This window comes from Streptomyces sp. NPDC042002 (assembly GCF_055588305.1).
Genome location: NZ_JBVJCT010000011.1, coordinates 173,015 through 218,769 on the forward strand (window position 1 = coordinate 173,015; position 45,755 = coordinate 218,769).

29 protein-coding genes and 1 pseudogene (1 of these 30 cut by a window edge) are annotated in these 45,755 nt (G+C 71.7%); 9 read left to right on the forward strand and 21 right to left on the reverse strand.

The genetic code is table 11. The annotated features are described in order from the left end of the window. From ACZ6KY_RS19065 to ACZ6KY_RS19085, 5 genes are all read right to left on the reverse strand, one after another. A protein-coding gene (locus ACZ6KY_RS19065; protein WP_469311432.1) for an amino acid adenylation domain-containing protein crosses the window boundary here: on the reverse strand, positions 1–2,740 show its 5' portion. 1,757 nt of this gene lie to the left of the window's left edge; the window shows 2,740 of its 4,497 coding nt (coding positions 1–2,740); the start codon lies at positions 2,738–2,740; its stop codon lies off the left edge, out of view. Beyond that, entirely contained in the window at positions 2,737–3,015 is a 279-nt protein-coding gene (locus tag ACZ6KY_RS19070; RefSeq protein ID WP_469311433.1) for a phosphopantetheine-binding protein, read from the reverse strand. Before ACZ6KY_RS19070 ends, ACZ6KY_RS19065 begins: the two co-directional genes overlap by 4 nt. A 54-nt stretch (positions 3,016–3,069) precedes the next feature. Beyond that, a complete protein-coding gene (locus tag ACZ6KY_RS19075; RefSeq protein ID WP_469311434.1) occupies positions 3,070–3,918 on the reverse strand; it encodes a hypothetical protein in 849 nt (282 codons plus the stop codon). Between the two features lie 42 nt (positions 3,919–3,960). Continuing rightward, entirely contained in the window at positions 3,961–5,298 is a 1,338-nt protein-coding gene (locus ACZ6KY_RS19080) for a tryptophan 2,3-dioxygenase (RefSeq protein ID WP_469311435.1), read from the reverse strand. Between the two features lie 686 nt (positions 5,299–5,984). After that, positions 5,985–6,410 carry a nuclear transport factor 2 family protein gene (locus ACZ6KY_RS19085; protein ID WP_469311436.1) on the reverse strand — a complete coding sequence of 142 codons (426 nt, stop codon included), beginning with the start codon at positions 6,408–6,410 and terminating at the stop codon, positions 5,985–5,987. A gap of 368 nt (positions 6,411–6,778) precedes the next feature. On the opposite strand from ACZ6KY_RS19085, the gene ACZ6KY_RS19090 reads away from it, so the two are divergent. From ACZ6KY_RS19090 to ACZ6KY_RS19105, 4 genes are all read left to right on the forward strand, one after another. Beyond that, positions 6,779–9,823, forward strand: coding sequence for an AfsR/SARP family transcriptional regulator (locus ACZ6KY_RS19090; RefSeq protein ID WP_469311437.1), 3,045 nt, complete (start codon positions 6,779–6,781; stop codon positions 9,821–9,823). 63 nt (positions 9,824–9,886) lie between these two features. Further along, positions 9,887–12,046: a hypothetical protein gene (locus ACZ6KY_RS19095; RefSeq protein ID WP_469311438.1), complete on the forward strand. Its 2,160-nt coding sequence runs from the start codon at positions 9,887–9,889 to the stop codon at positions 12,044–12,046. Positions 12,047–12,132: 86 nt separating this feature from the next. After that, entirely contained in the window at positions 12,133–12,303 is a 171-nt protein-coding gene (locus ACZ6KY_RS19100; protein WP_469311439.1) for a hypothetical protein, read from the forward strand. 209 nt (positions 12,304–12,512) lie between these two features. Beyond that, on the forward strand, positions 12,513–13,832 hold the full coding sequence (locus ACZ6KY_RS19105) for a helix-turn-helix domain-containing protein (RefSeq protein ID WP_469311440.1): 1,320 nt from the start codon (positions 12,513–12,515) through the stop codon (positions 13,830–13,832). A gap of 485 nt (positions 13,833–14,317) precedes the next feature. Here the strand turns inward: ACZ6KY_RS19105 and ACZ6KY_RS19110 are convergent, their stop codons facing one another. The 9 genes from ACZ6KY_RS19110 to ACZ6KY_RS19150 all read right to left on the reverse strand — a co-directional run bounded on the left by ACZ6KY_RS19110 (position 14,318) and on the right by ACZ6KY_RS19150 (position 32,988). Next, entirely contained in the window at positions 14,318–14,515 is a 198-nt protein-coding gene (locus tag ACZ6KY_RS19110) for an MbtH family protein (RefSeq protein WP_401332007.1), read from the reverse strand. A 144-nt stretch (positions 14,516–14,659) separates the two neighbouring features. Next, positions 14,660–15,742 carry a GntG family PLP-dependent aldolase gene (locus ACZ6KY_RS19115; RefSeq protein ID WP_469311441.1) on the reverse strand — a complete coding sequence of 361 codons (1,083 nt, stop codon included), beginning with the start codon at positions 15,740–15,742 and terminating at the stop codon, positions 14,660–14,662. Beyond that, positions 15,729–17,252 (reverse strand): argininosuccinate lyase, encoded by a 1,524-nt coding sequence (gene argH, locus ACZ6KY_RS19120; protein WP_469311442.1) that lies wholly within the window; start codon positions 17,250–17,252, stop codon positions 15,729–15,731. The genes ACZ6KY_RS19115 and argH overlap by 14 nt, the downstream gene beginning before the upstream one ends. Next, positions 17,249–18,481 carry an ATP-grasp domain-containing protein gene (locus ACZ6KY_RS19125; RefSeq protein WP_469311443.1) on the reverse strand — a complete coding sequence of 411 codons (1,233 nt, stop codon included), beginning with the start codon at positions 18,479–18,481 and terminating at the stop codon, positions 17,249–17,251. Before ACZ6KY_RS19125 ends, argH begins: the two co-directional genes overlap by 4 nt. Continuing rightward, complete coding sequence (locus tag ACZ6KY_RS19130; RefSeq protein WP_469311444.1) at positions 18,478–19,536, reverse strand: pyridoxal-phosphate dependent enzyme; 1,059 nt, start codon at positions 19,534–19,536, stop codon at positions 18,478–18,480. The genes ACZ6KY_RS19125 and ACZ6KY_RS19130 overlap by 4 nt, the downstream gene beginning before the upstream one ends. Then, positions 19,511–20,518, reverse strand: a complete 1,008-nt coding sequence (locus tag ACZ6KY_RS19135) for a GHMP family kinase ATP-binding protein (protein WP_469311445.1) — start codon at positions 20,516–20,518, stop codon at positions 19,511–19,513. The genes ACZ6KY_RS19130 and ACZ6KY_RS19135 overlap by 26 nt, the downstream gene beginning before the upstream one ends. 115 nt (positions 20,519–20,633) lie before the next feature. Further along, the gene (locus ACZ6KY_RS19140; protein WP_469311446.1) at positions 20,634–24,647 is read right to left on the reverse strand and encodes a non-ribosomal peptide synthetase; all 4,014 of its coding nucleotides are present in this window, start codon (positions 24,645–24,647) and stop codon (positions 20,634–20,636) included. After that, the gene (locus tag ACZ6KY_RS19145) at positions 24,644–27,964 is read right to left on the reverse strand and encodes a non-ribosomal peptide synthetase (RefSeq protein WP_469311447.1); all 3,321 of its coding nucleotides are present in this window, start codon (positions 27,962–27,964) and stop codon (positions 24,644–24,646) included. Before ACZ6KY_RS19145 ends, ACZ6KY_RS19140 begins: the two co-directional genes overlap by 4 nt. Then, positions 27,961–32,988, reverse strand: coding sequence for an amino acid adenylation domain-containing protein (locus ACZ6KY_RS19150; RefSeq protein WP_469311448.1), 5,028 nt, complete (start codon positions 32,986–32,988; stop codon positions 27,961–27,963). The genes ACZ6KY_RS19145 and ACZ6KY_RS19150 overlap by 4 nt, the downstream gene beginning before the upstream one ends. A gap of 283 nt (positions 32,989–33,271) precedes the next feature. Here ACZ6KY_RS19150 and ACZ6KY_RS19155 point away from each other — a divergent pair. Continuing rightward, a pseudogene (locus tag ACZ6KY_RS19155) lies at positions 33,272–33,457 on the forward strand (hypothetical protein); the annotation flags it as partial. Between the two features lie 213 nt (positions 33,458–33,670). Here ACZ6KY_RS19155 and ACZ6KY_RS19160 read toward each other — a convergent pair. Next, complete coding sequence (locus ACZ6KY_RS19160) at positions 33,671–34,411, reverse strand: class I SAM-dependent DNA methyltransferase (RefSeq protein WP_469311449.1); 741 nt, start codon at positions 34,409–34,411, stop codon at positions 33,671–33,673. A 268-nt stretch (positions 34,412–34,679) separates the two neighbouring features. Between ACZ6KY_RS19160 and ACZ6KY_RS19165 the strand changes: the two genes are divergently transcribed. Then, on the forward strand, positions 34,680–34,940 hold the full coding sequence (locus tag ACZ6KY_RS19165) for a hypothetical protein (RefSeq protein WP_469311450.1): 261 nt from the start codon (positions 34,680–34,682) through the stop codon (positions 34,938–34,940). Between the two features lie 206 nt (positions 34,941–35,146). Here the strand turns inward: ACZ6KY_RS19165 and ACZ6KY_RS19170 are convergent, their stop codons facing one another. Both ACZ6KY_RS19170 and ACZ6KY_RS19175 read right to left on the reverse strand, forming a co-directional pair. Beyond that, positions 35,147–36,721 (reverse strand): multicopper oxidase family protein, encoded by a 1,575-nt coding sequence (locus ACZ6KY_RS19170; protein ID WP_469311451.1) that lies wholly within the window; start codon positions 36,719–36,721, stop codon positions 35,147–35,149. A gap of 376 nt (positions 36,722–37,097) precedes the next feature. Beyond that, complete coding sequence (locus tag ACZ6KY_RS19175; RefSeq protein WP_469311452.1) at positions 37,098–37,787, reverse strand: TetR/AcrR family transcriptional regulator; 690 nt, start codon at positions 37,785–37,787, stop codon at positions 37,098–37,100. Between the two features lie 137 nt (positions 37,788–37,924). Here ACZ6KY_RS19175 and ACZ6KY_RS19180 point away from each other — a divergent pair, with 137 nt between their 5' ends. Then, positions 37,925–38,593 carry a DUF2218 domain-containing protein gene (locus tag ACZ6KY_RS19180; protein ID WP_469311453.1) on the forward strand — a complete coding sequence of 223 codons (669 nt, stop codon included), beginning with the start codon at positions 37,925–37,927 and terminating at the stop codon, positions 38,591–38,593. A 138-nt stretch (positions 38,594–38,731) separates the two neighbouring features. Here ACZ6KY_RS19180 and ACZ6KY_RS19185 read toward each other — a convergent pair whose 3' ends face one another. Together ACZ6KY_RS19185 and ACZ6KY_RS19190 are read right to left on the reverse strand one after the other, a co-directional pair. Continuing rightward, positions 38,732–40,354, reverse strand: coding sequence for a SpoIIE family protein phosphatase (locus tag ACZ6KY_RS19185; RefSeq protein ID WP_469311484.1), 1,623 nt, complete (start codon positions 40,352–40,354; stop codon positions 38,732–38,734). A gap of 194 nt (positions 40,355–40,548) precedes the next feature. Next, the gene (locus tag ACZ6KY_RS19190) at positions 40,549–41,229 is read right to left on the reverse strand and encodes a class I SAM-dependent DNA methyltransferase (RefSeq protein WP_469311454.1); all 681 of its coding nucleotides are present in this window, start codon (positions 41,227–41,229) and stop codon (positions 40,549–40,551) included. A 627-nt stretch (positions 41,230–41,856) separates the two neighbouring features. On the opposite strand from ACZ6KY_RS19190, the gene ACZ6KY_RS19195 reads away from it, so the two are divergent. Then, positions 41,857–42,921 (forward strand): NAD(+)/NADH kinase, encoded by a 1,065-nt coding sequence (locus ACZ6KY_RS19195; protein ID WP_469311455.1) that lies wholly within the window; start codon positions 41,857–41,859, stop codon positions 42,919–42,921. 118 nt (positions 42,922–43,039) lie between these two features. Then, positions 43,040–43,669: a dihydrofolate reductase family protein gene (locus ACZ6KY_RS19200; RefSeq protein ID WP_469311456.1), complete on the forward strand. Its 630-nt coding sequence runs from the start codon at positions 43,040–43,042 to the stop codon at positions 43,667–43,669. 389 nt (positions 43,670–44,058) lie between these two features. Here ACZ6KY_RS19200 and ACZ6KY_RS19205 read toward each other — a convergent pair whose 3' ends face one another. Continuing rightward, entirely contained in the window at positions 44,059–44,697 is a 639-nt protein-coding gene (locus tag ACZ6KY_RS19205) for a TetR/AcrR family transcriptional regulator (RefSeq protein ID WP_469311457.1), read from the reverse strand. A gap of 239 nt (positions 44,698–44,936) precedes the next feature. After that, positions 44,937–45,632, reverse strand: a complete 696-nt coding sequence (locus ACZ6KY_RS19210) for an HAD family hydrolase (protein ID WP_469311458.1) — start codon at positions 45,630–45,632, stop codon at positions 44,937–44,939. Positions 45,633–45,755: the final 123 nt, after the last annotated feature.

Consider the following 45,755-nt stretch of genomic DNA (forward strand, 5'->3'; position numbering starts at 1 on the left):
GCAGGTGGCGCATCACCTCCGGGTGGCTGCCGGGCCGCGCGAGCACGGCGTAGCCGACGATCTCCTTCTCGTCGCGGTCGTTGCGGCGGCTGGTGACGAAAGCCGCCGTGACGTCCGGGTGAGCGCGCAGCACCGATTCGACCTCGCCCAGCTCGACCCGCTGGCTCCTGATCTTGATCTGGTTGTCCTGCCGCCCGATGAACTCCAGCCGGCCGTCGGCGGTGCGCCGCACCCGGTCACCGGTGCGGTAGAGCCTGCCGCCGGTCCCGGGGCCGAAGGGGTCGGCGCAGAACCGCTCCTCGGTGAGCGTCGGATCCCCGAGGTAGCCGAGCGCGACACCGGACCCGCCCAGGACCAACTCGCCCGGCATGTACGGCGGGGCGGGCACGAGCGTGCCCTCGAAGACGATGTGGACGCGGGTGCCGGGGACGGCATCACCGATGGGGAGGGTGCGGGCGCCCTCCGGCACCTCCTCGATGGCGCACCAGGTGGAGGTGAACGAGTTCTCCGTGGGGCCGTAGCTGTGCAGCAGGGTGCCGGGACGGGCCCAGCGCAGGGCCTTGCGCAGATGGGGCACCGACACGAGCTCGCCGCCGAAGTACACCCGCCGCAGGGTCTGCAGCAGGTCGGGGGCGTCCTCGATGATGCGGTTGAGGAGCGGGGTGGTGACCAGCAGTGTGGTCACGCCCAGTTCACGGACGGCGGTGCGCAGGGCCGGTGGGTCGAGGACGAGTTCCTTGTCCAGGACGGCGAGCCGGGCTCCATGGGTGAGGGCGCCCCAGATCTCGTACGTGGCGCCGTCGAAGTTCAGCGGCGAGAGGTGGGAGACGGTGTCGTCGGGGCCGAGCGGCAGGAAGTCCGGCTGGTGCATCAGGCGGGTCACGCCGCCGTGGTGCAGCAGGACTCCCTTGGGGCGGCCGGTGGAGCCGGAGGTGTACAGGACGTTGAGCACGCTGTCCGCGGTGAAGGCCACGGCGGGCGGATCGACGGCCCGCTCGGCGGCGGCCGTGGAGATGTCCTGCATTCTGTGGATCGCCAGGCCGTCCGGCATCGCATCGGCCGGAACGGACTCGGCGATGACGAGGCGGGGGCGGGCGTCCTCCAGGACCAGCCCCAGCCGGGCCTGCGGGTGCTCCGGGTCGAGCGGCAGATAGGCCGCTCCCGCCATGGCGACGGCGAGCATCGCCGTCACGGTGTGCGCGCCGGGACGCAGCAGCAGCGCGACCAGGTCCCCGTCCCGCACACCGGCTTCGTCGCGAAGCCAGTGGGCGGCGCGGGCCGCGTCCTCGACCAGCGCGCGATAGGTGAGGGTGTGCTCGCCGTGCACGACGGCGACGGAGTCGGGAGCGCGGCGGGCCTCGCGCAGGACCAGCTCCGGCACGCTCGCGAAGGCGGGGTCCGCACCCTGCTCAGCGGCTGCCCCGCGGCCGGCGGGCGTCGGCGCCACAGCGGTACCCGCCAGTGCGGCAAGCAGCTCACCGCACCGGGCGCCGGGCCGGACGGCGCCGGTGAGCAGCGCATCCAGCTGACGGACCAACAAATCCGCTGTGACCGCGGTGTACAGACCGGCGTCGTAGTCGATCCGCAGCACGAGGCGGTCGGGGTGCTCCTGGACGGCGAGGGCGAGGTCGTACTTGGCGGACGCCGTGTCCAGCGGCAGCACCCGCACGGTCGCGCCCGGTACTTCCTGTGCCGCGTCGGAGCGGGGCTGGTGCAGGAACACCGCCCGGTACGCGGGCGCGTCCGCCGGAGCCGGCGGCCCGCTCACCGCGAGCGCCTCCATGGAGTCGAGTACCTGCTCCCCCAACTTCTGTGCGCGCAGAGCGAACTCGTCGTCGGGCAGCAGCCGGGTGCGGACCGGCAGCACCCTGGTGAACAGGCCGACCGCGTCCTCGGTGCCGGGCGCGTGGCGTCCGGCGAACGGCATCCCGAGCACGCCGTCGTCCGCCGCGGACCAGGCGTGCAGCAGCAGGCTCCACGCGGAGAGCAGCACGGTGGCCGGTGAGACCGATGCGCGGACGGCGATCTCCCGTACGGCGGCAAGCCTTTCGGCGGGCAGTGCGCGCTCGGTCCAGGCCGCCGCTCCCCGCAGCCGGTCTTCGGGGCGTACGAGATCGGGCAGCGGACCGAGCGTGACCGGCTCGCCGGCAAGGAGCTCCCGCCAGTAGGGGCTCGTGTCGCCGAGATCCTCGACACCGAAATCGCTGACCGTCAGTGACGGACCGTCGGCAAGGGGCGTCTCGACCGCGGCGCTCCCGTGGGCGTGGGCTCGATACCCGTCGACCAGGCCGGACGCCAGGACGTCCAGGGTGCGTCCGTCGGCGACCATGTGATGCACCGTCAGTACGAGGAGCGCGCCGTCGTCGTGACGCAGCAGGTCGGCACGGATCAGGGGCGCGCTGCCCGGGTCCAGCGGGCGCTGCGCCGCCCGGAGGGCCTCCGCGCGGGCCGCCCCGGAACGGCAGGAACCGGATCGCCTCACGGCGCCGAGCGGGACCGGCGCGGACGGCTCGGGATGGAACCGCAGGTCCCCGTCCTCGGAGTCGATGCGACCGGCCAGTACGGGGTGCCGGACCAGGAGGCCGTCCAGAGCCAGACGCAGGGCGACGGGGTCGACGGCGCCGAGGAACTCCAGTGCCACCGGCACGTTGTAGCGGCCCGACTCCGGCTCGCAGCGGTCCGCGAGCCAGATCTCCGTCTGCGCGGCCGAGACCGGCAGTCCGCTCGGTGCGCCGTTCACGCCTGGTCCTTCGGAGTGTCGGCCGTGAGGACGTCGGTGAGTGCGCGCACGGTGGGGCTGCGGAAGAGCACCCGCACCGGGATCCGCCGGTCCAGCGCCGCGCTGAGGTCCCTGACCACCTGAAGGGCGCCCAGGGAGTGGCCGCCGACCCGGAAGAAGTTGTCCTCGTCGGTGAACTCGTCGTGGCCAAGGGCTTCGGCCCAGGCCCGGTGCACCAGTGCGGTGAGTTCGCTGGTGCCGTGTGCCGCGGATTCGGTCGCCGTCACAGCTGTCATGTCCTTTCGTTCTTCGCCGGGTCGTGGGCCGCGTGGGCAGGGGCGCTCACGCGCTCAGGCGGGTGTCTGCTCGTCGGGCACGTACGCCCGGTACGTCTCGTCGACGGAGTCCCACAGCCGGGGGAAGAGACTGCGGTCCGCCATGGCGCGTACGCCCGAAGTGGACTGGCCGCGCAGGCTCTTGGGCAGGTCCTCGCGGGTATCGGGGCCGGCCTGCGAGACGGTCTCGGGGTGGCCGCCGAGCTGGGACCAGACCATCCGCAGATGAATGTGCTTCCAGGTGCCGACGGTCCCGTCGAGCCGGAACAGTGCCTGGCGTACGAGCGCGAGATCGGGGGCCCGGTCCTCCCGGCCGGGCGGGACATCTCGGCCCTGGGCCTGGACGAGCCCGCGGGCGGTGAGTCCTTCGCGAGTGAGGGCGGCCTCCGTCTCCTGCCACAGTGCGACGGCAGCGCGGCGCAGGTTGCGGGCGCCGGGCGAGTCGAGGCCGGTGGTGTTCTCCGGGAACGTCTCGCGCAGCCGCAGCAGGCTCTCCTGCGGCAGGAAGTCCATGAGCGATTGCACGGCCCGCACCGGCAGCTCGCCCATCGCCGCGGCCCGCTGCAGCAGTTGGGCCGCGAGGAGATAGTCACGCTCGCGCAGCTTCGCGGCGGCGCGACGCATCTCGAAATGCATCTCGCACCACGCGTACTCGGTGATCAGGTGCACGGTCTGGAACAGCCGCTGGTCCGGATGGACCAGGCTGTCCTCGGGCAGCAGCGCGGACAGCGCGGTGGTGAGTCGGGTGTCCTCCTCGTAGTTGCTGCCCCGGTCGTACTCGTACAGGAACAGGCGGTTGCTCTCTTCCGGGTTCATCACCCGGTGGGCCGTGCCCGGCCTGCCGGTCTGCGTGCGCTTGCTCATCGTGGTGGACGCCTCCAGGCGCGTGGTGGGGGAGTGGACCGGTCAGCCGACGAGGGTGCTCTGCCGGTGCGGGGCCGGGAAGAGCCGGTTGTCCAGGACCGCCGAGAGGTAGGGGACGCCCTGGGTGTAACCGGTGCCGGAGCGTTCGCCGATCATGCGGACCGCCATCCGGTAGTGGGTCTGCTTCCAGCGCTGGTGGACCGATTCCAGCCGGTCGGCCGCCGCCCGGAGGGCGGCGTCACCCGCGGGGTTCAGCCGCCTGAGGGCGATCAGGTCGTGCCAGGTGCCCTGGACGGTGGCCTGGCCGTCCAGTACACGGGCACGTACGCCGGGTACGGAGGTGTAGGCGGAGGAGTCGAGCCGGGCGAGAGCGGGCGTGGAACACAGGGACTCGAAGGCCTTGTATCCGGCGGACTGGATGGCGCTGGCCCCTTCGGTGAACTCCCGGAAGGTCTGGAAGGCTTGCGGCCGCATGGTCGCCAGCAGGGAGAACAGGGGCAGGGACTCCCTCAGTACGTCCGCCACGGTGCCGACGAGGTCCGCCGCCTCCTGCGCCCGCTCCGCGTCCATTTGCCGTACGGCCGCGGCCAGTGCGGCCGACATGAAACCGAACGTCGTCTCGAAGGACTGCAGGGTGCGCAGAAACAGGTACTCGTCGTGCAGCACGTACACGGGCTGCACGCTCGCGGACAGCATCAGTTCCTGCTCCGCAGTGGCCGCACGCAGGATCTCCGCGGCAAGGAGGCCGGCAGGAGTGCGCCCGGGTACCGCGACGACCGCCGCAGGGTCCACTGTCCCGGCGGGCAGCACCCGCAGAGCGGCGGCCTCCATCACCCGCACGGCCAACCGGGCGCGCTTGCCGACCAGTTCGGGTGAGGGCGGCATGTCGTGCGGGTTGGTCGGAGTGCCGGTCAGCGCCCTCTGCTCGAAGCGGACCAGGTCGGCGAGCAGGAGCAGCAGCAGCTCGTCGCGCGAGCGCAGCGCCGCACGCCAGTCGTCCGGCACCGGGTGGGTCAACAGGCACAGCGCGGTGTAACTCGTGTAGTCGTAGCGGTCGTCATGCTTGTCGAGGACGACATCGAGGAACGCGCGCAGGAAGAGCACGTCATCCGTACGGGAGACGGGAACGGCAGGCTGTACGGCCGTGGACCCGGTGGTGGGCGCACCGGGCAGACCGTCGCGGATCGCGGCGAGCCGGTTGAGCAGTACGGCCGCCAAGAAGTGCTTGCCCACCGATCGCAGGTGCTGTAGCAGCTCGGTGTAAGGAAACGGGGCCGAATTGCCGGCGGCGGCCCACGTGTCCAGTTTTTCGAGAACATCGACCGGAGACGGCGCCCCGACCGGCGAAAAAGCCGCCGGAGCCGTTTCCATGGCACGCATCAGGAAATCCACAATTTCGATGTGCGAGCTATCACGAAGAGAATCCTTTGCTCGGTTAAGCCGGACGCTGGCATGGATTCTGCGCTCTTCGGAAGCAACTCCCAAGTCACATGTACACGGTCACGGTCACCCGGTCACGAGGTTCTGGCCCCGAATTCGCGGCGCCGAAATCCCGGCCCCGGAATCACGTGACAGACAACCCGAGAGACCCGCCCGCGCGGGAGAGTGCGATGCGTCCCTTCTGCGTATTCAGTCGCCCCAGTGCCGACTGAACGCAGCCGACATCCGACCCCGAACCCCGGGGCTTCGGCGCGGCGGCGATGTCGGTCGCGCGGGGTGCGTTGCCGGTTCGCAGCTATGACGCGTCTTCGGCGAACACGGTGTATCGCGCGTGGAGACGCGAACTGAAGGGGATGGGGAGGTCCTCCGCTGTACGGCGGCCTCCTTCGGGTCCGGTCGCCGGGCGATCCCGCGGCCCTCTCGCCGCCGGACAGGGGGACAGCCCTCGGCCGAAATGGCGGCGCCCGGCGGCGGTTTGCGGAAAACGGCGGTGAAGTCCCGCGAAAAGATGCCGAATTACGCACCTGGACGGCAGTAAACCGATCACCGGCCCCCGGCCCTCCAAGGCCGCCGTTGAAACCGGCGCCGTGGCCATGAACGTTGCCGAAGGCGCGCCGCGCGGCGACTCACCCCGCGGCGGACGTCTCCGGACGAGGCGGCAGTCCGCCGGGCGGGACGGCGTAGTAGTAGCGGCGGCACTCCCGGACCAGGGTCTGCCCGGACAGGGTGAACACGTCCGCGAAGTCCACGCCGTACGATGCCGGGCTGCCCGCCTCCGGTGCCTGGTGCACCACCCGGCCGAGCACCACCACCCGCTCCTCGTCGGCGATGACGGTGTCCAGCTCGTGCCGCCTGAACAGCGTCGCCTGCGCCGCGTGGGCGCTGAGCACCGCGTCGCGGCCCCGGTGCGGCGAGGCGCCGGGGTGGTCCAGCGTCACATCCTGCTCCGTCAGGGACGCGAACCCGTCGATGTCTCCGATGTCCAAGTAGTGGTAGGCGAGCATCACATGCTTCACACAGGCTGCCGTCACCTTCGAACTGGCTGGGGACATAAGGGGTTTGTCACTGTTCATGACTGGATGACCGACCTCTCGCTCTCGGTGGACAGGCGCGGTGACGCCGACGGCTTCCACCGGACGATCGTCCGACGGCCCGTTAACCCGCCGCTATCACCGCGGTATCGCGCAGCGCGCCCCCGTGACTTGGTCACCCGTTGCTCGGATGCTGTTCACGACTGGCCACGCGGTAGGTCCGAGTGCTCCCAGACGCCGGCGGGCATGTCATGTCCTGGTCGCAGCCGGAGTCCTGGTCCACTGCCTGGCCACCGCTGTTCAGCTAATGCTCAGGGCGGTAGGCAGCTGTGTTTGGACCGTAGAGTTGGTGGTCAGGCGCTGTGGCCTGCTGTGTGACGGGAGGGTTCATGGCCGGAGTGCACCTTGAATCGCGCAACCAAGCAGTGGGGTTCACCTTTCAAGTGCTGGGCGAGCTGAAGGTGTTCAGCGACCAGGGCGCCGTACCGGTCACTGCGGGCAGACAGCAGGTCGTCCTCGCCGCCCTGCTCCTGGAGAGCGGAAGACTTCAGAACTGCGACCACCTCATCCGGCTGCTGTGGGCCGAGGACCCGCCGGAGACCGCCCGTACCCAGGTGCAGATCTGTGTGTCGCGAATACGCAGGGCCCTTGCGGCGGCCGCCGGCCAGGCCACCATCGAGACCCGTCCCCCGGGCTATGTGCTCCAGATCGACGACGCGGCGCTCGACCTGAACGTCTTCCGGCGCACGGTCACCGAGGCCGCCGCGCTCGGCGGCGAGGGGCGGACCGCCGAGGCCGCCGCCCTGCTGCGCATGGCGGTCGGCCTGTGGCGCGGCCCCTGCCTGAACGGCATCCCCAGCGACGAGCTCGCCCGGGTCGCCGAGCACATCGACGAGGAACGCCTCGCGGCCACGGAGTCGTTCATCGAGCTGGAGCTCGCGCTCGGCCGCCATCACCAACTGACCGCCGAAACGGCCCGGCTGGTGAGCGAGAACCCCTTACGGGAGCGTTTCCGCGGGCAGTTGATGCTCGCCCTGCACCGCTCCGGCCGACAGGCCGAGGCCCTGGAGATCTACCGACAGGGCCGCACCCTGCTGATGGACGAACTGGGCCTCCAGCCCGGCGCGGACCTGCGCCGCCTGGAGCAGGCCATCCTGACCGAGGACGCGTCCCTGCGGCTGGACCACCCGTCCGGCACCGAACTGCGCGCCGCCCAACCGGCGCCGGGCGCGCCCGGCGCCGTCCCGGCCCCGGCCTCCGGCGAGGACGGCCGCGCCGTCGTCCCCCGCCAACTCCCGCTCGACACCGCCGACTTCGTCGGTCACCGGCATTTCGTCGCCCAGGCGGAGGCCGTCCTCACGAACACCTCGCCGGACCGGGCCACGGGCATCGTCGTCGTCACCGGCTTCTCCGGCATCGGCAAGAGCACCTTCGCTGCCCGGGTCGCCCACCGCCTCGCCGAGTCCCACTTTCCCGACGGCCAGCTCTACTGCCAGTTACGTGGCGGCCGGGCGGATCCCGTCGACCCCCGCGAGGTCCTCGGCCGGTTCCTGCGCGCGCTGGGCCTGCCCGGGCCCGCCATCCCGGACTCCCTGGAGGAGCGGGGAGAGGTCTACCGCAGCATGCTCGCCGCCCGGCGCATCCTGGTCGTCCTCGACGACGCCGCCGGCGAGGAGCAGATCTTCCCGCTGCTGCCCGGCAGCCGCTCCTGCGGGGTGCTCGTCACCAGCCGGACACGGCTGACCGCCCTTCCCGGGGCCCATCGGATCACTCTGGGCATTCTCGACGAGCAGACGTCATTGGAACTAATAGGCAACGTTGTCGGCGCCGACCGTGTCAGCGGCGAACCGGCGGCTGCCAGGGCGCTGGCTGCCACTGTCGGAGGGCTGCCACTCGCTCTGCGTATCGTCGCCGCCCGGCTGGCCGCCCGTCCACACTGGCCGCTCGCCTCGATGGTGCAGCGCCTCGCCGACGAACGCCGCCGTCTCGACGAACTGACCCACGGTGAGATGACCGTACGGGCCAGTCTCTCCCTCACCTACGACGGACTGGCCGGCACCGACCGCACCCTGCTGCGTCTGCTCAGCCTCACCAAGGGGTCCACGTTCCCCAGCTGGATCGGCGGCGCCCTGCTCGACGCCCCGGGCGCCTACCCGTACCCGTCCGACCTCATGGAACCCCTGGTCGACGTGCAGATGCTCGACGTCACCGGGGTCGACGTCACCGGGGAGCTGCGCTACGGATTCCACGACATCATCCGGCTGTTCGCCCGGGACCGGCTGGCCGCCGAGTCGGACGAGACCGAACGGCGGGCCGCGATCCGCAGGGTCGGCGGCGCCTGGCTCGCCTTGGTCGCCGAGGCCCAGCAGCGTGTACTCGGCACCCAGTACATGAGCGGACCGGCCGATCGCTGGAACCCGCCCGCCGACCACGTCAGGGCCATCCTCGGCCGCCCCCTGGAATGGCTCGACACCGAACGCGAGAACCTCAGCCTGACCGTGGAGAGCCTCGCTCAGGAGGGCGAGGACGGGTACGCCTGGGAACTCGCCGTCAACCTCGCCCCGTTCTACGAGGCCCGCGGCTATCTCGACCACTGGGCCCGCACCCACCGCAAGGCACTGACCGCAGTGCGCCGCAGCGGCAACCTGCTCGGCCAGGCCGCGCTGCTGGCCTCCCTGGGATCGCTCCACCTCAACCGCCGCAACCTGCCCGAGGCCCGCCGGGCGCTGACCGCCGCGGTCGGCCTCTTCGAGGACCTCGGCCACACCAAGGGGCTCGGGCTGTGCCACCGTGACCTCGGCCTCATGGAACGGCTCGCGGGCCACGAGACCGCTGCGATGGACCTGTTCGAGGAGGCCGAACGGGACTTCGGCGCCGGCGACCCCTGGGCCCGCGCCTCCGTCCTCGTCCAGCGCGCGGTCGTCCTGCTGCGGCGCGGCGACGTCCGCCGGGTGGAGGCCGAACTCGACGAGGCGCTGGAGGTCTGGCGCGGCCTCGGCTATCTCGGCGGGCAGGCCCGGGTGCTCCAGCGCGCGGGCCAGGTGCACCTGTACCGCGGGCAGCTCGACGACGCCAGCAAGGTACTGGCCGAGGCTCTCGGCATGGTCCGGGACGACGGCGACGTGATCGGAGAGGGGTACATCCTCCACGACCTCGGCCGGGTCCACACCCGCCTGGGCGAACTCACCGAGGCCGGCTCCTGCTTCGCCCGCGCGCTGTCCGTGCGCGAGGGCATCCTCGACCAAGCCGGTGCCGCCTCCGTCCGCGTCGACCTCGCGGACCTGTCCCTGCGCGGCGACGACACCCTGAAGGCCGGCGGACTGCTCACCGACGCTCTGGAGGTGTTCGGCCGGCTCGGTATGGCCGAAGAAGAGGAACGCGCCACCGGACTGCTCGCCCGGGTGACCGCCAACGGCACAGCCGATGGCCGGTGACACCGACACCGCAGTCGTGCACGTGCCGAGGAACGGACCCCGAGCAGAGGTACCAGTCCCCACATGAACCCGCACAGCGCCCCGGCGCCCCGGCGGTCTGCCACCGACGCCCCCGTCCGCGACCGAGAAGCGACGTTCCTGCGCGGCTTCGTCGGCCGGGAGAACGAACTGGCCCTGTTTCGCGCGGAGTTGGACCAGCCGCCGGAGACAGTCCCCGTGCTGGCGCTGCACGGGCCCTGCGGCATCGGCAAGACCCAACTCCTGCGCCGGTTCGCCGTTGAGGCCCGGCGGCGCGGACGGGACGTCATCGAGGTGGACGCGGCATGCACCGAACCCACCGAGGATGCCTTCGCCTCTGCCGCAGACGTCCCCCGCACCGGGCGGCCGGTGCTCCTCGTGGACGGCGCCGACCGGCTCGGCCCGCTGGAGGACTGGTTCAGGGACCGTTTTCTCACGGGTCTGCCGCCGGGCTCCCTGGTCGTGCTCGCCGGCCGCGAACCGCCCGGCCTGCGCTGGCGCACCGATCCGGCCTGGGCCGACACCCTGCGCGTCGGACGCCTGGACCGCCTGTCCCGCGCCGAGTCGGGGCGGCTCCTGCAGGACGCCGCACCCGGCCGGATCACCGCCCGCGGCGCACGACTCGCCTTCGCCGCCGGCCACCCCCTCGCCCTGCGGCTCGCCGCCCGGGACCGGGACGCGCCGCCAGGGGACGACTGGCAGCCCACGCCCGAGGCCGTCGCGGAACTCCTGGACCACGTGGTGGGCCCGGTCCCCTCGCCCCTGCACCGGCAGGCGCTGGAGATCTGCGCGCACGTGCCCGGGACCACCGAGGAACTGCTGCGGGCCTTCCTGCCGGAACAGGTCCACGAGGTCTTCGACTGGCTGCGTCGCCGGTCCTACACCACCAGCGGCCGCGCCGGACTGAGGCTGCTGCCCGTGGTCGCCGAAGCTCTCGACCGCGACCTCCGCTGGCGCGCGCCCGACGCCTACCTGTCCCTGCACAAGGCCCTGCGCGCGCACCTCCAGACCCTGATCCGCACCTGCCCCGAGCCGGTCTCCCTGGGCGCCGCCAGGGCCTTCAACCACATCCAGACCCGGGGCCGGCGCTTCCCCGACCCCGGCCTGGACGAGCACGCCGATCCGGGGCACGAGGCGGTGTACGAGACCACCTGCGACGCCGAGGACCTGCCCGCCGTGCGGGACCTCGCGCACGAACAGCTCGGCGCGGAGGGCGTCGACGCCGTCGACTTCTGGCTGCACCGCCAGCCCCGTGGCTTCTGTCTCTACCGCAGCGCACGCACTGGCGAAGTCGTCGGCGTGCTCGGCCTGTTGACCCTCGACCGGTGGGACGCCGTGGAGACCGCGATCGACCCGGTGGTCGCCGTCGTGCGTGAGCACGTCGAGTCACACCGGGAACTGCGGCCGGGACAGCGGGTGAACCTGGTGCGGTTCGCCCTGCTGCGTCGGCGCCCGCGCGACCTCCCGGCCACCGCCACCGCCATGCTGGCCCGCGTCACCCGCGAGTTGCACATCCAGGACCGGCTCGCCTGGACTTTCCACGTACGGGGCGGCGATGGCCCCGACTGCCTGCCGGAGTACGCGGACTTCCGCCGTCTGCCCAGCGGGCCGCAACTCGCCGCACAGAGAGTCACGCTCTTCGGACACGACTGGGGGACCACGGGAATGAGCGAATGGTGCGACCTGCTCGACGACCGGATGTTCTTCGGACTGCGCACACCCGGCATCACCAGACCGCTCCGCACGACCGTCCTGTCCCGGGCGGCCTTCGACCAGGCCGTCCACGACATGCTGCGCGTCTGGCATCAGCGCGAGCGGCTGGCCGCCAACCCGCTGCTGCACGCCGCGTTCGTCGCCCGGCGCTCCGGTGACCCGGAGGAGAACCTGCGCCGGCTCGTCGTACGGGCGATCGAGTCCATCGACCAGGACCCCAAGGCGAAGGGACAGCGGGCGGCGGTCTGGGCGACGTACGTCAAGGGTGGCAGCACCCAGCAGGCGGTGGCCCGGGAACTCGCGCTGTCCTTCAGCACCTACCGTCGCTATCTGAAACGCGGTCTGGAGCGGGTGTGCTGGCATCTGTGGGAGCAGGAGGTGACGTATGCGGCGCAGATCACCGTACCGTCCTTCGCGGCCGTCCGGGGGCGGCCACCCGGTAGCCGCGACACGTCGAATCCGCAGGTCAGGATGGCTATCCACGAGGGATAGCGACGTCAAAGTGGCGTGATTACAGCCACTCCTAACTTTCCTTCCAGAAGTCCGGCAGCGGGCCGGGGGAGAGACAGGAAGTCATCATGAACAGCACCGTCGCACCGGTCGTGAAGCACGTGAAGGCCCTCGTCGTCATCGCGGCAGTGGCCGCTGTCCTGGGCTCCGCGGCGGCCGAGGCCGCGGTGCACCCGCAGCGGACGGTCACCGTGCAGGCTGACAAGAACTCCACGGATGACACGAACCCCTGGAGCTGACGGCGCGCCGGCCAGGGCCGGGCGCCGACATGGCGGGGCCGCGAGGCCGCCGCGGGCGCCCGGCCGGGCCGTGTCGGCGCACGGCAGACACTCGGCATCCACCGGCGATGCCCAGCAACGACACCGGGGAACGGCACCGGGAGACCCACTCGGACGGCGTCCCGCCCACCGGTTCCACCAGCACTCGGAACGGCCCACCGGAGCAAGTCATGAACGACATCCGAACCCAGCCGGACCTCGGCGCCCTGTTGAGAAGCCACCGCCGGCGCGCCGGACTCACCCAGCGGCATCTCGCGGACCTCACCACCGTGAGCGTGCGCGCCATAGGCAACCTGGAGCAGGGCAAGGTCCTCTCCCCGCGGCTGGACACGATCCGGCTCCTGGCGGACGGACTGCGGCTCGGCCACACCCAGCGCGAGACGCTGCTGGACGCGGCCCGGCGCCGCCCGGGCACCGAAGGCCATCCCGAGGGGGAGGGCCGCGGTCCCACGCCCTGGCTCGTCCGGGGCCCGCTGATCGGCCGAGACACCGAAGTGGCCGCCCTCACCGACCTGCTGGGACAGCCGGGCGGACGGCTGGTGTCCATCGTCGGCATAGGAGGGGTCGGGAAGTCGCACCTGGCCGCCGAGGGCGTGCGTCGGGCCGCTGCCGACGGCACCCGGGTCCTGTGGCAGGCGCGCGGCGAGGAGATCCCCGCCGGTGAACTCGCCGACCGTGCCCCCGAGGAGCGGACCGTGCTGGTGCTGGACGACGCCGAGTTCGCGGACGGAGCCGGCCAGTTGGTCGCGTTGATGCACGCACACCCCCGGCTGCGGATCCTGCTCACCGCGGGCGGCCCGTACGGCGTCCCCGGCGAGCAGATCCTGCGCCTCGCCCCGCTGCCGGTGCCCGCCTCCGGCGCCGAGACGGACCCGGCGCTGCTGGCCGAGGTGCCGTCCGTACAACTGCTGTGCGACCGCATCCGTGCCGGCAACCCCCTGTTTCGGCTGGACGACTCCGACGCCGCGGTCGTCGCCGAACTGTGCCGGCGCCTCGACGGACTGCCCAGGACCCTGGAATTCGCCGGCAGCTGGGCCCTCGTACGCTCCCTGCCGGAGTTGCTGGCCGAGGTGCAGCGAAGCCCGTTCGGCCTGACCGCGCCGCCGATGACCGCGGACACCTCACGCGACTTGGTGGTCCGGCTGCGCCGCACCCTGGGCCAGCTCAGCCCGGCCGGTGTGTCCTTCCTCGCCGTCGTTGCCCGCGACCACCTCAGTTGGTCGGTCGCCGAGGCGGCGACGGTCGTCGGGACGTCCGGGGCCGACGCCGCCGTCATCGTCTTCACTCTGCTGACATACGGCCTGGTGCGGCGGGAGAGCCTCGGCGGTGACGAACCCCGGTTCTCGGTCCTCAACCACGTCCGCCACCTGTACGCCGAGGCGCGCCGTGAACCCCGGCGCTGGCGCGCGGCGGTGCTGCACCGGGTCGGCCCCGAGGACCGCGCCCGGAAGGTGGCGGTCGGCGAGCGCGGCGTGCGGACGACGCCGTAGTCCGGGCCGGCCGTTCGTCCTCGGCGACCTGCCGGCCGGTGCCCTCGGCCGGGGCTTCGGGCTCCGGCAGCGAGGCGAACAGGCAGCTGCGTCCGGCCGCTCATCCGGCCCCGTTGCCGGTTGGCGGCGAGGTGCTCGGCGTGTTGGGACCCGTCGAGCAGGTGGGGGTCCATCCCCGTCCCGACGATCCGGTCCCCGGGCCGCGCTCGTGGTTCTCCAGCAGGCCGAGGTTCCGGCCCAGCAGCAGGAACGTGTCGCAACGCGCGTTCTCCGGCATGTCGTCGACCGCGGCCGGGAACGTCTCAGTCAGTCCGCGGCGTCGGCACACGCCCAGCGCGTCGGCGCGAACCGGGCGGCCCCCACCCCGGTGTCCACGACCCAGCGGTCCGGTTCGGGCCGGACGTCCGGTCTCGTGCGGAAACCGGCGGCCCCGCGGTAGGGGGTGCCGGCGGACCAAAGCCCGCCGGCACCCCCGGCGCAGGACTCTAGGCGGCAGTGGCGGAGCGCAGGCTCAGCGGGCGCATGTCGGTCCAGGTGCGCTCGATGTGGTCGAGGCAGTCCTCCTTCGGACCGCTGACGCCGACCCCGCGCCAGCCCTGCGGGATGTCGCGGTCGGCAGCCCAGATCGAGTACTGCTCCTCGTCGTTGACGACCACGAGCCACTGCTGGAAGTTCTGCTGCATGACGATTCTCCGATCGTGTGGTGGAGCTGTTTCAGGGATGGGTGTGGAGCGACTGGTGCGGACGGGACGTGGAAAGGGTTCGTGGGGAGTGGGTTCGTAGGCAGGGGAATCGGCCGGTCGGGACAGGGCGGTCGGGAACAGGGCTCAGGCGGCGGCGGTCTGCGGCAGCAGGATGTTCCGGAAGACCGCGAGGGCGTGGTCGGCGTCGGCGTCGTCCACCCCGGCGTGGGTGACCGCCCGGATCCGGCCGCGGCCCAGTTCGGCGAGGCGTACGCCCTTCTCCCAGGCCTGCTCGATGAACTGGGCCTGCGTCAGGCCGGGGGTGTCGACCCGGAAGAACACCATGTTGGTCTCGACCGGCTCCACCACGACCCCCGGCAGCGCGGTCAGCCCCTCGGCCAGCCGGCGCGCCGTGGCGTGGTCGTCGCCGAGCCGCAGCGTCATCTCCCGCAGCGCTACCAGCCCGGCCGCGGCCAGCACCCCGGCCTGCCGCATGCCGCCGCCCAGCATCTTGCGGATACGGCGCACGGACCGGACGAAGTCGGCGCTGCCGGCGACCATCGAGCCGACCGGCGCGGACAGCCCCTTCGACAGACAGAACTGCACTGAGTCCGCGTATCCGGCGATCACCTTCACGGGGACGCCGAGGACGAGCGCCGCGTTGAAGAGGCGGGCCCCGTCCAGATGGACCGCCACCCCGCGGGCCCGAGCCAGCGCCCGGACCTCGGCCAGGTACTCCAGCGGCAGCACCCGCCCGCCGCAGCGGTTCTGCGGGTTCTCGACGCACAGCAGGGTGGGCAACGCGAACTGCGGGTCCTCGGGGTCCTCCGGGAAGGCGGCTTCGATGTCGGCGAGCGCCATGGTGCCGTCGGCCCGGTTGGCCACCGGTTCGACGATCACGCCGCCGCAGTAGGAGGCCCCGCCGGCCTCGTAGACGTAGATGTCGGACTCGGCGCCCGCGAGGGCCTTGGTGCCGCGCGGGCAGTGGGCGAGGAGGGCCGCCAGGTTGCCCATGGTGCCGCTGGGCATGAAGCAGGCGTCCTCCATGCCCAGCAGACGGGCGGCCAGCTCCTCCAGCTCACGGGCGGTGGGGTCCTCGCCGTAGACGTCGTCGCCGAGCGGCGCCTTCGTCATCTCCTCCAGCATCCGGGCCGTCGGCAGGGTGAAGGTGTCGCTGCGCAGTTCGACGACGGGTGGCGCGAACGCGTCGCGGTCAGTGCTCGGCATGGAAGTTCCTCCTCGGGTTCGGGTCCGGCGGCCGGGCGGTGTCCTGGCCCTGGCCATGTACCAGGGCCACCGCGTCCCGCAGGTGCTCGTCGGCGTCGCGCCAGCGGGCGGTCTCCTTGGCCAGCCGGGCGCGGTGGTCCTCCCAGCGCGGGGTGAGCTGTCCGTGGCAGCGCAGGAACGAGGCGGGGCCGGGGCCGCCGCCGTACTCGGCCGCCCGCCACACGGTCTGCGGCCGCAGGTCGGCGGACTCGCCGGCCGTCGTGTGGCCCTGTGCGTCGAGAGCCGCGCCGAGCGAGCCGGCCCGTCCCTCCACGACGGCGAGGGCGGCCTCCCCGACCTGGTGGTGGGCTCGCCGGAACGGCACCCCCTGCCGCACCAGCCACTCCGCGGTGGCGGTCGCGTGCGTCAGCCCCGCGGTCGCCCGGTCCGCCATGGCGCCGGGGACCGGCCGGGCCCCGTCGTAGGCCAGCCGCAGGATCTTCACCGCGTCGATGGTGGCGTCCAGGGCCGGCATCACGTGGGCCATCGCCTCGGTGCCGACCGCGATGGAGTTGGTGAACGGCGTGCCCCGCATCGCGCTCACGGCGGCCGTCAGCCCGCCGAGGGCCGCGGCGGACTTGCCCTGCACATGCTCCAGGACGAACGCGTTGCGCTTCTGCGGCATCATCGAACTCGACCCGACCAGCCCGTCGGGGATCGACACCAGCCCGAACTCGGCGCTCGACCACATCAACAGGTCGAGGGCGGCCCGGTCGAGGGTGACCCCCAGCACCACGGCCGCCGACAGCAGCCGCAGCGCGGTGTCCCGGGTGGCGATGGCGTCGACCGAGTTGCGCACCGGCTCGCCGAAGCCGAGGAGTTCGGCCGTGCGCCGCGGATCGATGGCGACAGTCGTCCCGCCGATCGACCCGGCGCCCAGCGGGCACAGTTCAAGCCCCTCGCCGGCCTGGGCCAGGGCCCGGGCGTCCCGCTCGAAGGTCTGCGCCAGCCCCAGCAGGTAGTGGCCGTAGGTGACCGGCACGGCCGCCTGGAAGTGGGTGTAGGCGGGCATGAGCACCTCGTGGTGCTCATGGGCGCGTTCCAGCAGTACCCGGCCCAGCTCGCCCAGTTCCTCCGACAGCCGGCGGTACGGTTCGCGCAGCGCCAGCTGGAGGCAGGTGACGCCGAGGTCGTTGCGGGACCGGCCGGTCTGGAGGACACCGCCGGTCTCGTCGCCGAGCGTCTCGATCAGATGGGACTCGTAGGCCAGGTAGAGACCGCGCGGGGCGGGTCTGGTCTCCAGGGGCCGGTAGTCGCTCTCGCGCAACTCCGTGATCGCCGCCAGCAGGGTGGAGGCGGTCCGTACGCCGACGATCTGCCGCTCGGCGAGCATGACGACATGCGCGAGGTCGACATGGGTGATCCGGTCGAGTTCGGTCTTCCAGGCGAGCCTTGGCGGGTCGCGCCGCTCCAGGAGCATGCGGCGGATCTCGGGAGAGGCGGCGCTGCGCAGGCGGCCGGAGTCCGTCACGCCGACACCTCCTGACGGACGGTCAGGGACGGCCTGATGCGGCGTGCACCCTCGGCGGCGGCTTCCGCGGCCTCGGCGGCGGAAGCGCCCCGGGCCAGCACATGCCCGATCCGGTCCCGGAAGTCGCCGCCCACGACGATCTCCGCTCCCGGCTCCCGGTAGGTCTCCACATCGACCACGCCGGGAACGGCACAGGCCTGTGCCACCCCCTCGAAGTCGCGCAGCCGGCCGCTGTCCCCGGCCACCACGAACCGGATCGCCGCGCCCAGGGCCACCGTGGCGGCCACCGGGGCCGGTCGGCCGCTGAACGCCGCGACCGTGGCCAGGATCAGGTCTGCCCCGGTCGCCTCCCGCACCAGCCGGGGGATCCAGCCGCCTGCCAGCCGCGGGTTCACCTCGATCAGGACCGGCCCGACGGGGCCGAGGCGCAGTTCCACGTGCGCCGGGCCGAGGGCGATACCCAGGGCTCGTACGGCCGCCTCCGCGGCCTCGGTCACCGCCTCGTGCACGGCCGGTGCCAGGGCGGCGGGGAAGTCGTGCCCGGTCTCGACGAACAGGGGCGGTGCCCCGAGGTGCTTGGCGGTGATCCCGGCCACGGTGCCGTCGAGGACCTCCGCCGAGTACTCCGGGCCGCTCACGAACTCCTCGACCGTGACCCGGCGCGGCACCGGCCGGCCGCGCTCGTCGAACCCGCGGGCCAGCAGGGCGCGGGCGTGCCCGGCCGCCTGCACGGGGTCCGCGCACAGCAGCACTCCGAGGCTGCCGCTGCCCGTGACCGGCTTGACGACCACCGGGTAACCGGTCTCCTCGGCCGCGGCCAGGACCTCCTCGACCGTCCCGGCCACCGTGAACCGGGGCACGCGTACCCCGGCCGCGGCAAGCCGGGCCCGCTGCGTGCCCTTGTCGCGGACAGCGGCGAGGTCCTCGGGGGAGTTCGCCGGAAGGCCGAGGGCGGTGGCCGCGGCGGCCGCCGTCTCCACGTAGTAGTCGGAACTGGTGGCGACGCCCGCGACGCGCCGTCCGACGGCCAGGCGTCGGCAGGCGTCGACCACCGCGGCCACACTGTCGGTGTCGGTACGGACCACCTCGGCGCCGCCCACCGAGGTGTACCGGGACGGGTCGGCGGCCAGCAGCACCGGGTGCAGGCCGAGCGCGCGGGCCGCCGCGGGGAACAGCCGGCCCGTACCGGTGGTGTTGCTCTCGACGAGGACGAACACGTCCTGGGTCATGCGGTCACTCCTTCCATGAGGGCAACGACCTCGTCACGTGTGCGCCGGTGCCAGGAGAACCGGGACCAACTGCCGGCGGCCTGGGAGGGGTGGTCCAGCGTGCGGGGCGCCCCGGGCGGCGATGTGAGGAAGCCGTTGCGGCGCAGCCACACGGCGTTGTGGACGGTGTTGGTGTAGCGGTGGCCCTCGTCGGGGAAGAGCGCCATCACCCGCAGCTCCGGATGGCGCTCGGCGTACCAGCGCGCCACGTGGTGCGCGGCGCCGCTGGTCGGCCCCATGTACAGGGCGTGCTCGGCGTGCAGCCGCCGGGTCGCGGTGAACGCGGTACCGGCATCCAGCCAGTGGACCTCGTCGAACAGTGTGTGCTCCAGGACGGGCGGCACCAGGCCGTTGCCCAGCCCGCGCAGCTGCCGGGGCCCGGCCGGGGCGCCGAACAGCACACTGCCCGGGGTGTCCACCCCGATCAGCTTCAGCTGCGGGTTCAGCGCCCGCAGGAACGAGCCGATCCCGGACGACGAACCGCCCGAGCCGACCGGGCAGACCAGAGCGTCGAACGTGCCCATGCTCTCCAGCAGCAGTTCGGCGACGGCACCGTACGACACCGGGTTGAGCGGATTGTCGTACTGACCGGGTGTGTAGTAGGAGCCCAGCCGCGCCTGGATGCGGGCCACCCGGTCCAGCCGGGCCTGCTGCACGCCACGCGTGCGCAGTTCGGGACCGGAGACGATGCTCACCCGGGCACCGAGCGCCTCCAGCCGGCGGCGCAGCGGCGGCTCGATCGCCGGGTCCCCGACGAGGGTCAACGGGATGCCCTTGAGCCGGCACACCATCGCGAGCCCGAGCCCGAAGGTTCCGGACGTGGTCTCCACGACCGTGGTGCCCTCGGCGAGTTCACCGGTCTCGATGGCACTGGTGAGGATGAACTGCGCGGGCAGCAGTTTCATCAGATGGAAGGCGGCCCCGTACACGTTGGGTCCGACCTGGATGACCTTGGGCAGGGCGTGACCGTCGACCGCGCTCGTGAAGGCCCTACGACTGGTGTGCGTACGGGACATGAGAGTCGCTCCCGGCTGTGTAGCGCCAATGGTCGGTGATGCGCAGTTCGGCGAGCCGGCGGGCGGCCAGCGCCGTGCGCTGCTCCAGCCCGGGCTGGTGGGGTGCGAAGAGCAGGGCGGCGACCGTGCCGCTGTGGGCCACCTGCACGCCCAGCGCCTCGGTCTCCTCGGCGATCTGCAGCACGCGGTCGAAACGCGGTACCGGCAGGAACCGTTGGTTGATGCGGGCGCTCGCCGTGGCGATCCGGCCGAGTTCCCGGTGATCGCCCCGGGCCACGGCCCGGCGCATCAGGCCGCGCAGCGCGCGGAAGCATTCGATCTCCCAGGCGTTGTACCGTGCCTGCGGCAGCGCCAGGGTGTCGATCTCCTTTTCCGCCGCGGAGAAACCGACCACCGCCAGCGGCGGCACCGGCCGGTGGAAGTCCTCGATCACCAGGCCCTCGCGGTGCGCGAACAGCACCATCCGGTCGAAGTAGATCAAGGGGTCGGTGGCCGCCTCGGCGGCGACCGCGATCCGGGCGATCCGCTCCGGTGAGAGGGTGCGGCCGACCGCGGACAGCACCGCGAAGATCGCCGCGGTCACATCGCTGGTCGACGAGCCCAGGCCGCGGCCGACGGCTACGTCGCTCCGCAGCTCCAGCTCGCCGCCGTAGTCGCTCAGGCCGAGCACCTCCAGTGTGGTGCGGGCGGCGCCGAGGGCCTTCGTCTTCCACGCCGGGGTGACCGTCAGCTCCGGCTGCCATGGGCTCAGCCGCACCACCGCGTTGCTGGCGAACAAGGAGCAGGGGAGCGTCACCAGACCGCGGCGGAGTACGCCGTCGTCCTCGAACACCCCTTGCAGCAGTTCGCCGTGGTGGCTGGGGGCGGTTCCGGTGCCTATGAGCACGCCGTGCTCCAGGCGCGGGGGCACCAGCTCCGTCTCTGCCTGGCCGTGCGTGTCCTGTGCGGACAGCAGGTCCTGGCTCTGCACGCCGTTCTTCACCTACGCCTCCTCGAACGTACGGGTGTGGGAATGGAGGTATCGCGGCCCGCCCCGTCGGGCGGGCCCGTGGACACGGGGCCGTAGGGGCCCCGCGTCCGGCCGGCGTCGTTGCCCGTCACGTGGCTGCGGACGGGCGCGCGGCGTGCGCCGCGGCCTGGTGGGGGCGGACGATCCCGGCGATCCGCGCGGCCAGTTCACCGACGTGCGGCGGGTGCACCATGTCGTGGTGGTTGCCCGGCACCGGCACGGTGGCGACCGTGCCCCGGGTCAGCGCCCGCCAGGCGTCCGGGTCGACGTCGGGGCTCTTGAGGGTCGGGTGGGCCTCGGAGACGGTGATGAGGTGGACATCGGCGTCGAGGACGGTGCCGGGCCGGTACCGCCCGGCGGCCACCCCGTTGGCGCGGGCCACCTCCACCATGCGGCGCACGGCCGTGGACTCGATCCGGTCGGGCAGCCGGCCGTCCTGGTGGGATCGCCGGACGAGGGCCGCGATCAGCGCGTTGTCGTCGAGCGTGTGCATCTGCTGCGACGACAGTCCGGCGTCGGCACCGAACCGCGAGAGCACGTCCTCGTCGCCGACGAGGTCCGCGGACCCCGGCACCGGCGAGTCCAGCAGCACCAGCGCGGCGACCTTCCGGCCCGCCCGCTCCAGCCGCGCCGCCATCTCGAAGGCCACGACACCGCCGAACGACCAGCCGCCGAGCAGCACCGGACCCTCGGGCGCCACGTCGGAGATCTCGGCCAGATAGCGCTCGGCGATCTCCTCGACGGTGCGCAGCGGCGCCACGTCGGTGTTGTACCCGACCGCCTCGACGCCGTACAGGTCGACGGAGCCCTCCAGTTCCCTGGCCAGACCCATGTAGGAACTGACGCCGCCGCCGTGCGGGTGGACCAGGAACAGCGGCGAACCGGTGGTCGGCGAAGCCGACGCCAGGGGCACCAGCAGCCGTTCGGAGACGGCTGACATCCCGGGCAGCGCCCCGCACAGCGCCTCGATCGTCGGCGTCCTGAAGAACGTGCTCAGCGGCACGCTCACACCCAGCTCCCGCCGTACCGCCTCGACCAGTTCGAAGGCGCTCAGCGAATTGCCACCCGCGGCGAAGAAGTCGTCGCGCACGCCCACGGGTGATCGGCCGAGGACCTGCTCGCAGATCGACGTGACCCGCAGCTCCAGGGAGTCCCGGGGCGCGACAGGCTCGGTGCCTCCTTCCGCGGCCGGCTCGGGCAGCCGCTTGCGGTCCACCTTGCCGTTCGGGGTGAGCGGCATCCGTTCCAGGCTCACCAGCGCGGCCGGGACCATGTACTGCGGCAGCCGCTCGCGTAGGAAGCCGCGCAGGCCGGGCTCGTCGGGCTCGTCCCGCCAGGAGACGTAGCCGATGATCCGCCGGGCCAGACCCTCGCCCGAGGTGATCACCGCGGCCCGCGCCACCGCCGGGTACCGCTGGAGGGCCGCCTCGATCTCGCCCAGTTCGATCCGGTGGCCGCGGATCTTGACCTGGGAGTCCTCCCGGCCGATGAACTCCAGCGTGCCGTCGGTTCGCCGACGGGCCAGGTCGCCCGTGCGGTACAGCCGGCCGTCGGCGTCGAACGGGTCGGGCACGAACCGCTCCGCGGTCAGCCCGGGTCGCCCGGCGTAGCCGCGGGTGACGCCCGCGCCGCCGATGACCAGTTCGCCGACGGCCCCGACCGGCACCAGCCGCATCCGGTCGTCCACCAGGTGCACCTGGGTGTTGGCGATCGGCAGCCCTATGGAGACCGGCCCCGCCGCATCGTCCGGGACGATCCGGTGCAGGGTCGAGTAGACGGTGGTCTCGGTCGGCCCGTACAGGTTCCACAGCCGCGACACGCGTGGCGCCAGTTCTCGGGCCAGCTGCGGGGAGAGCGCTTCGCCGCCGGTGACGGCCTGCAGGCCGCCGCCCTGCCAGCCGCCGAGCAGCAGCAGGTGCCAGGTGGCCGGCGTCGCCGCCAGGATCGTGGCGCCGGATTCTGCCAGAGCGCCGGCCAGGGCGGCGCCGTCGGAGGCGGTCTCCCGGTCCACGACGACCATCCGGGCACCGCTGACCAGCGGCACGAACAGCTCCAGCACCGACGCGTCGAACGCCACGGTGGTCACCGTGCACAGCACGTCGTCACCGGAGAGGCCGAGGGTACGGGCGATGTGCAGGGCGAAGTTCACCAGGCCCCGGTGGGGCACCATCACCCCCTTGGGACGACCGGTCGAACCGGAGGTGTAGATGAGGTACGCCAGGTCGTCAGGCCGCGGCGTCACCGGCTCCGGCGGTTCCCCCGGCGGCAGCGGCGGCGGCGCGCCGATGTCGACGACTCGGACGTCCGCGTCCAGGTCCAGCCCGGCCACCAGCTCGGGACGGCCCAGCAGCAGCCGCGCCCCGCTGTCGGCCAGTACGTACGCCAGCCGGTCCGGTGGATAGTCGGACTCCAGCGGGAGGTAGGCCGCGCCCGACTTGAGGACCGCGAGCAGCGCGACCAGCAGCTCCGGGGACCGCTCGACCATCACGCCCACCGGGGCGTTCGGGCCCGCGCCCTGGGCCCGCAACACGGACGCCAACTCTGCTGCCCTGCACACTAGTCGGGCGTAGGTGATCTCCGTGCCGTCCAGACCCCGCACGGCCACCGCCTCCGGGGTGAGCTCGGCCTGCCGGTCCACCAGCTCAGGCACGAGCAGTGGAGATTCCGGTACGGCGGTGTCGTTCCAGCCGTAGAGCAGCAGCCGCTCCTCGCCCGGCGTCAGCAGGTCCAGATCGCCGATCCGGGTCTCGGGGCGCCGCACCGCGTGCGCCAGGATCCGCTGGTAGTGCTCCGCGAACCGGCCCACCGTGTCGGCCTCGAAGAGCTCGGTCGCATAGGAGATCAGCACCTCCATCCGGTGGCCCTGTGTCACCACCGTGACGTCCAGGTCGAAGCGGGCGGTGTCCGCCTCGACCGGCAGCGACCGGGCCGACACCCGGGGCAGTCGCAGCTGCGAGGTCTGCTCCTCGACCAGGTTGAACAGCAACTGGAACAGCGGGTTGCGGCTCAGGTCGCGCTCCGGCCGCAACTCATCGACCAGCACGTCGAACGGCACGCCTTGGTGCTCGTACGCCTCCAGCGTGGTCCCCCGGACCCGGGAGAGAAGTTCGGCGAAGGTCGGGTTGCCCTCCAGGCCGGTGCGCAGCAGGACCGTGTTGACGAAGAACCCGATCAGGCCCTCCGTCTCCTGAAGGGTGCGGCCGGACATCGGCACGCCGATCGTCACGTCCCGGCTCCCGGTGTGCCGGGAGACCAGGGCCGCGAACGCCGAGAACAGCACCATGAACGGCGTCACGCGGTATTTCTGGGCCAGCTCCCGTACCCCGTCGGCGACCTCGGCGTCGATGACATGGGAGATCCGGGCGCCCGTGCCGCCGCGCACCGCGGGCCGCGCCCGGTCGCCGCGCAGCTCCGTCGGGGTCGCCCCGGCCAGGGTCCGTTTCCAGTGCTCCACCTCGGCGACCGCCTCCGGCGTCTCCAGCCGCCGGGCCGCCCAGTCCGCGTAGTCCCCGTACTGGATCGGCAGATCGGGCAGTTCCGGACGGCTGCCGGCGGTCAACGCCGTGTACGCCTCGGACAGTTCCCGCCACAGGATCTGCATCGATGCCGCGTCCACCGCGATGTGGTGCACGACCACGGTGAACAGGTAGCGCTGCTCGGGCAGTTCGGTGAGCCGGGCGCGCAACCACGGGCCGGTGGCGAGGTCGAACCGCCCCTGGATGTCCGCGTTGCTCAGCCGATACGCCTCGTCGTAGGCCGGCCCGACGGTCAGGTAACGCAGATCGGTGCGCTGGAGCCGGATCGCCGACGCCGGTCCGACGCGGAGCCGCGGGCCGCCGGTCGCGTCCTGCACCACCCTGGACCGCAGGACGGTGTGCCGCTCCACGACCAGCCCCAGCGCCGCGTCGAGCGCGTTCGCGTCGAGCAGCCCGGTCAGCTCGAAGACCTGCGCCATGTTGTATTCGACGAGTTCGGGACGGAGGTGTTCGAGCAGCCACACCCGTCGCTGCGCCGCGGAGAGCGGCGCGTCCACGGCAGGACCCGAGTCGGTCCGCCGCCGCACGGTGTCCACCGCGCGTTCCACGATCGGACTTGTCGTCATCGGGGCGTCCTCCCGTCGGCCGTACCGGACGCGGGCAGGAGGTGTCCGACTGCTTCGGCCATGGTGTGGATGGTGGGGTTGTCGAAGATGAGTGCGAGGGGGATGTCGGGGGAGAGTGCTGTGCGCAGTCGGGAGACGATTCGGGTGGCGAGGAGTGAATGGCCGCCCAGGGCGAAGAAGTTGGCGTGGACGTCGAGGTCGGGTTGGTCGAGTACTTCCGTCCAGATGCCGGCGACCAGTTGCTCGGCTGCTCCGCTCGCCCGGGTGGTGGTGTTCTGGGTGGTGGCCTTGGGCTGGGGCAGGGCCCGGTGGTCGGTCTTGCCGTTGGCGTTGACGGGGATGTGGTCCAGCACGGTGATGCTGGAGGGGATCATGTAGAGGGGCAGTTGGTCGCTGAGGTGCGCGTTCAGGCCGGCAAGAACGTCGTGCTGGCGGTCGTCGTTCTCGGTGGTGATGTAGGCGGCGAGGCGGTGGTCGCCGGGGGTGGGTTCCCATTTGGTGACGACGGCGTCGCGGATGTGGGGGTGGCGGCGCAGGGTGTGTTCGATCTCGGCGGGCTCGATGCGGATGCCGCGGATCTTGACCTGGCTGTCCGCGCGCCCCAGGAACGTCAGCCTGCCGTCCGGACGCCGCACGCCGCGGTCTCCGGTCCGGTAGAGACGCCGGCCGTCGGCGAAGGGATGCGGTGGGAAGGCCGCCGCGGTCTTGCGGACGTCACCGAGGTAACCGCGGGCCAGGCCCGCTCCGGCGAGGTAGAGGTCGCCGGGAACGCCGTCGGGTACCGGGTTGAGGTGCTCGTCCAGGAGCAGGACCTGGTTGTTGGCGATCGCTTCACCGAGGGGGACCTCGCCTGCCTGTTCGTCCCGGGGGAGGCAGGTGTGGCTGGTGGAGTCGATGGAGACCTCGGTGGCGCCCCACTGGTTGTGGAGGCGGGCGGGGGTGTGGGCGAGGCGGTGGTGGAAGGTGGCGACGAGGTCGGGGCGCAGGGCTTCGCCGCTGGAGATGACGTGGCGCAGGTGGGTGAGGGGTTGTCGGACGGGGGTGATCTCGTCGAGGAAGAGCGCGAGCATGGAGGGGACGAAGTGGAGGGCCACGATGTCGTGGCGGGCGCTCCAGTCGGCGATGGCACGCGGATCACGGTGCAGGCCGGGCGGCAGCATGACGACGGTGGCACCGGCGATGAGGGGCCAGAAGATCTCGACGGCGGAGTCGTCGAAGCTGAGGATGGTTTTGTGCAGGACGTTCTCGCCGGGGTTCAGCGGGTATCGGGATTGCATCCACTGCATGCGGTTGGTCCAGCCGGCATGGGTGGAGGCGACTCCCTTGGGGGTGCCGGTGGAGCCGGACGTGTAGTAGACGGAGATCAGGTTGTCCCCAAAGGCGCCGCTGTCGGGCGCGGTCGGTGAGGACTCGGTGAGTGTGCCCGGGCCGCAGTCCAGGACCGTGAGCGCGCCGCTCCCGCCGGCGATCCTGAGCGAATGGGCGCGCTGGTGGTCCGCGCAGACCACGGGTGCTCCCGCATCTGTCAGGAGCCTCATGGCACGGCCCACTGGCAGGTCGGGGTCCAGTGGCAGGAAGGCGCCGCCCGCTTTCACGATCGCCAGGAGTGTCACCGCCATCTCCGCGGACCGGTCCATCCACAGGCCGACCGGGGTGTCCGGGGCGACCCCGGCAGCCTGCAACTGTGCCGCCAGGTGATTGGCACGGCCTGTCAACTCCGCATAGGACAGGGTGGTTTCGGAGTCTGTGACAGCCACGGCATTCGGGGCCGCCACAGCGACGCCGTCCACCAGATCGCCCAGCGAACCCTCCGGGAACACCACAGACTCACCCAGCCCGGCTGCCAGGAGTCGGTCGCGTTCGCCCTCGTCGACCATGCCGACACGGGAGACGGGCCGGGCGGGATCGGCCAGCGCGTTGCGCAGGAAGGTGACGAAGTGCCGCATCAGCCGGCTGATCGTCACGGGCTCGAAGAGGTCGGACGCGTAGTACGCGACACCGGTGAACGTGTCACCGGCCCGGGTGAGGGCCACGGTCAGGTCGAACCGCGACTTGCCGTCGATCAGTTCCACCCGCTCGGTCGCCAGACCGGGCAGCACCAGGTCGTCCGTCTCTTCGTCGCCCAGGGAGAACAGCACCTGGAACAGCGGGTTGCGGCTGGGGTCCCGCTCCGGCTGGAGCTCCTCAAGCAGTGCCTCGAAGGGGAGCTCCTGATGCTCGTAGGAGGCGATGGTGTTCGCCCGGGTCCGGGTCAGCAGCGCCTCGAACGACAGGTCGTCGGCCAACTGGGTTCGGATCAGCAGGGTGTTGACGAAGTAGCCGATCAACCCGTCGAGTTCGGGACGCACCCGGCCGGCGATCGGTGTGCCCAGGGTGACTTCCCGGGTCGCGCAGTGCCGGGCGAGGACCACGCTGAACGCGGCGGTCAACGTCATGAACGCGGTTGCGTTGTGCTCCCGCGAGAAGCGGTTGACGGCCGCCCCCAGCTCGCCGTCGACGGTGAAGGAGAACTGCGCACCGTTCCCGGTCCGTACGGCCGGCCGGGGCCGGTCCGTGGGCAGTTCGTCGGCGCTCGCTCCCGTCAGCCGCTCCCGCCAGTGGTCCAGCTGGTGCCGCAGCCGCTCCGGCGTCTGGTGGACCCGGCTCCACGCCGCGTAGTCCCCGTACTGGAGGGGCAGCGGTGGAAGTTCCGGCTCCCGGCCGGCCGCCAGAGCCTCGTAGGCTCGGGACAACTCCGACCACAGCACCCGCATCGATGTGCCGTCGATCGCGATGTGATGGATCACCAGCACGAGCAGTGCGTCGTCCTCGGCCAACCGCACCACAGCGACCCGGAAGACCGGACCGGCGGCCAGCGAGAGCGGCTCGCGCATCAGCTCACGCGCCAACTCCAGTCCCGCCGCGTGCCGTTCACCGGCGTTGTCCCCGGCCGCTTCATGGACCAGGACCGGGACCGGCGCGGCCGGCAGCACCCGGGGGACGGGGGCGCCGTCCCGCTCGTCGAAGACCGTCCGCAGCACCTCGTGCCGCCCGGCGACCACCGTGAAGCTCCGGGCCAGCACGTCGACGTCGAGAGCGCCCCGGAGCCTGATCACGGTGGACGTGTTGTAGCCCGGCATCATCTGCTCCAGGAACCACATCCGCTCCTGCGAGTACGACGCCACGGGCGCGCCCGGCTCGGCCGCCGGGATGGCCGTCGTCGCCGCGTCGCCGCGCTGCGCGGCACGGGCACCCTGGAGCAGCGACCTGACCTGGGTCCGTCGCGCCGCCTGCGGATCGGCCTCGGGGCCGGCCTGGGGAATCCGGGTCGTGGTCATGATCGGGTCCTCTCGGCCGTTGCGTCCCCGACGGCGGCCGAAGCCGCGTGCGCGTCCTGGTCGCCTACCGCGTCGAGCAGCAGGTTCTCCAGGGCGGTGGCCATGGTGTGGACGGTGGGGTTGTCGAAGATGAGGGCGAGCGGGACGTCGACCGACAGCGCCGAGCGCAGTCGGGAGACGATCCGGGTGGCCAGCAGCGAATGCCCGCCCAGGGCGAAGAAGTTGGCGTGGATGTCCAGCTCGGACCGGTCCAGCACCTCCGCCCAGATGCCGTCGATCAGCTGCTCGGCCTCCGTGGCCGGCCGCACCGCGACCGCGTCCGCCTCGTACCGCGGCTCGGGCAGGGCGCGGTGGTCGGTCTTGCCGTTGGCGTTGACGGGGATGCGGTCCAGCACGGTGATGCTGGACGGGATCATGTAGAGGGGGAGTTGGTCGCTGAGGTGGGTGTTGAGGTCGGCGAGGAGGTCGTCTTCCGCGATGTCGTGGTGGGTGGTGATGTAGGCGGCGAGGCGGTGGTCGCCGGGGGTGGGTTCCCATTTGGTGACGACGGCGTCGTGGACGTGGGGGTGGCGGCGGAGGGTGTGTTCGATCTCGGCGGGTTCGATGCGGATGCCGCGGATCTTGACCTGGCTGTCCGCGCGCCCCAGGAACGTCAGCCTGCCGTCCGGGCGCCGCACGCCGCGGTCACCGGTCCGGTAGAGCCGCCCGCCGTCGGCGAACGGGTGCGGCACGAAGGCCGCGGCGGTCTTACGGGCGTCGCCGAGGTAACCGCGGGCGAGGCCGGCACCGCCCAGGTAGAGCTCGCCGGGGACACCGTCGGGGACCGGGTTGAGGTGCTCGTCGAGCACCAGGACCTGGTTGTTCGCGATCGCCTCACCGAGGGACACGTCACCCGCCCACTCGTCCTCCGTGACACAGGTGTGGCTGGTGGAGTCGATGGAGACTTCGGTGGCGCCCCATTGGTTGTGGAGGTGGGCTCCAGTGGGGGCGAGGTGTTGGTGGAATTTGGTGACGAGGTCGGGGCGGAGGGCTTCGCCGCTGGAGATGACGTGGCGGAGGTGGGTGAGGGGTCGGCGGGTGGGGGTGATCTCGTCGAGGAAGAGGGTGAGCATGGAGGGGACGAAGTGGAGGGCGGCGATGTGGTGGTGGGCGCTCCAGTCGGCGATGGCGCGGGGGTCGCGGTGGAGTCCGGGAGGGAGGATGACGACTGTGGCGCCGGCGATGAGGGGCCAGAGGATTTCGACGGCGGAGTCGTCGAAGCTGAGGACGGTTTTGTGCAGGACGGTGTCGCCGGGGGTGAGAGGGTACTGGGCTTGCATCCACTGGATACGGTTGGTCCAGCCGGTGTGGGTGGAGGCGACGCCCTTGGGGGTGCCGGTGGAGCCGGACGTGTAGTACACCGACACCAGATGGTCCCCGGTGACACTGTTGTCCGGAGCCGTGGGTGCGGACTCGGTCAGCGTTCCCGGACCGCAGTCCAGGACCGTGAGAGTGCCGCCCGCGAGTGACTCGGCCCGCTGTCCGTCCGCACAGATCAGGGGCGCTCCCGCGTCTGTGAGGAGCGCCACGACACGGCCCACCGGAAGGTCGGGGTCCAGCGGCAGGAACGCACCGCCCGCCTTCATGATCGCCAGAAGGGTCACGACCATCTCGGCGGACCGGTCCATCCAGAGGCCGACCGGCGTGTCGGCCCCGACCCCCATCGCCCGCAGCCGTGCGGCCAGGTGGTTGGCGCGTCCCGTCAACTCGGCGTAGGACAGGGTCCCTTCGGAGTCGGTAACGGCCGGCGCGTGCGGGGTGCCCGCGGCCACGGCGTCCACCAGACCGGTCAGCAGCCCGCCGGAGAACTCGACGCGTTCGCCGAGCCCGCCGCCGAGCGCCGGAGGCTCGCGGTCCGCCGTGTCCCCGGACACCAGCGCGATCCGGTCCATCGGCCGGTCCGGCTCGGCGACCGCCGACTGCAGCAGGGCGACGTACTGGCCGACCATCCGCCGCATCGTGTCCTCGTCGAACAGCGAGGTGGCGTACTCCCAGATCAGCGTGATCCGGTCGCGGTCCGGGTGATCCTCACGGCCCGCGCGCTGCTGGGCCCGTGGTACCACCACGATGTTGAGGTCCATCTTGGACGAGCCGTTGTGACGCTCCAGGACGGTGCCCCGCACACCCCCGAACTCCAGCTCCGGGACGATGGCGTTGTGGAAGCTGAACATCACCTGGAACAGCGGGTTGATCGACGGCACCCGGGGCGGCGCCACGGCCTCCACCAGCCGGTCCAGCGGCACGTCCTGCCAGTCCGAGGTCTCCACCAGCACCTCGTGCACCCGCTGCCGCAGCCCGGCGAAGTCCGGGGAACCCGAGGTGTCCAGCCGCAACGGCAGGGTGTTCACCACCATGCCCAGCATGCGCTCGGTCTCCGCGAGCCGGCGGTTGGCGGCACCCGTGCCCACCACCAGGTCGCTCTGCCCCGAGTAGCGGCTCAGCAGGGCGGCGAAGCCCGACAGCATGGAGGCGAACAGCGTCACCCCCGACCGCTCGCTGGACTCCCTGAGCGCACGGCTCAGTTCGGCCGGCAGCTCCACCCGCAGGGCCGCGCCCTGGAAGGACGGGACGCGCGGACGCGGCCGGTCCGTCGGCAGGTCGAGGACCAGCGGGGCATCCTCCAGATGCCCCTGCCAGTAGTCCAGATGACGGTCCAGCACCTCGTCGCGCATCCACGCGCGCTGCCAGGCGGCGAAGTCGGCGTACTGGATGGGCGGTTCGGGCAGCGGCGACGGCCGGCCGGCCGCCAGCTCCGGGTAGATCGCGCGGATCTCGTCGAGGAGCACGCCGAACGACCAACCGTCGTGCACGAAGTGGTGCTCCACCTGGACGAGGGTGTGGTCGTCGGGCGCGTGCCGGATCAGCAGCCAGCGGGCCAGCGGTGGGTCCGTCAGCTCGAAGGGACGGCGGATCGTATCCCGTACGACCTCCTCGGTACGGCGCTCCCGGTCCTCCTCCGGCACGTCCTGGAGGTCGACCACGGGCACCCGGACCGCCATCGGGGGACGGATCTCCTGCACCGGGACGCCGTCGACCGTGGAGAACGCCGTACGGAAGATCTCGTGCCGGCGGACCACCTCGGTGATCGTGGCGCTCAGGGCCTTCGCGTCGAGCGGTCCGCGCAGCCGGATGGTGGCCTGGGCGTTGTAGGCGAGGTTGCCCGGGGAGAGCTGCTCCAGGAACCAGATCCGCTCCTGCGGGAAGGACAGTGGCAGCGGACGGTCCCGGGGGACGCGGACCACCGACGGCAGCGGCGGCGCGCTGCGGCCCAGCCGGTCCAGCTCGGCGGCCATCCTGGCCACCGTGCGCTCCTCGTAGATGCTCGATATCGGCAACTCGGTGCCGAACTCCGAACGCACCCGCGCCGCGAGGCGCCCCGCGAGCAGCGAGTGACCGCCCAGCAGGAAGAAGTCGTCGTCGACGCCGACACCGTCGATACCGAGGAACTCGGCGGCGATCTCGGCGAGTCGGCGTTCGGTTTCGGTGCGGGCTCGGGTTTCGCTGCCGCCGAGGCCCAGTGATGTGCGGCTGAGGGTGGGCAGCGCGGCTCGGTCGAGTTTTCCGTTGGGCAGCAGGGGGAGTCGATCGACGACGGTGATGGTGGGGATCATGAAGTGGGGGAGGCGTTCGGCGGCGAATTCGCGCAGTGTCAGTGGGCTGGCGTGGGGTGCCGCGACGTAGGCGGTGAGTCGGTTGTCGTCGCCGTTGTGGTCCATGGTGATGGCGACGTCGTGGACGGCGGGATGTTCGCGCAGCACACTGGCGATCTCGTCGGGTTCGATGCGGAAGCCGTTGAGCTTGATCTGTTGGTCGATGCGGCCCAGGAAGTCGAGCTGGCCGTCGGGAGTGGTCCGTACGAGGTCCCCGGTGCGGTAGGCGCGTTGGCCGGGGGTGTGGGGGTCGGGCACGAAGCGGTCGGCGGTCAGGGCCGGGCGGCGGATGTATCCGCGGGCCACGCCGTCGCCGGCGATGACCAGCTCGCCGGGTTGGCCGGGTGCTACCGGGCGCAGTGAGTCGTCGAGGACGTGGAGGCGCACGCCGTCGATGGCGTGGCCGATGCTCGGTTTGCCGGCTCCCTGCCCGGTACGGGACAGCGAGGCCCATACGGTGGTTTCGGTGGGGCCGTAGGCGTTGAACATGGTACGGCCGGGGGCCCATCGGTCGACGAGGTGCTGGGGCAGGGCTTCCCCGGCGCAGATGATCGTCTCCAGATGGGGCAGTTCCCGGGGCGGCAGCATCGCGAGGACGCTGGGGGGCAGGGTGATGTGGGTGATGCGGGTGTCGGCGAGGAAGTCGCCGAGGCCGGGCCCGTAGAGGATGTCGCGGCGGGGCGGCAGGACCAGTGTGGCGCCCGAGCACAGGGCCATGGTCAGTTCGAAGACGGATGCGTCGAAGCTCGGTGAGGCGAACTGCAGGACGCGGTGGCCGGGGTGCACGGTGAACGCGGTGCGTTGTGCGGCGGCCAGGTTGGCGAGGCCGTGCTGGGTGAGGGTGACGCCCTTGGGGCGTCCGGTGGAGCCGGAGGTGTAGATGACGTATGCCGCGGACCGCGGGTGCAGCCGGGGCACCGGGAGGTCTTCGGCGGGCGCGGTGTCGGCGGCGGGCTCTGCTAGGGAGATGCCGAGTTCGTGCAGCCATGGGGGTGCGGGCAGGTCGGTGATGACCAGGGTGGTGTGGGAGTCGCGGATCATGTGGGAGAGCCGGGCGGCCGGGTAGGAGGGGTCCAGTGGCAGCCAGGCGGCGCCGGTGCGGGCGACGGCCAGGAGCGAGGTCACGAGGTCGAGGGAGGGTTCCAGAAGCACGCCGACCGTTGTTCCCGGGCCCGCGCCAAGGGAGTGCAGGCGGGCGGCGGTGGCGGTGGCGCGGGCGGTGAGTTCGGCGTAGGTCAGGTGGTGGTCGCCGAGTTCTGCCGCGGGGAGGTCGGGGGTCGCGGCTGCCTGGCGCAGGAATGTGTCGAGGAAGTGTCCGGGATCTGCTGGTGTCACGGAATTCTCCATGAGGGCGGTGACGGACGGGCGGTGACCGTAGAGCGGGCGATGACCGGTGGCCGGCCGGTCCGTCGTCGCGGTTGCCCTGCTTCGGCGGTTGCGGGCAGACGTGGACGGACGTCCGGGAGGAAGGGGAGGGGGGAGGGTGTGTGCGGGCTGGGTGCGCGGTCCGGGCGAGGGCGATCATCGATCGGTGTGGTCACACTAAGTGCGCCATGACAGCCAAAACGGCACTGTCGGAGGCACTTTGAGCGGCACTTCGGTACACGGGTCGTGCCACTCACACCTCCCGGCCCGCCGGAGGCGAGGTCCCGCGGGACAGCTGATCCGCACCGGCTCCGCCGGCGGCACCCACGCCTTCCTCGACCGGCTCTCCCGCCGGGCCGGTGGCTGTCGTACTCCGAGGGAACAACCGCACCCCGGAGCTCAGTTGCGCTTCACCGATCTCGACGGGACGCGGCTGACCTGATCCACCATGTGGAGTGCGTGGCGATTCTGGGGCCCCGGCCAAGGGCACCTGAATGTGGATCCCCCGACGCGCCCCAAATGTCCTGGCTGTGCTGGGAGTTGCCCTAACGGAGTTTGGCGGACACGAACCGGGACAACCCCAACCGCGAGGTTCGCTTGTCGTTTCTCGGGTAGCCGGGCGCGGTCAGGACCGCGGGGGCGGTTCCCGGTCTCAGGCCGGCTTGCGCCACACGGAGATGTGCTTCGCGGAGTCCTGGGTGAAGGGCGCCCCGTCCCAGTCCGCAACGCGCCGTTCCAGTTCGAGCCCCGCGATCCGTGCCATCAGGTCGAGTTCCGCCGGCCACGCGTACCGGTGCCGGGAGGCGTCGCGGCGGTAGCGGCCGTCGTCACCGTCGCGCGTGAGGTGGTGCGAGACGAGGATCTGCTCGACGAGGTCGAACGTGTCGAAGCCGAGGTGCCGTTCGGAGACGTCGAACGGCACCGCGACCTGCCCGGGAGGCAAGAACCGCAACGGCGGAACACCCAGCTCGATGACGAACCGGCCGCCAGGCGTCAGATGGCGCGCGGCGTTGCGGAAGCACTCGACCTGCTCGTCCTGCGTGAGCAGGTTCGTGATCGTGTTGTAGACGAGATAGACCAAGGTGAACTCGCCGGTGACGACGGTCTTGGCCATGTCCCCGATGATGACCGGGAGTGTGTCCTCGTCGAGCTTGTGCCGCAGGACGGCCGCCATGTGCTCCGACAGTTCGATGCCCGCGACCGGCACGCCGCGTTCCCGTAGCGGGACGCCCACTCGTCCGGTTCCGATGGCGAACTCAAGTGCCCTGCCTTCTCCGGCGAGTTCGGCGAGGAAGGCGAGAGCCGGTGCGAGAGCGGCGGCCGAGGAGTTCTCGCTCTCCTCGGCGTCGTAGCGGTCGGCGGTCGCACGGGTCCACAGCTCGCTGCTCGTCATGGGAAGCCACTTTGGCGGGCGCGGCGGCCCCTGTCGACTCCTTTCGCTCCGGCTCCGAGCACACGCTTCGGGGCAGGAACATGTGTCGCGGCACCGATGAGGCCTCCTGCCGGAGGTGGTCGTTGTCGTGTCGCCGAGTTGATCAGGGAATCAGCCTGTGTCCGGTCCGCGGAGGCGGGCCGTGGCGGGAGGGGCAGGTGACCGAAGGGGCGGACCTGCGGCTTCTTCGAACGGACCGCCTGTTCCTGCGGAGGCACGTGGAGAGGCGGTGCTCCTCACCGGACGAGCCGGACCGGGCCCCGACGGCCGGCGCCTCACGGTGGACCTGCTTCCCGATGGCAGGGGGATGATGGCCGCCGACCTGCGGGACAGCGGTGTCACGGTCAACCCGCTGCTTCCCGGAGGCGCGACCGGCACGGGGATGCCGCCCCAGGAGGCCGTGCCGGAGGAGGGCCGGACGTTCCTGCTCCCCGCTGTGATGGGCCCCCATCGTCTGGCTGGCCTCCAACGACGCGGTCGGCGCGCATGACGGGCGGATCGTCGCCGTCGAGTTCGAGAGCCGGCTGCGTGAGAGGAAGGGCGGGCGGTAGGACGGACGCTAAGACGGGAGCGGCAGTGGGGGCGGTCGTACGGGCCACCGGAGGCATGCCCGGTGACCCGACGGCCCGTACGAACCAGGGGAGCGAGCGCCGTCGGCCGCCCGGGCCGGGAACCGAACGCCGAGGCTCCGAACGCTCAGGCTCCGTAGGCCAGGAGCGCCATCATCCCGGCCTCGCTGTGATACGCGTTGTGGCAGTGCAGCATCCACTGTCCGGGGTTGTCGGCGTCGAAGACGACGGACACACTCGACCTGGGCAGCACGATGGTGGTGTCCTTGCGCGGGCCACCGCTGTCGAGTTGGTAGGTGTGGCCGTGCAGGTGCATCGGGTGCCACATCTTCGTGGCGTTCACGAAGTCGAGTTGGACACGCTGGCCCTCCTGGACGAGCAGCGGGTTCGCGGTCGGGTCGGCCATGTCGAACTGCTTGCCGTTGATGGCCCAGTCGTATCTGCCCATGCTGCCGCTCAGTTTGACGCGGTGAACCACGTCGGGGTCCTTCGCCTCCAGCCGTACGTCGTCGCTCGCGCGCAACTGCGCGGCGGTCACCATCAGGCCGTCCAGTTCGGCCGGCCGCACGGTCGGGTCCGGCGCCCTTCCCGAGCCGGTGCGCACCAGGGCCATGCCGGCGATGTCCTTGCCCTCGGCGAGTGCGACGAGCGGGAAGACGCCGTCATCAAGGGTGACCAGGACGTCGTACCGCTCGCCCATGGCGATCAGCAGGGCGTCGACCTCGTGGTGCTCGACGGGGAAACCGTCGGTGTGCGTGACGGTCAGTTTGTGGCCGCCGAGCGCCACCCGGTAGGCGGTGTCGGCGCCCGCGTTGATGATCCTGAGGCGGACACGCCTGCCTGACTTGCCGGTGTAGACGGCCGGGTCGGTCGGCACTCGCCCGTTCACCAGGTGGTACGGGTACCTCACGTCCCCGGCGTCGCTGCCGAGCAGGGGGCTGGAGGCGCCGCTGAGGCTGAACTTCGTCGACGTGCCGTCGCCGGAGGACGCGGACGAGACAGGGGACGGCGAGGACGCCGCCCCTTTCGGACCGGTCGAGCGGGTCGTCTTCGGGTCCATGCCGGGCATGTGATGGCTGAGTTCGGCGAAGACCTCGTCGGGCGTACCGGTCACGCCGTCGAGCCAGTCGTCGAGGACGACGACCCACTCGTCGTCGTACGACAGCGGCTCTCTGGGGTCCTCGACGATCAGTGGCGCGTACATGCCGCGGTCGACCTGGATACCCACATGCGGGTGGAAGAAGTACGTGCCGGGCGTGTTGGCGATGAAGCGGTACGTGAAGCTGGATCCGGGACGCACCGGGGTCTGGGTGACCGGCGGTACACCGTCCATGTCGCTGCGCAGCGAGATGCCGTGCCAGTGGAGGGACGTCGTGGTGGCGCCGGGCAACTGGTTGGACAGCTCGGCGGCGAGCGTGTCTCCGGCGGAGATGCGGATCTCCTTGCCGGGAACCCGGCCGCTGAAGGCCCAGGACTTGACCCGGATGCCGCCGCCCAGGTCGAGCGTGGCGGGCGCGGCGGTCACGTTGAGGCTCTGAACCCTGCCCGTACCGTTCCGCTTCCTCTCAGCGCGGGCGACCTGGGAACCGGAAGGGCTGAGGAGGGAGGAACTGTTGGCGCCGTCGTTGCCGCAGGCGGCGAGCAGGCCGGTACCTGCCGCTCCCAGTCCGGCGAGGACGGAGCGACGGTTGATGCTGTTCACGAAGGGTCCTCTTCTCGATGCGCGAAGGCGTTAGGAACGGTCCACACACGGCTGGGCGGCGTCGAGGGACGCGGGAAGCCGTGGGGCGCGGCCTATGTGCGCGGTCGAGAGCGGGATGGCAGGTCGGGAGACGGGTTCCGACACGTCGTGCGGTGGAGTCGCCGGTGTCGTTCTGACAGTCGGGTCGGGGAGCTCGCTGCGGAGCAGTACGGCGGCCAGGGGGCACAGCGTGACGACCAGACCGCGAACCCGGCGGGCGGCGCCACCGAACCGGGCCCAGGGCAACTCTCGTACCGTCATCAGGGGCGTCCGCACTTCCTGCGAGCTAGGACGGCCACCATACCCTGCACGGGTATGCGCGCCCCGGAACCGTCGATCAGGAATCAGCCGAATGCGGACCCTGGGTGAAGTGGTCGGGCCCGTGCTGTCCGGGGTGACGCGGTGGACGCGTGGTGCCGCCGGTGTGTCGGGGAGCTTCGGCCGTGTCGGTGACGCCGGGACGCACGCCGGCCAGGGTGACCGCGACGAGGCGGTGCGCCGCGGCCTCGGAGGGCAGGTCGCCGGCGGCGGTCAGCGCGTGCAGGCAATAGCTCGCGAGTTCGCCGGGTGCGATGTCGCCGCGAACGGCTCCGGCCCCCGCCCCCTCGGTCAGCAGTTCCTCGACCATGCCGTGGAGTCTCCGCTGCGCCTGGGCGACCTGGCTGTCGCGGTGCAGGAACGCGGAGAGGTCGCCGTCGTGGTGCCGGCGCGACGCGCGGGAGATGAGGGCGAACGCCCGCAGCACGGCTTCGAGGCGCTCGCCGGCACCTGCGGTCCGGTCCCGGACCTCGGCCAGATGGTCGAGGTGGTGGCCGATCTGCCGCTCGTGCCAGGCGAGGAGGATCGAGTCGACGTCCGGGAAGTACTTGTACAGCGTGGCGCGGCCGATCCCGGAGTCCTTGGCGATCCGCGACATCGTCACCGAGGTCAGTCCGTGCTCGGAGACCAGTGCGGCGGTGGTTTCCAGGACGGCATTCCGTACGGCGGCGCGGTGTGCGTCGATCGTCTCGTTCCAGAGCTTGGGCACGGCCTCAGTGTACGGTCCGGCGCTTCCGTGACACTTTGCATTGACAGAGACAGTGTGTCTCGATAAAACTGAAGGCGTCCGGGAACACCCGGGCCGGAGGTCCTGTACATCACCACCACGCCGCACGAAGGAACGCCATGCCCACCGCTGAAGCCCGCGTCGAGACCGACCGGCCGAGCCGGTACCTCGTCCAGCTCTGCAGGCACTTCTCCAACAAGGGCCGCCACCTCGGTCACCGGCTCCACGGTCATGGGGACGGTGACGAGCGGGCGCTGCGTGACATGCGGGCCGTGGCGGAGCAGGCTCGGGTCGAGTGGTCCGACGCCGAGGGGCAAGTCGCCCTCGCCTGGGGTCGGATCACCCTGCGGGCCACGCCGGGAGTGCTGTCACTGCATGCCGAGGCGGCAGCGGACGACGATCTGAGGCGGCTTCAGGATCTTGTCGCCGGACACATCGAGAGGTTCGGCCGACGCGACGGGCTGACGGTGCGCTGGCAGTCCCCGGCCCCGGATTCGCCCGCGCCGCCTCCCGCCGACGACGCCGTGGCCGCAGACGTCGTCCAGTCTCCGGCAGGGGAGACAGGGCCGCGCCGCGGTCGCCTCAGGGCGATGGGCCTCGGGGGTGTCGTCGTACTCGTCCTGGCCGTACACCTGGGGCTGGGCGGTGTTCTCCTGTCGAACTGGCGGTGGACAGGCTGGGCGGTCGGCGGCCTCCTCGCGGTCGTCCTGGTGAAGGTCGCGCTGGTGGGCGGGTTCGCCATCCGTCGCTTCCCCCGGCGCCACGACAGGAACGGCGACGTTGCCTGACTGCGTGGGGCTGGACTGTGTGACCGAGCCACCGGGCGGCCAGTCAACCGCGTGACCGCGTGACCGCGTGACACCTGGCCCCGGTCGTCCGTCCTGCCGTGGCCGGAGTGCGCGGGGCCCTACCGGGCGGAGCGGCCGCTACTTCGCCGGGATCTTCTGCTCGAACCAGACGACCTTGCCGCTGCTCAGTCTCGTCGCGCCCCAGCGCAGGGCGAGTTGATTGACCAGGAACAGGCCGCGACCGCTCTCGTCCCCGGGGTCGGCCTGCCGCATCCTGGGCACCTGGGGCGAGTCGTCGGTCACCTCGCAGCGCAGGACATCGGTGCGCAGCAGCCGCAGCGAGAGGGGCCGCGAGGCGAAGCGCACGGCGTTCGTCACGACCTCGCTGACCATGAGCTCGGTCGGGTCGATCAGCGATTCGAGACCCCAGCGGCGCAGGGCCCTGCGGGTCAGCCGGCGTGCCTGTCCCGCGGTCATCGGGTGCGGGGCCAGGTGCCAGTAGCCGACGCTGTCCGGCGGGAAGCCCTCGAACCGCGCGGTGAGCAGGGCGATGTCGTCGTCCCGGGCCCCCGGGCTCAGGGTGCCCAGTACGTGATCGCAGAGCACTTCCAGCGAGGCGAGCCCCTGGGCCGTGCTCTGGAGACGGACCCGCAGTGCCTCGACGCCGCTTCCGATGTCCGTGTCGCGGGACTCGACGAGTCCGTCGGTGTACAGGACCAGGGTCGCCCCGGTGGGCGCGGCCATCTCCACCGACTCGAAGACGACGCCGCCGACGCCGATCGGAGCACCGGGCGGAACCCCCAGGACCTCGGCGCGGCCGTCCTCGTGGAGCAGTACCGCGGGCGGGTGACCGGCGTTCGCCATCAGCAGGCGGTGCGAGATCGGGTCGTAGATCGCGTAGAGGCAGGTCGCGATGTGGTCGCTGCCCAGCCGTTGGGCCTGCTCGTCGAGGTGGTGCAGGACCTCGTTGGGCGGCAGATCGAGACCGGCGAGGGTCTGCACGATGGTGCGCAACTGGCCCATGATCGCGGCGGAGGTCATGGAGTGACCCATGACGTCGCCGACGATCAGGGCGACGCGGTTGCCGGGAAGCGGGATCGCGTCGTACCAGTCGCCGCCGACCTGGGCGGTCTTCGAGGCGGGCAGGTAGCGGCTGGCCAGCCGGACGCCGGTGGGTTCGGGCAGCGACGACGGGAGCATGGTGTGCTGGAGCGTGTCCGCCACGGCGGCCTCGTGGCCGTACATCACCGCCTTCTGGACCCCGAGCGCGGTGTGCGTGGCGAGTTGCGAGGCGACGAGCAGGTCGTCGCTGGTGAAGACGGGGCGGTCCGCGCCCCGCAGCAGGACGACCATGCCCATGACGTGATGGCTGCCGTGCAGCGGGGCGATGATCAGGCGGTGACCAGGCGGCAGCGTCCCCGGTGGGTCCGCCCCCGCCGCGAGCAGTTCGGCGACGGCGGGCGCGTTGCCCGGCGCGTCACCGAACGCGGGACGCCCGTCCCGCAGCAGCTCCGCGAGCCGTCCGCTGCCGGCCGGTTCCACCCGCTCGGCGACTTCGAGGACCGCGGGGGGTGGCGGGGACCCCTCGGCTCGCGGCGGTGTCGGCAACACCCGCTCGGTGCTGTGCAGTTGAAGCACGACGGGTGCGGCCGACTGTTCCGTGCCCACCGGCAGTGGGTCGTCGAGGTGGATGAATATCGCGTCCGCGAACGCGGGCACGGCCGCCTGCCGCAGTTCCCGGAGTGTCTCGTCCAGATCCATTCCGCGGGCGATCCGCCGCGTCGCCACATCGAGATACCGCAGGCGGTCGGTCTGCGGCACGCGGCCGTCCGTCACGGCGGCAGGTGAGGGGAGGCCCTGTGGCGGGGCGGTGCCCTCGTGGGGGGTGTGGTGCTCGGTCACGCGTTCTGTCCCGTCCAGTGGGTGGCGCGGTCCGCGGCTCGGACTCCGCCTCCTCAGTCCGTCCGTCTGCAGCAGAGGAACACCTGCTCCTCCGGCGGGACATCGGCCACCGCGGGGGCGTACGTGTACGAGGTCTCCTTGACGATCTCGAAGCCCGCCTCCTCGATGACCTTGTGCAGGTCCTCCCGCAGATAGCCGGAGACCCTGATCGTGTTCCCGAGGAACGGGATCGCGAAGTCGTCCACATCGGCCTCGACCATCGACAGGACGAACAGGCCGCCGGGAGCGAGGAGGTGACGGATCGTCAGCAGGGCGAGGGGAATCTCCGCGCGCGGCAGCATCAGCAGCGAGAAGAAGGCGGCGACGGCGTCGAAGCGGCCGAGGTCGCGCGGGCCCCCCGGCCGCAGGTCGGCGAGGTCCAGTTGATGGAACGTCGCGTCGGGGACGTAGGTGCTCGCGAGCTTCACCATGCCGCCGGAGAGGTCGACCCCCACGACCTCGAATCCGGCGTCCGTCATCTGGCGCGAGGTCGGCACGCCCGTGCCGCAGCCGAGATCCAGGACCCGTGATCCCCCGCCCAGTGATCCGATCAGCCACTCGCCCGCGGTGACCTGGCCTTCCTTGTGCGGAAAGGCCTCCTCGTAGCGGTCGCCGATGGCGTCGAAGGCTTCGGCCTGGCCTCTGCGGTCGAGCCGGATGCTCTCGTAATCAGTCCCGTGATTGCTGTTGATCACGAAAGGAACCTTTCATGGGGGCTATCGGAGTAGTCCAAAATTCGGATGAAAGCAGCCGTGACAGGATCTCCGAGCCTTATCGGTCGCTCAGGAGACGTCAATTCGAGACGATAGTCGTTCAGTGTTCGGCGGGATGCCAGAGTGTCCGAAATCGCTCGGTCGGCGGGACGGCTCCCGCCTCGCGTGCCCGGCTGTCCATCGCACCCGAACTCGCCTCGGCCGCCCCGATGTCGGGGCGCCCAGGCAACGCTGACACGGCCGGAATCCGTCCGGCGGACTCGGGTGGCCGGGGCGGGTCGCGGCGACAACTCGCCCCCGTGATCGGGGACGAGCGAAGTCGGTTCTCCACGGGCGGAGTTGATGTGCTCGCCGGGAACGTGACGTCGTACGCACCGGGGACCGGGAACGCGACGGCCGCCGTCGCCCCGCACAGCGGATTTCCCCCTCGGTCGCGATGGCGGCGACGGTCCCGACGCGGCCGGTCGGCCCGTCTCCGCGTACCGGAATGTCGCATTCGTGGAAGGATCGTGTCCAGTCCCGGGCCCGAGCCCGGAAGAGACCCGCCACGACCCGCCCGTCATCGGTCCCGGGCCTGCGGGACGCGCTCACGTGGACGTGGAGGTTGCTGTGTCCGTACACCGCGTCGGCCTGGTCGTCCACCAGGGGCGGACAGCGGCCCGCGACGTCTCCCGCGCCGTACACGTCTGGTGCGACGCGCGAGGCATCAGGTGCACCGAGATCGACGTCTGGGCCAAGGACCAGCAGCGTCGGGGCGGCCGTGCGGAAGCGGAGGCCGCCGGCAACCCGGACCTCGTCGTCACGCTCGGCGGCGACGGCACCTTCCTGCGTGGCGCCCGGATCGCCGTCAAGAGCGGCGCGAACGTGCTGGGCGTCGACCTCGGCAAGGTCGGGTTCCTCACCGAGGTGCCGGCGGCCGACGTCACACGGGCGTTGCAGGCGGTCCACGACGGGACGGTCACCGTCGAGGAACGCATGACACTGACCATGCGCGCCTCGCGGGCCCTGGAGATTCCCGGGGGAATGGAGGCCCTGCTCCACTACGGACGGGGTCCCGCCCTGCCGCCGCCGCAGGTCAGAGCGGAGACGACAGAGGGCGACGGCTGGGGGGTCGCCCTGGATGTCACGGCCCTGAACGACATCGTCCTGGAGAAGCTGGCCCGGGACCGCCAGGTCAGCGTCGGCGTCTACTTCGCCGGACGGCGGCTGGCCTCGTACTCGGCGGACGCCTTCGCCGTCGCCACCCCCACCGGATCGACCGCCTACAGCTTCGCCGCGGGCGGCCCCGTGCTCTCCCCCCACATGGACGCGGTCGTCTTCACGCCGATCGCGCCGCACATGACCTTCAACCGCAGCGTGGTCGCCGCGCCGGACGAGCCCGTCGCCCTGCGGGTGCTGCCCCACTCGGGCCAGGCCGCCGTGAGCATCGACGGCCAGTTGCGCGGTGTGCTCGACCCCGGCGACTGGATCGGTGTCTTCCGGTCGCCGCAGCGGGTGCGCCTCATCCGGCTGCACGCCACCGACTTCTACGGCCGGCTGCGCGACCGCTTCCGTCTCACCGACGCACCGGCCACGGCGGCGGACGGCGAGCCCGCCCCGTTCTTCCGCCCAGACAGCCCCGTCCCGCCGGACCTCGCCGAACTGCGCCTGCCACCTCCTTCGGCGGCCCGCTGACGGCGGGGGCCGCGTCCCGCGCGGATGTCGCGATTTTCCGGGAGAAGCTGTCGATCCAGGTGCGTCCCGTTCGACGCACGGTCGAGAGCGGGAAACCACGAACCCGAGGAGCACGGTCATGCCCAAGCTGCGCGTACACAACATCACCGTTTCGGTGGACGGTTACGCCGCCGGACCCCACCAGCGTCTCGAACGCCCGCTGGGTGAGGGCTTCGAGGGGATGCACGAGTGGATGTTCGCCGCGATGCGCGACCGGGCCGACGGGAAAGGAGGAATCGACGTCGAGTACGTGGAGCGCAGCGAGGAGAACATCGGCGCCACCATCATGGGACGCAATATGTTCGGGCCCCAGCGCGGACCCTGGGAGGACGAGTCGTGGACGGGCTGGTGGGGCCCCAACCCTCCGTACCACAACGACGTGTTCGTGCACACGCACCACCTGCGGCCCTCGGTCGCGATGGAGGGCGGAACGACCTTCCACTTCACCGACGAACCCATCGAGACGGTCCTCGCCCGTGCCTTCGAGGCGGCGGCGGGCAAGGACGTCCGGCTCGGCGGCGGATCGGCCACCGTCCAGCAGTACCTGCGCGCGGGGCTGATCGACGAACTTCACCTGGCCGTCGTCCCGCGGCTCCTAGGCCGGGGCGAGCGCCTGTTCGACAATCTTGGGGACGGGATCGACGGCTACCGGGTCGCCGAGCTGGTCGGATCGCCGGCCGCGACGCATGCCCGGCTGGTCCGTCGCTGACGGGTCTCCAAGCCCGGCTGTTCCGCCGCCCACTGCGGCGAGGACGGTGAATGGTCTGCGAACAGCCTCTGCGGATGGTGACCTGCCTGAGGCCTGAGGCCTGAGGCCTGAGGCCTGTGGCCCGCGCCCGCGAACGGTGACTGGTCGGCGGGCTGCCCCCGCGGAGGGTGACCGGCCCGGAGGCCGTGCCCTGCGGACGGTGACCAGCCTGGTGCCCGTGCCCTGCGGATGATGACCGGCCGGGGCCCGCGCTCCGCGAACGATGACCGGTCCGGGGCCCGCGCCCCGCGGAGGTGACCGGTCGGCGGCCCGCCCCTGCGGAGGGTGACTGGTCCGCAGCCCGCCCCGCAGAGGGTGACCGGGCCGCGGCCAGCCCCGCGAGCGCGGGATCAGTCCTCCTGCGCGGGTGTGCGTGGTCCCGGCGCGCCCACGCGCAGGCCGTCCATCACCAGGTCCAGCAGGCGCCGGGCGCGCGACTGCCAGTCCCCGTGCGGATCGAGCCGCCAGAGCCCGGCGACGGCGAGCAAGAAGTCGTCGGGGGCCACCCCCGGCCGGATGGCGCCCGCTTCCTCGTTGGCCCTGAGCAGAAGCGCGACGGCCGAACCCATGGGCCCGTGGCCCAGCTTCGTGAGCGTGCCCCGAGGTGTGCCGGTGGCCGTGCGCAGCGCTTCGGCCAGGCCCGCCCTGGCCATGGCGAAAAGCGCGAGACGGTCCATCCACTCCCGCAGGGCCCGATCCGGTGCGCGGGTGGCCAGCAGGTGTGCCGCCGTGTCGGTGACCTGCCGAACCTCATGGCGGTAGATCTCCAGGATGAGTGCCTCGCGATGGTGGAAGTTGCGGTAGAAGGTCCCCTGGCCGACTCCCGCCTTCCTCGCTATCGCGCTCAGGGGTGTGTCCGCCGAGCGGGTCAGCTCCGCCAGGGCCACGGCCAGGATGCGCTCGCGGTTGCGCTGCGCGTCCGAGCGCAGCGGTCCGTCCGGACGTACGGGCGCCCCCGAGCCCGCCGTTGCGTCCTCGTCAGGGTGCACGCGTACTCCTTCCGGAACGACGGCCGGATTCCTCCCCGGGCACGGCCGGACCGCCCTTGCCGACCGCCGGACAGCCGTCCCCGGGTCCGCCGGTCGTGGCAACTGTCCGTCCAGGGACCGCCTTTGGTGGCGGCCTACTCCGTGATGCCGGCCGGAACAGGTCGCCGACCGGCATTCTGGCGTACCCGGCGGGGTTTCCGGCCGTGGACCGTCCGAAAAGCCGGCGGAAGCGCGTCGGCTCAGGAACGCGTGGCCACGCTCGCCAGCCACTTGTACGCCGCCGGTGCCGTGAACTCGGCCTGGCCGCCGCGCAGCAGGAGATCGGCCCGTGCGAAGGCGGGGTCGTCGGCCTGCGCGGCGACGTAGGGGACGGCGATGCAGCGCATACCGGCCGCGTGCGCGGCGTCGGCGCCCGGTGCGGCGTCCTCCAGGACCACGCAGTCCGCCGGGGCTGCGCCCAGCCGACGTGCCGCCTCCAGGAACACGTCGGGGGCCGGCTTGCCGTGCGCCACCTCGTCGGCCGACACGACGGTCGTGAGCAGGGAGGCGAGGCCCGTGCCGGCGAGGATCGCTTCGATGGCCTCGGGGGAGGAACCGGAGGCCACGGCCATCGGGACGCCGGCGGCGGCCAGCAGCTCCACGAACGCCCGCATCTCCGGGTACACGTGCGTGGAGGCGCGGGCCAGTTCCAGGTAGCGGCGGTTCGTCTCGGCGAGCAGGGTGTCGAGCGGGGCCGCCAAGCCGTAGCGCTCCTTCCAGAGCGCGATCGTCTCCTGGGTGCTGATGCCGACGTATCGCTCATGTTCGGCCCAGGTGAAGTCGGGGACGCCCTGCCCGGCGAGTGTCCGGCGCCCAGCTTCGAAGTAGTTCGGTTCGCTGTCCACGAGCGTTCCGTCAAGATCGAAGATGACCGAAGTTCTGCCGAGGGTGCTCATGCGGTCAAGGATGCCCGCGGATGATCCCGTCAGCCGTCAGCCGTCAGCCGTCAGCCGTCAGCCGTCAGCCGTCAGCCGTCAGCCGTCAGCCGTCAGCCGTCAGCCGTCAGCCGTCAGCCGTCA

Excerpts from the sequence above, each read along its gene's own strand:
- ACZ6KY_RS19070 (WP_469311433.1), bottom strand. The coding sequence starts at position 3,015 with ATGACAGCTGTGACGGCGACCGAATCCGCGGCACACGGCACCAGCGAA.
- ACZ6KY_RS19075 (WP_469311434.1), bottom strand. The coding sequence starts at position 3,918 with ATGAGCAAGCGCACGCAGACCGGCAGGCCGGGCACGGCCCACCGGGTG.
- ACZ6KY_RS19080 (WP_469311435.1), bottom strand. The coding sequence starts at position 5,298 with ATGCGTGCCATGGAAACGGCTCCGGCGGCTTTTTCGCCGGTCGGGGCG.
- ACZ6KY_RS19085 (WP_469311436.1), bottom strand. The coding sequence starts at position 6,410 with ATGTCCCCAGCCAGTTCGAAGGTGACGGCAGCCTGTGTGAAGCATGTG.
- ACZ6KY_RS19090 (WP_469311437.1), top strand. The coding sequence starts at position 6,779 with ATGGCCGGAGTGCACCTTGAATCGCGCAACCAAGCAGTGGGGTTCACC.
- ACZ6KY_RS19095 (WP_469311438.1), top strand. The coding sequence starts at position 9,887 with ATGAACCCGCACAGCGCCCCGGCGCCCCGGCGGTCTGCCACCGACGCC.
- ACZ6KY_RS19100 (WP_469311439.1), top strand. The coding sequence starts at position 12,133 with ATGAACAGCACCGTCGCACCGGTCGTGAAGCACGTGAAGGCCCTCGTC.
- ACZ6KY_RS19105 (WP_469311440.1), top strand. The coding sequence starts at position 12,513 with ATGAACGACATCCGAACCCAGCCGGACCTCGGCGCCCTGTTGAGAAGC.
- ACZ6KY_RS19110 (WP_401332007.1), bottom strand. The coding sequence starts at position 14,515 with ATGCAGCAGAACTTCCAGCAGTGGCTCGTGGTCGTCAACGACGAGGAG.
- ACZ6KY_RS19115 (WP_469311441.1), bottom strand. The coding sequence starts at position 15,742 with ATGCCGAGCACTGACCGCGACGCGTTCGCGCCACCCGTCGTCGAACTG.
- ACZ6KY_RS19125 (WP_469311443.1), bottom strand. The coding sequence starts at position 18,481 with ATGACCCAGGACGTGTTCGTCCTCGTCGAGAGCAACACCACCGGTACG.
- ACZ6KY_RS19130 (WP_469311444.1), bottom strand. The coding sequence starts at position 19,536 with ATGTCCCGTACGCACACCAGTCGTAGGGCCTTCACGAGCGCGGTCGAC.
- ACZ6KY_RS19140 (WP_469311446.1), bottom strand. The coding sequence starts at position 24,647 with ATGACGACAAGTCCGATCGTGGAACGCGCGGTGGACACCGTGCGGCGG.
- ACZ6KY_RS19145 (WP_469311447.1), bottom strand. The coding sequence starts at position 27,964 with ATGACCACGACCCGGATTCCCCAGGCCGGCCCCGAGGCCGATCCGCAG.
- ACZ6KY_RS19160 (WP_469311449.1), bottom strand. The coding sequence starts at position 34,411 with ATGACGAGCAGCGAGCTGTGGACCCGTGCGACCGCCGACCGCTACGAC.
- ACZ6KY_RS19180 (WP_469311453.1), top strand. The coding sequence starts at position 37,925 with ATGCCCACCGCTGAAGCCCGCGTCGAGACCGACCGGCCGAGCCGGTAC.
- ACZ6KY_RS19185 (WP_469311484.1), bottom strand. The coding sequence starts at position 40,354 with ATGGATCTGGACGAGACACTCCGGGAACTGCGGCAGGCGGCCGTGCCC.
- ACZ6KY_RS19200 (WP_469311456.1), top strand. The coding sequence starts at position 43,040 with ATGCCCAAGCTGCGCGTACACAACATCACCGTTTCGGTGGACGGTTAC.
- ACZ6KY_RS19210 (WP_469311458.1), bottom strand. The coding sequence starts at position 45,632 with ATGAGCACCCTCGGCAGAACTTCGGTCATCTTCGATCTTGACGGAACG.